46 protein-coding genes and 3 pseudogenes (2 of these 49 running past the window's edge) are annotated in these 57,671 nt (G+C 42.3%); 43 read left to right on the forward strand and 6 right to left on the reverse strand.

Annotated elements, in window-relative coordinates:
* The 25 genes from R8695_RS00480 to lysS form a co-directional block, all read left to right on the forward strand.
* On the forward strand, nucleotides 1-848 hold the 3' portion of the coding sequence (locus tag R8695_RS00480; RefSeq protein WP_154780782.1) for an RNA-guided endonuclease InsQ/TnpB family protein. Its footprint begins 316 nt before the window's first position; 848 of the gene's 1,164 nt are visible here — the last part of the coding sequence; its start codon lies off the left edge, out of view; the stop codon is at nucleotides 846-848.
* Nucleotides 849-1,029: 181 nt separating this feature from the next.
* A complete protein-coding gene (locus R8695_RS00485; RefSeq protein ID WP_118512223.1) occupies nucleotides 1,030-2,244 on the forward strand; it encodes a MalY/PatB family protein in 1,215 nt (404 codons plus the stop codon).
* A 103-nt stretch (nucleotides 2,245-2,347) separates the two neighbouring features.
* Nucleotides 2,348-2,560, forward strand: a complete 213-nt coding sequence (locus R8695_RS00490; protein ID WP_243139568.1) for a hypothetical protein — start codon at nucleotides 2,348-2,350, stop codon at nucleotides 2,558-2,560.
* A gap of 64 nt (nucleotides 2,561-2,624) precedes the next feature.
* Nucleotides 2,625-3,317 carry an HAD family hydrolase gene (locus tag R8695_RS00495; RefSeq protein WP_154780781.1) on the forward strand — a complete coding sequence of 231 codons (693 nt, stop codon included), beginning with the start codon at nucleotides 2,625-2,627 and terminating at the stop codon, nucleotides 3,315-3,317.
* A 166-nt stretch (nucleotides 3,318-3,483) separates the two neighbouring features.
* Complete coding sequence (locus tag R8695_RS00500; RefSeq protein WP_167829779.1) at nucleotides 3,484-4,179, forward strand: response regulator transcription factor; 696 nt, start codon at nucleotides 3,484-3,486, stop codon at nucleotides 4,177-4,179.
* A gap of 198 nt (nucleotides 4,180-4,377) precedes the next feature.
* Nucleotides 4,378-7,023: a sensor histidine kinase gene (locus R8695_RS00505; protein WP_154780779.1), complete on the forward strand. Its 2,646-nt coding sequence runs from the start codon at nucleotides 4,378-4,380 to the stop codon at nucleotides 7,021-7,023.
* A 185-nt stretch (nucleotides 7,024-7,208) separates the two neighbouring features.
* Entirely contained in the window at nucleotides 7,209-7,334 is a 126-nt protein-coding gene (locus R8695_RS00510) for a hypothetical protein (RefSeq protein WP_279238212.1), read from the forward strand.
* A 3-nt stretch (nucleotides 7,335-7,337) separates the two neighbouring features.
* The gene (locus tag R8695_RS00515; RefSeq protein WP_154780778.1) at nucleotides 7,338-8,048 is read left to right on the forward strand and encodes an acyl-[acyl-carrier-protein] thioesterase; all 711 of its coding nucleotides are present in this window, start codon (nucleotides 7,338-7,340) and stop codon (nucleotides 8,046-8,048) included.
* Between the two features lie 242 nt (nucleotides 8,049-8,290).
* Complete coding sequence (locus tag R8695_RS00520; protein ID WP_118512233.1) at nucleotides 8,291-8,986, forward strand: L-ribulose-5-phosphate 4-epimerase; 696 nt, start codon at nucleotides 8,291-8,293, stop codon at nucleotides 8,984-8,986.
* A gap of 187 nt (nucleotides 8,987-9,173) precedes the next feature.
* The gene (locus tag R8695_RS00525) at nucleotides 9,174-10,391 is read left to right on the forward strand and encodes a hypothetical protein (protein WP_154780777.1); all 1,218 of its coding nucleotides are present in this window, start codon (nucleotides 9,174-9,176) and stop codon (nucleotides 10,389-10,391) included.
* Nucleotides 10,388-10,708 carry an alpha/beta hydrolase family protein gene (locus tag R8695_RS00530; RefSeq protein ID WP_243139567.1) on the forward strand — a complete coding sequence of 107 codons (321 nt, stop codon included), beginning with the start codon at nucleotides 10,388-10,390 and terminating at the stop codon, nucleotides 10,706-10,708. Before R8695_RS00525 ends, R8695_RS00530 begins: the two co-directional genes overlap by 4 nt.
* A gap of 139 nt (nucleotides 10,709-10,847) precedes the next feature.
* Nucleotides 10,848-11,687 (forward strand): CvfB family protein, encoded by an 840-nt coding sequence (locus tag R8695_RS00535; protein ID WP_118512237.1) that lies wholly within the window; start codon nucleotides 10,848-10,850, stop codon nucleotides 11,685-11,687.
* A 56-nt stretch (nucleotides 11,688-11,743) separates the two neighbouring features.
* Nucleotides 11,744-15,211 carry a DNA polymerase III subunit alpha gene (locus R8695_RS00540; RefSeq protein ID WP_154780776.1) on the forward strand — a complete coding sequence of 1,156 codons (3,468 nt, stop codon included), beginning with the start codon at nucleotides 11,744-11,746 and terminating at the stop codon, nucleotides 15,209-15,211.
* Nucleotides 15,212-15,284: 73 nt separating this feature from the next.
* Nucleotides 15,285-16,283 (forward strand): 6-phosphofructokinase, encoded by a 999-nt coding sequence (gene pfkA / locus R8695_RS00545; protein WP_154780775.1) that lies wholly within the window; start codon nucleotides 15,285-15,287, stop codon nucleotides 16,281-16,283.
* A 3-nt stretch (nucleotides 16,284-16,286) separates the two neighbouring features.
* On the forward strand, nucleotides 16,287-17,681 hold the full coding sequence (locus R8695_RS00550) for a TrkH family potassium uptake protein (protein WP_243139566.1): 1,395 nt from the start codon (nucleotides 16,287-16,289) through the stop codon (nucleotides 17,679-17,681).
* 74 nt (nucleotides 17,682-17,755) lie between these two features.
* Nucleotides 17,756-18,409 (forward strand): potassium channel family protein, encoded by a 654-nt coding sequence (locus R8695_RS00555; protein WP_118512241.1) that lies wholly within the window; start codon nucleotides 17,756-17,758, stop codon nucleotides 18,407-18,409.
* A gap of 9 nt (nucleotides 18,410-18,418) precedes the next feature.
* Nucleotides 18,419-19,192, forward strand: coding sequence for a TrmH family RNA methyltransferase (locus tag R8695_RS00560; protein WP_154780774.1), 774 nt, complete (start codon nucleotides 18,419-18,421; stop codon nucleotides 19,190-19,192).
* Between the two features lie 20 nt (nucleotides 19,193-19,212).
* Nucleotides 19,213-19,647 (forward strand): NfeD family protein, encoded by a 435-nt coding sequence (locus tag R8695_RS00565; RefSeq protein WP_008707795.1) that lies wholly within the window; start codon nucleotides 19,213-19,215, stop codon nucleotides 19,645-19,647.
* Nucleotides 19,648-19,649: 2 nt separating this feature from the next.
* Complete coding sequence (locus tag R8695_RS00570) at nucleotides 19,650-20,591, forward strand: SPFH domain-containing protein (protein ID WP_008707794.1); 942 nt, start codon at nucleotides 19,650-19,652, stop codon at nucleotides 20,589-20,591.
* 146 nt (nucleotides 20,592-20,737) lie between these two features.
* Nucleotides 20,738-21,739 (forward strand): ornithine carbamoyltransferase, encoded by a 1,002-nt coding sequence (gene argF / locus R8695_RS00575; protein WP_118512245.1) that lies wholly within the window; start codon nucleotides 20,738-20,740, stop codon nucleotides 21,737-21,739.
* The gene (locus tag R8695_RS00580) at nucleotides 21,739-22,542 is read left to right on the forward strand and encodes a biotin--[acetyl-CoA-carboxylase] ligase (RefSeq protein ID WP_154780773.1); all 804 of its coding nucleotides are present in this window, start codon (nucleotides 21,739-21,741) and stop codon (nucleotides 22,540-22,542) included. Before argF ends, R8695_RS00580 begins: the two co-directional genes overlap by 1 nt.
* Nucleotides 22,543-22,668: 126 nt before the next feature.
* Complete coding sequence (locus R8695_RS00585) at nucleotides 22,669-23,034, forward strand: DUF6145 family protein (protein WP_118512249.1); 366 nt, start codon at nucleotides 22,669-22,671, stop codon at nucleotides 23,032-23,034.
* Nucleotides 23,035-23,062: 28 nt separating this feature from the next.
* Nucleotides 23,063-24,022 (forward strand): tRNA dihydrouridine synthase DusB, encoded by a 960-nt coding sequence (gene dusB / locus R8695_RS00590; protein ID WP_118512265.1) that lies wholly within the window; start codon nucleotides 23,063-23,065, stop codon nucleotides 24,020-24,022.
* Nucleotides 24,023-24,292: 270 nt separating this feature from the next.
* The gene (gene greA / locus R8695_RS00595) at nucleotides 24,293-24,775 is read left to right on the forward strand and encodes a transcription elongation factor GreA (RefSeq protein ID WP_008707789.1); all 483 of its coding nucleotides are present in this window, start codon (nucleotides 24,293-24,295) and stop codon (nucleotides 24,773-24,775) included.
* Between the two features lie 237 nt (nucleotides 24,776-25,012).
* Complete coding sequence (gene lysS / locus R8695_RS00600) at nucleotides 25,013-27,037, forward strand: lysine--tRNA ligase (RefSeq protein WP_167829778.1); 2,025 nt, start codon at nucleotides 25,013-25,015, stop codon at nucleotides 27,035-27,037.
* A 251-nt stretch (nucleotides 27,038-27,288) separates the two neighbouring features.
* Here the strand turns inward: lysS and R8695_RS00605 are convergent, their stop codons facing one another.
* A complete protein-coding gene (locus R8695_RS00605) occupies nucleotides 27,289-28,185 on the reverse strand; it encodes an AraC family transcriptional regulator (protein ID WP_167829777.1) in 897 nt (298 codons plus the stop codon).
* Between the two features lie 133 nt (nucleotides 28,186-28,318).
* Here R8695_RS00605 and R8695_RS00610 point away from each other — a divergent pair, with 133 nt between their 5' ends.
* The 9 genes and pseudogenes from R8695_RS00610 (at nucleotide 28,319) to R8695_RS00645 (ending at nucleotide 36,897) form a co-directional block, all read left to right on the forward strand.
* Nucleotides 28,319-29,275: a glycoside hydrolase family 113 gene (locus R8695_RS00610; protein ID WP_154780772.1), complete on the forward strand. Its 957-nt coding sequence runs from the start codon at nucleotides 28,319-28,321 to the stop codon at nucleotides 29,273-29,275.
* Nucleotides 29,253-30,622 (forward strand): annotated as a pseudogene (locus tag R8695_RS00615) (ABC transporter ATP-binding protein). Before R8695_RS00610 ends, R8695_RS00615 begins: the two are co-directional and overlap by 23 nt.
* Nucleotides 30,623-30,797: 175 nt before the next feature.
* Complete coding sequence (locus R8695_RS17815; RefSeq protein ID WP_416385743.1) at nucleotides 30,798-31,028, forward strand: DUF6783 domain-containing protein; 231 nt, start codon at nucleotides 30,798-30,800, stop codon at nucleotides 31,026-31,028.
* Nucleotides 30,961-31,806: a NifB/NifX family molybdenum-iron cluster-binding protein gene (locus R8695_RS00620; RefSeq protein ID WP_118511779.1), complete on the forward strand. Its 846-nt coding sequence runs from the start codon at nucleotides 30,961-30,963 to the stop codon at nucleotides 31,804-31,806. Before R8695_RS17815 ends, R8695_RS00620 begins: the two co-directional genes overlap by 68 nt.
* Before the next feature lie 146 nt (nucleotides 31,807-31,952).
* Complete coding sequence (locus tag R8695_RS00625) at nucleotides 31,953-32,174, forward strand: hypothetical protein (RefSeq protein WP_118511781.1); 222 nt, start codon at nucleotides 31,953-31,955, stop codon at nucleotides 32,172-32,174.
* A 23-nt stretch (nucleotides 32,175-32,197) separates the two neighbouring features.
* On the forward strand, nucleotides 32,198-33,622 hold the full coding sequence (locus tag R8695_RS00630; RefSeq protein ID WP_154780771.1) for a hypothetical protein: 1,425 nt from the start codon (nucleotides 32,198-32,200) through the stop codon (nucleotides 33,620-33,622).
* 5 nt (nucleotides 33,623-33,627) lie between these two features.
* Entirely contained in the window at nucleotides 33,628-34,728 is a 1,101-nt protein-coding gene (locus R8695_RS00635) for a U32 family peptidase (RefSeq protein ID WP_154780770.1), read from the forward strand.
* A 234-nt stretch (nucleotides 34,729-34,962) separates the two neighbouring features.
* Entirely contained in the window at nucleotides 34,963-36,645 is a 1,683-nt protein-coding gene (locus R8695_RS00640) for a phospho-sugar mutase (RefSeq protein ID WP_154780769.1), read from the forward strand.
* A gap of 6 nt (nucleotides 36,646-36,651) precedes the next feature.
* Complete coding sequence (locus R8695_RS00645) at nucleotides 36,652-36,897, forward strand: DUF1292 domain-containing protein (protein ID WP_118511789.1); 246 nt, start codon at nucleotides 36,652-36,654, stop codon at nucleotides 36,895-36,897.
* An 86-nt stretch (nucleotides 36,898-36,983) separates the two neighbouring features.
* Here R8695_RS00645 and R8695_RS00650 read toward each other — a convergent pair whose 3' ends face one another.
* Entirely contained in the window at nucleotides 36,984-41,285 is a 4,302-nt protein-coding gene (locus R8695_RS00650; RefSeq protein WP_154780768.1) for a fibronectin type III domain-containing protein, read from the reverse strand.
* Between the two features lie 223 nt (nucleotides 41,286-41,508).
* On the opposite strand from R8695_RS00650, the gene R8695_RS00655 reads away from it, so the two are divergent.
* The 3 genes and pseudogenes from R8695_RS00655 to R8695_RS00665 all read left to right on the forward strand — a co-directional run bounded on the left by R8695_RS00655 (nucleotide 41,509) and on the right by R8695_RS00665 (nucleotide 47,033).
* On the forward strand, nucleotides 41,509-42,633 hold the full coding sequence (locus tag R8695_RS00655) for a DUF362 domain-containing protein (protein WP_154780767.1): 1,125 nt from the start codon (nucleotides 41,509-41,511) through the stop codon (nucleotides 42,631-42,633).
* 14 nt (nucleotides 42,634-42,647) lie between these two features.
* A pseudogene (locus tag R8695_RS00660) lies at nucleotides 42,648-42,770 on the forward strand (DUF3878 family protein); the annotation flags it as partial.
* 57 nt (nucleotides 42,771-42,827) lie between these two features.
* Entirely contained in the window at nucleotides 42,828-47,033 is a 4,206-nt protein-coding gene (locus R8695_RS00665; RefSeq protein WP_154780766.1) for a leucine-rich repeat protein, read from the forward strand.
* Between the two features lie 49 nt (nucleotides 47,034-47,082).
* On the opposite strand, the gene R8695_RS00670 is transcribed toward R8695_RS00665, so the two are convergent.
* The 3 genes from R8695_RS00670 to R8695_RS00680 all read right to left on the reverse strand — a co-directional run bounded on the left by R8695_RS00670 (nucleotide 47,083) and on the right by R8695_RS00680 (nucleotide 49,537).
* On the reverse strand, nucleotides 47,083-47,901 hold the full coding sequence (locus R8695_RS00670; protein WP_154780765.1) for a GHKL domain-containing protein: 819 nt from the start codon (nucleotides 47,899-47,901) through the stop codon (nucleotides 47,083-47,085).
* Nucleotides 47,898-48,518, reverse strand: coding sequence for a hypothetical protein (locus R8695_RS00675; RefSeq protein ID WP_154780764.1), 621 nt, complete (start codon nucleotides 48,516-48,518; stop codon nucleotides 47,898-47,900). Before R8695_RS00675 ends, R8695_RS00670 begins: the two co-directional genes overlap by 4 nt.
* 311 nt (nucleotides 48,519-48,829) lie before the next feature.
* Nucleotides 48,830-49,537 (reverse strand): LytR/AlgR family response regulator transcription factor, encoded by a 708-nt coding sequence (locus R8695_RS00680; protein WP_154780763.1) that lies wholly within the window; start codon nucleotides 49,535-49,537, stop codon nucleotides 48,830-48,832.
* Between the two features lie 409 nt (nucleotides 49,538-49,946).
* On the opposite strand from R8695_RS00680, the gene R8695_RS00685 reads away from it, so the two are divergent.
* The 5 genes and pseudogenes from R8695_RS00685 (at nucleotide 49,947) to R8695_RS00705 (ending at nucleotide 54,221) form a co-directional block, all read left to right on the forward strand.
* Nucleotides 49,947-51,119 (forward strand): acyltransferase family protein, encoded by a 1,173-nt coding sequence (locus R8695_RS00685; protein WP_154780762.1) that lies wholly within the window; start codon nucleotides 49,947-49,949, stop codon nucleotides 51,117-51,119.
* A gap of 315 nt (nucleotides 51,120-51,434) precedes the next feature.
* Nucleotides 51,435-51,563 (forward strand): hypothetical protein, encoded by a 129-nt coding sequence (locus R8695_RS00690; RefSeq protein WP_279238211.1) that lies wholly within the window; start codon nucleotides 51,435-51,437, stop codon nucleotides 51,561-51,563.
* Nucleotides 51,564-52,057: 494 nt separating this feature from the next.
* A pseudogene (locus R8695_RS17820) lies at nucleotides 52,058-52,210 on the forward strand (response regulator); the annotation flags it as partial.
* 74 nt (nucleotides 52,211-52,284) lie between these two features.
* Complete coding sequence (locus R8695_RS00700) at nucleotides 52,285-53,244, forward strand: nucleoside hydrolase (RefSeq protein ID WP_118511809.1); 960 nt, start codon at nucleotides 52,285-52,287, stop codon at nucleotides 53,242-53,244.
* Between the two features lie 17 nt (nucleotides 53,245-53,261).
* Nucleotides 53,262-54,221, forward strand: coding sequence for a 3'-5' exonuclease (locus R8695_RS00705; protein ID WP_154780760.1), 960 nt, complete (start codon nucleotides 53,262-53,264; stop codon nucleotides 54,219-54,221).
* Here R8695_RS00705 and R8695_RS00710 read toward each other — a convergent pair.
* Nucleotides 54,192-55,412 carry a D-alanyl-D-alanine carboxypeptidase family protein gene (locus R8695_RS00710; RefSeq protein ID WP_243139565.1) on the reverse strand — a complete coding sequence of 407 codons (1,221 nt, stop codon included), beginning with the start codon at nucleotides 55,410-55,412 and terminating at the stop codon, nucleotides 54,192-54,194. The two genes, R8695_RS00705 and R8695_RS00710, sit on opposite strands and share 30 nt — an antisense overlap.
* A 705-nt stretch (nucleotides 55,413-56,117) precedes the next feature.
* Between R8695_RS00710 and ileS the strand changes: the two genes are divergently transcribed.
* A protein-coding gene (gene ileS, locus R8695_RS00715) for an isoleucine--tRNA ligase (RefSeq protein ID WP_167829776.1) crosses the window boundary here: on the forward strand, nucleotides 56,118-57,671 show its 5' portion. Its footprint extends 1,602 nt past the window's final position; only the first 1,554 of its 3,156 coding nucleotides appear in the window; the start codon lies at nucleotides 56,118-56,120; the stop codon falls past the right edge of the window.

Below are 57,671 nucleotides of genomic sequence, written 5' to 3' on the forward strand. Positions count from 1 at the left end.
GATCTATGCCGAAGTTCTATCAGGACAACGTTAAGATACGCTTCAGTAATACACATGTTAAATTTGAAGGCTTTTCTTCCAGCAGGAAAGCAAATAAACAAAAAATGAATTGGGTAAGACTTGCAGAACCTGGACGTATTCCGACAAATGTTAAATATATGAACCCGAGAATATCCTTTGACGGATTGAACTGGTGGATCAGCGTATGTGTAGAATTTCCTGACTGCAGGGAAACACTTAATGATGACGGAGTCGGCATAGACCTGGGAATCAAAGATCTGGCTGTCTGCTCTGATGGGACTAAGTATAAGAACATCAATAAGAGTCAGAAAGTAAAGAAATTAGAAAAACAGAAACGCAGATTACAGCGTAGTATCTCTCGTTCTTACGAGAAAAATAAGAAAGGGGAAAGTTACTGTAAAACAAATAATGTAATCAAAAAGGAAAAACTTTTATTAAAACGAAATCACAGATTAACAAACATCCGTAAAAATTATTTAAATCAGACCATATCGGAGATCGTAAATCGAAAACCAAGATTTATATGTATTGAAGATCTGAATGTTAGCGGAATGATGAAAAACAGACATTTATTCAAAGCAGTTCAGGCACAGGGATTTTTTTGGTTTAGGAAACAGCTTGAATATAGGTGCAGCGATAAAGGAATTCAGCTTATTGTAGCTGATCGGTTTTATCCATCATCAAAGCTTTGCAGCTGTTGTGGAAACATCAAAAAAGATTTGAAGTTATCTGACAGAGTTTATAGATGTGAGTGTGGGAATATGATTGACAGAGATTTCCAGGCATCTATAAATCTCAAGACTTATGGAGAAAAATTTGCAAGTTGACACTGAAATGTTAATACAAATATGTACGGATACGTTAGTCCGAAATTTACGCCTATGGAGAGTACAAGAACTTGTGAGTAGATTGATATTTATAGCATCAAAAGCATACTCGTTGAAGTAGGAATGGAACATAGAAATTTATAACTTTTTATAAGTTTTCAGTAACGGTTTTACAAAGGACATGAAATACGATTTTACATCAATCATAGACAGACACAATATGGATGCCATTGCAGTAGATGGATTGGGGAATGGACAAATGAGTCCTGGGAAACCGAAGGAGGGATTTGACATCATTCCAATGTGGGTAGCAGATATGAATTTTCCTACAGTGCCGACCATTCCGGAAGCAATCATCGAGCGTGCGAAGCATCCGGCGTATGGATATTTTGCGCCAAGAGAAGAATATTTTCAGTCGATCATTGACTGGCAGACGAAGAGAAATGGTGTGACAGGACTGACCAAGGAACATATTGGTTATGAAAACGGTGTGCTGGGATGCGTCGTTTCTGCACTGACAGCTTTCGCAGCACCGGGGGATGCGGTACTGCTTCACAGTCCGACTTATATAGGTTTTACCGGGTGTATTGGAAACAATGGATTTAAGATGATCCACAGTCCATTAAGGAAAGATGAAAATGGAATCTGGCGAATGGATTTCGAAGATATGGATGCGAAGATTAAAGCTAATAGCATTCATGTGGCAGTATTTTGCAGCCCTCATAATCCTTGCGGACGAGTATGGGAGAAGTGGGAAATCGAGAAAGCAATGGAAGTTTATAAGGCAAATGACTGCGTTGTAATTTCTGATGAGATCTGGTCAGATCTGATCTTGGATGGCTATAAACATATACCGACTCAGTCTGTAAGTGAGGATGCCAGAAACAGGACAATTGCCGTTTATGCTCCGAGCAAGACATTTAATCTGGCAGGCCTGGTTGGTAGTTACCATATCATTTATAACAAATATCTCCGTGACAGAGTTGTAGCAAAGAGCAGCAAGCCGCATTACAATGAAATGAACGTTTTGTCCATGCATGCGTTGATCGGAGCGTATAAACCAGAGGGCTATGAGTGGGTAGATGAGCTTCGCCAGGCACTGACTGGAAATGTGTATTATGCCTGCAATTATATCAAAGAGCATTTCAAAGGCGTAGAAGTCAGCAGACCGCAGGGAACGTATATGCTGTTTCTGGACTGCACGAAATGGTGTGAAGAACACGGAAAGAGTATTGATGAAGTGGAGAAAGCAGGTTGGGATGTTGGTGTTGCATGGCAGGACGGAAGAATGTTCCTGCATCCGTGTGCAATTCGTATGAATCTGGCACTGCCGCTCAGCAGAGTGCAGGAAGCATTTGACAGACTGGATAAATATGTGTTCAATGCAGAAAAATAGCAGGATTGGACAAATGGCTGATTTAAGTGAAAACATGATGAACAGAATAATGTTTTTGACATTAATAGAAAGTCTAAATTGTATAGTATAAGGCGGTATGAGAATGTACACAGTAGAACGAATAGAAGAACTGGATTTTGGCTGTGAGGGCAGACCGGAAGGAATGAAAGATATGGTCAGGGTATTTCTGAAAGGAGAAAATGGTGAGGAAGAATCCCTGAAGGTTGAGGATGCCTGGCTGTATGCGCATGGAATTGACGAAGGTAGTAAAGTGGAGCTGACAGAAGACAAAAAACGGTTCCTGTTGATGAATTAAATAATAAAGCCGCATTTGTAAAATAAAAAGGTATATGAGTGTGGTTTTATAAAGGGAGAATAAAATGATAAAAGCTGTAATTTTTGATATTGATAATACGTTGTATGACTATGATAAAAACCATGTTTATGGAATGAAAGCTCTGGCAGATTATTGTGAGAGTGCCTTTGGAAAATCAGAAGAAGAAATGAGGAAATGCTATAAGGAAGCACAAAAAGTTATGCTGGGCAGAATCCGAACAGATACAGCTGCAATTCACAGTCGCCTGCTTCGAACTCAGATTATGTTGGAACTCTGGGAAAAGCCATTATTTCCACATGCCATAAATATGTATCATGCATACTGGGATACGCTGATTCGCCAGGCGCAACCGTCACTGGGAGTGAAAAAGTTTATGCAGGATTTAAAACGCAGAAATATTCGGATTGGAGTTGGAACGGATATGACTGCCTATATTCAATATAAAAAATTAACTGCATTAGGACTGGCACCATATGTTGATTTTATTGTGACCAGTGAGGAAGCAGGGGTAGAGAAACCAGATCCACATCTGTTTGAAATCTGCGTAGAAAAAGCCGGAGTTTCTGCAGATGAATGTGCATTTATCGGCGACAGCCTGAAAAAAGACGTAGAAGGTTCTGCGAAATGTGGATTAAAAGGTATCTGGTATACACAGGGAAAAGAGCCGGAAACAGAAGTGGAGTATCCAGTGATTCAGTCATTTGAGACATTGGACGTTGAGGAACTGATTCGATAATCTGGAATAATCCTAAGAAAATCTTAAGAATTTGTCCCTTTCATATTAAGATGCAAAGATTATTCTAATATCAGTAAAACAAATAAACAGTCAGAAGAACCTGAAAAAGATTTATAAAGTTATAGAAATGGTAACAGGTGTTCTGACAAAGAGGGAGGTGCAGAAAGTGGCGAATATTCTGGTCTGCGATGACGATAAGGACATCGTAGAAGCAATCAGTATTTATCTGGAGCAGGAAGGATATACGATTTTTAAAGCATATGACGGTCTGGACGCAATCAATATATTGCACAGTCAGCCGGTGGATCTGCTGATCATAGATATTATGATGCCGAAGCTGGATGGCATTCGGGCTACTTTGAAGATAAGGGAAGAGAATCCTCTTCCGATCATTATTCTTTCTGCGAAATCAGAGGATGCAGATAAGATCCTTGGATTAAATGTAGGTGCAGACGATTATGTGACAAAACCTTTTAATCCGCTGGAACTGGTGGCAAGGGTGAAATCACAGCTTCGAAGATATACAAGACTGGGAGCAGCAATACCTGTGGAGAATGCTCATATCTACGAGACAGGAGGTCTGAGCATAAACGATGACCTGAAGGAAGTCAGGGTAGACGGTGATGTAGTGAAGCTGACACCTATTGAGTACAATATCCTTCTTCTACTGATGAAGAATCAGGGAAGGGTATTTTCCATTAATCAGATTTACGAAAACATCTGGAATGAGGAAGCAGTTGCTGCAGATAATACAGTGGCAGTGCATATCCGGCATATCAGAGAAAAAATTGAGATTAATCCAAGAGAACCAAGATACCTGAAAGTTGTGTGGGGACTTGGATATAAGGTGGAAAAAATTTAACCAAATCAAGTAAGTCCCCTGCTTCAATTGCGAAAAGCAATAAGCAGTGGGTGGGGACTTGCTTGTATCAGGAGGCGTGCAAGCGCATTCTGATAAACTGCGAAGCAGTTATTTGGTTATGAGCAAGTAGCAAAGCGGATTGCGAATATCCGCTTGACAAAGCAATAAATTAAATAAAAAAGGAAAGGGACAAACATTATGAAGGGAAAAGGATACAGAAGCAGTTCTGTCAAGGCAATCTGGATCGTGATCGCGCATCTGGCAGCAGTTGTAGCAGCAGTCTGTGCAGCTATGTTTGTGATGATCTATCAGACTGGAATCCGCCTGGATGACAGAGGCAAAAGTTACACAGAATCAGAAGCATTTGAGAAACAGGTCAGCAACAGAGGATCAGATATTCTGGTCAGTCTGGCAGCGCAGGATGACATTAACTATCTGAAAAATGCTGGTTCATCGGCAGTAATCGATCTGGCAGAATTTGAGGAAAAAGGAAACACCCGTGATTCCATCAGAGATCTTTCTCTGAAAAATACTTCCGGGCTTGCGTACTCTGTAAGTGATCTTCTGGAGTGGGGAAAAGACTGGGAGGCAAACTATTATGAAGGTGTTTATGACGAAGATTCACAGGTCATAAGATGTGAATCTTCTGACGGAACCAGCCACTATTTTTATCGGACTGACTTTAAAAAGATGGTGGCAGATGGAACACTGAAAATTAATTACAATACAGATTTTCTTGAAGAAGATGATTTCGAATCAAAGACCGAGTCCGAGAAACTGGATACCGTAGCAGATGAACTTTATTACAGATATACCTCACAATCAGAGAATATCGGCAACGTTACGGATACCAGAACAAACACAGAATATCCGGGATGTTTTTTCGTAGAACTGAGTCAGCTGGACGAGAAATTTGCACCACAGGGAGCTGAGAATATCCTGGATGCGGTAAACAAAAGCACGGAATGGAATGGGAGACTGGAGGATGCATATAAGGAGTTATTCACACTTCTGGACTGCATCCGTGCCATACAGTCAGATGAACAGTTCAATGATTATGAAACATCACTGGCATCCGTCTTTCACAGCGTGGGAGACTATACCGAAGGGAGTACCAACCTCACATATCTTTTCGCAGATAAAGAAACACAGACAATCTATACAAATAAAAAAGCGTACAGCAGTTACGCACAGCTGGAGCAGAACCTTGAGACAATATTTAAAGAAAAAGCATATGCAGTTGTTTACCCGGAATTAAGTAAGTGTGTGACAAATATTCCGGATGCAGATCTGCAGGTGTGGAATCATACCATTGACCAGAGCTTTGACACAAAGGATTTTGTGTTTGCAGTTTCGGTTGATACGGAATTTTCTGTGGCAGATTCCATGGCTGATGAGGCAGAGAGCTATGAGACATATTCAAAGCTTATGTTTCCGATGCTGGCAGGAGCAATCTTCGGAAGTGTGCTCTGGCTGATCGGTATGGTGTGGCTGACTGTGACAGCAGGAAGGAAACCGAAGGATGAAGAAATCCATCTGAATGGATTTGACAGATGGTATACAGAAATTGCAGCAGGAGCAGTGATCGGTATATGGCTGGCAGGAACGATCATATCAGGAACTTTGATAGCCAACTCATCATTGGGTTACAGTCATGCGGTAGTGACAGTGATTGTTACCTGTCTCATATGTGGAACTTATACAATGGCATGGTTTCTGATCGGATATCTCAGCCTGGTAAGAAGAATAAAAGCAGGAACCTTATGGAAAAACAGTCTGATTAGAAAAGTTCTGAAATGGATTGGAAAATGCAGTGGGAAGCTTGCCGGTTTTGCCAGAGCTTTTTCCAGAAATACAGCAGAAAAAATAAAAGTTCTGCTTGTGGGAAGTGCGTTTTTATTCTTGCAGTTTCTGATCATCGGCTGCGTATTCAGTGGTGCAGGAGTATTCTTGCTGGCATTGCTGGCTGTAGATGTGGCTGCTATGATTTTTGCCATCCGAAAAGCGGACGGGCAGGATCTTATTATGGATGGCCTGAAGAAAATCAGCGATGGAGAACTGCAATATAAGATCAAAACAGATACACTTACCGGAAAACAGAAGGTGATGGCAGAATATATCAACAATATTGGCGGTGGTCTGGATGCTGCTGTGGAGAACAGCCTGAAAAAAGAAAGAATGCAGACAGAGCTGATCACAAATGTTTCCCATGATCTGAAAACACCTCTGACTTCTATTATCAATTATGTGGATCTGATGAAACGGGAAAATCCGACAGATCCGAAAATACAGGAATATTTACGCATCCTGGATGAGAAATCCCAGAGACTGAAGGTGCTCACAGAGGATGTGGTAGAGGCATCCAAGGCAAGTACCGGAAACATTAAGCTGGAGATGAATGATATTGATTTTGTGGAAATGGTGCAGCAGGTGATCGGAGAATTTGAAGAAAAATTCCGGGAAAGGAACCTTACCATGATGGTGCATTTCACAGACGAACCATCCATTATTTATGCAGACGGTCAGAAAATGTGGCGTGTTCTGGAGAATGTATTTGGCAATGTTGTGAAGTATGCAATGGAAGGCACCAGAGTCTATGCAGAAATCAGCAATCAGAATAAAAAAGTAATCTTTTCCCTCAAAAATATCTCTGCACAGCCACTGAATTTCTCCGCAGATGAACTGACAGAACGATTTATCAGAGGGGATGTGGCACGAAATACAGAAGGAAGCGGTCTGGGACTCTCCATTGCAAAGAGCCTGACAGAACTGCAGGGCGGAGAGTTTAAACTGCATCTGGATGGAGATTTATTTAAGGTAATAATTACTTTTGCAGCGAAGTAAACATCGTTAATCAGGGCAGAACATATGGAAGCAAGATCGGCTAACATGTGTTCTGCTTTTCCATGTAAACAACAGGTGTATAGAAAAAATCTTCTGGTAAGTCCAGACTATGTTTGATAAAATAAGTGTTATAATATCTGAATATCCATAATATTTCCAATTCATGAAGAAGGTGAGTACATATAATGAAGACATTAAAAAAGTACAAAGAACAGCAAATGCAGGATCTGGAATTTGCTAAGGGATATGAAGCGATTCAGCCGGAATTGGAAGTAATCAGGAAACGTAATGCACAAGAAGAGAGGACATAAAAAATGAACTACAGTTTTAACAGCAGAGTCAGATACAGTGAGACAGGCGAAGACGGCAGACTGACATTGCCGGGGGCTTTGAATTATTTTCAGGATTGCTGTACATTTCAGGCGGAGTCCATCGGGCTTGGTATGGAGGTACTGAAAGCAAGAGACAGGGCGTGGTTTCTTTCTTCCTGGCAGGTGATCGTAGATGAATATCCGGCTATGGGAACAGAAATCAAAATTACAACTGCACCTTATGATTTCAAAGGGTTCATGGGTATGCGTAATTTTACTATTGAAACTGCAGACGGCAGATTGCTTGCCTGGGCAAATTCAAATTGGACAAATCTTATTATCAGCAAGGGAATTCCGGCACGATTGACACCGGCAGATACAGACAACTATGTACTCAGCAAAAAGATGGAAATGGATTATGCTCCAAGAAAGATCAGTCTGCCGGATGACATGATATCTCAGGAACCATTCCAGGTGCAGAAACATCATCTGGATACAAATCATCATGTAAACAACTGCCAGTACATCTGTATGGCAGAAGATTTTCTCCCGGAAAAATTCAAAGTATATCAGATGCGTGCGGAATATAAGATGCAGGCAAAGCTGGGTGACATGATCTGTCCGAAGACGAAAGTGGAATCAGGGAAAGTTGTTGTATCTCTGGATGATGAGAAGGGGAAGCCGTATGCAATTGTGGAGCTTGCGGAGAAGTAAGGAGATTTGTAGGAATGATACCCCGGTATTTATTTGTTACTGTGCACGGAGTGTACAGTAACATTTATTTTGTGATGTTTATAGAAAGATACAAGTTGGTACATGTACCGTACAAGTGATATAATACAGGTAACAGTAAGATATTTTCCGGTTGGGATATTGTACAGGAATACAAAAACCGGGAGAATATGAAAATCGTTGCCCCAAAATATGAATGAAAAAAGCAAAAGGAGAAGGAAATTATGCTGGAAAAATTAAAAGAGGAAGTTTACAAAGCAAACATGGATCTTCCGAAATACGGACTTGTTACATTTACATGGGGAAATGTAAGTGGAATTGACAGAGAATCAGGACTTTTTGTTATCAAACCAAGTGGGGTAGACTATGATCTGCTGACTCCGGATGATATGGTTGTAGTAGACCTGAACGGAAATAAAGTAGAAGGAAAATATAATCCATCATCTGACACAGCAACTCATGTTGAATTGTACAAAGCATTCCCGAATATCGGCGGAGTTGTACATACACATTCTTCATGGGCAACAAGCTGGGCACAGGCAGGAAGAGGAATTCCTTGCTATGGAACTACACATGCAGATTACATTTACGGAGAAATTCCATGTGCACGCTGCCTGGAAGGAAAAGAATTCGATGAGTATGAGAAGAACACAGGTCTTCTGATCGTTGATCTGTTCAAAGATAAAGACTACGAAGCAGTACCTGCAGTACTCTGCAAGAACCATGGCCCGTTTGCATGGGGCAAAGATGCTCACGAAGCAGTACATAATGCAGTAGTTGTAGAAGAAGTTGCGAAGATGGCAGCACGCTGCGAGATGATCAATCCACAGGTAAAGCCTGCTCCACAGGATCTGCAGGACAAGCATTATTACAGAAAACATGGTGCAAATGCATATTATGGACAGGGCAATAATAAATAAGAATCAGTGAATAAGAGATAAAAAATCTCCCGGAAAGAGTGAGCGCTACTCTGAAATCCGGGAGACTTTTTATTTTGCACCTTAACAATTACATTTATTTACCTTATAATGAACTCATAAGAGAATGCAAGAAATTAGGTTGATATACTGGAATAGTAAGGATTTCAGACAACTGGAGGAAATGCATATGAAAGAGCAGCAGGAAAAAATAAGAGTATTAGATCCACATATAATACTGATATTATTTATATCAGCGTTTGTATTCGGCATAGGAATGCTGATGATTTTCCTGGAAAGAAAGGAAATAAGAGCAGAGGGATATGAATTTATATTTTTTAGTGTGGAAATATTAATGTTGCTGTTAATCTTGTATTATATGAGAACTGTTGTGCTGAGCAGAGAAGGCTGTACGGTATCCTGGCTGTTTTGGAAGAGAAATTATAAATGGGAAGAGCTTGCTGTTATTAGAGAGGATGTCTGGTATACATATGGTAAAGGAGGGAGTATACGTTATCAGGGGATTGTATTTTCCAAATATGTAGTAAATAAGAAGAAAAAGAAATATACTACCAGGATGATCGTTAATGCGCTTCCGCTTTCAGATTGTTTTTACATTACTTTTGATGAACATGGCAATGTTTTTTCTTATAAATTAGAAAAAGGAAAAAAGCAAGTTATTAGAAAAATGTTCGTAAATGTTCGTGAAAAAATGAAGGAATGGGGAGTGGAGGTAGAAAAAGGAGAGGGAATAAAAGAAGAAGAAAAACAAAGACAATATGATGAAATGATAGAATTGAGGAGGCAACAAAGAAAAAAAATTCAAAGCAAAGGAGCAGACTGTACAAATTTAAAAGAATATCAGCAAGAAGTAATAAAGATCAGAGATTTTTTTCAGATAACCATGGTAATACTTATTACGGTACTGCTTATTTGGACAGGGCTGTCTGCTGAAGAGGGAGAAAGAATTCCAATATTGATTCTTGAGTTTTTGATTGATGCACCATTATTGTTTTTCTCTTCAAAAGTCGTAACATTAAGTAAAGAAGGCTGCAAAATATCGTATCTGTTTTTCAAAAAAATGTATAAATGGGAAGAACTTGAAATTATACGTGAAGATTATTTTCCAAGTTTCCGAGCCCGGAGAAGCAGAGGTATTGTTTTTTCTAAAAGAAAAAAGAATAAAGCAGGATATATATATACAACACGGGAAATTGTAGGATCAGGTCATATTTTAGAGAGTTTTTATATTGTTCTTGATGCAGATGGAAATATACATTTATATAAGCGTCTGGCAGCAAAGGCTGGCAAAACAAAACTGAGAAAAGTAGCTGTAAATATTCCCCGGAAATTAGCGGAATGGGGAGTGGAAATGGAAAAAGGTGATGAAATATACAGGAACGTATGATTTATAAGAAGATTGAAATTGCAGTAGGCGGGTATGCTGTGACTTCTGACAGAGAAGCAGAACCGATTGTCATGCAGTATCTGGCAAAGGGATATCATACGGTAACAGATGATTGTGTTTCTGTAGAGAATTCTCTGTTATTTTTTAATGCACTGCGGAAATTCAAAATACCGGTAGAAATGCATCTTTATCCTGTTGGCGGACATGGTCTTAGCCTTGCAAATGAAGAGACAAGCTACGAAGACGGCAGATGCATACAAAAAGAATGCCAGACATGGATGGAACTGGCATGTAAATGGATAGAAAATATAAAATAAAATAAGATAATAAAAATACAAAGGCGGCATTGTGCCGCCTTTATTATTTGTGTTATACTGAAATATAAAGCCAATGCCAGGCTATAATTGACATTGCAGAATATTGTACCGGCAAGATGACAACAGAAATGGAGATTATATGATAGAGTTAGGAAAAAAACAGAAATTAACAGTAGTAAAGTCCGTAGATTTCGGTATTTATCTGGGTGAGGATATGCATGCGGATGCGAAGAACCGTGTACTTCTTCCATCCAAACAGGTTCCGGAAGGAACAAAAGAGGGCGACAGCATTGAAGCATTTATTTACAAAGATTCTCAGGACCGCCTTATCGCAACAACAAAAGAACCGAAACTTCAGGTAGGACAGACCGCAGTCCTGAAAGTATCTCAGGTGACCAGAATCGGAGCATTCCTTGACTGGGGATTGGAGAAAGACCTTCTGCTTCCATATCATGAGCAGACTTTGAAAGTAAGAGAAGGCGAGGATGTACTGGTAGCGCTCTATATCGACAAAAGCAGCCGTCTCTGCGCAACGATGAAGGTTTATCACTACCTTTCAACCAGAACTCCTTATGTAGTAGGAGATATGGTAAAAGGCCGTGTCTATGAGATCAGCGACAGATTCGGTGTATTCGTGGCAGTTGATGACAAATATTCCGCATTGATCCCTGCAAGAGAAGCTAAGGGAAAATACCGTCCGGGTAAGATCCTGGAACTGCGTGTCAGTGAAGTAAAAGAAGACGGAAAGATGAATGTCACAGACCGTCAGAAAGCATATCTGCAGATCAACGAGGATGCCGAAAATGTCCTGGAAGTCATCAATGAATTCGCAGGTGTTCTTCCATTTGACGATAAAGCATCACCGGAAGTCATTCAGAGAGAATTTGGCCTGAGTAAGGGTGCTTTTAAGCGTGCCATTGGACATCTGATGAAAGAAGGCAAAGTAGAAATTAAAGATAAGAGAATCTACGCGAAGTAAAAAGAACTGTATAACCAATATAATAGTTAAAGCATAAGAACAGGAGAGATACAAAGTTGGAGTTTACACATCTTCATGTCCATACAGAATACAGTCTGCTGGATGGTTCCAATAAAATAAAAGAATATGTAGCCCGTGTCAAAGAACTTGGCATGGACAGTGCGGCGATCACAGATCACGGAGTCATGTACGGTGTGATCGATTTTTACCGTGCAGCAAGGGCCGAAGGAATCAATCCGATCCTGGGATGTGAGGTTTATGTAGCTCCCGGCTCCCGATTTGACCGTGAAGCAGGAAACGGGGAGGACAGATACTATCATCTGGTTCTCCTGGCAGAGAATAATCAGGGATATGCCAACCTGATGAAAATCGTGTCTAAAGGATTTACCGAGGGATTTTATTACAAGCCAAGGGTAGATCTGGAGGTATTAAGAGAGTACCATGAGGGAATCATTGCATTAAGTGCATGTCTGGCAGGTGAGGTTGCCAGATATCTTCAAAGAGGAATGTATGAAGATGCAAAGGCAGCAGCGCTGCGTTATCAGGATATCTTTGGAAAGGGAAACTTCTTCCTGGAGCTGCAGGATCATGGAATTCCGGCACAGCAGGTAGTAAATCAGGAACTTTTGCGCATGCACGAAGAAACAGGAATCGATCTGGTGGCAACCAATGACGTGCATTATACAATGGCAGAGGATGCTGCGCCCCACGATATTCTTCTGTGTCTGCAGACGAACAAGAAACTTGCAGACGAAGACAGAATGCGTTATGAAGGCGGACAGTATTATGTGAAATCTCCGGAGGAAATGGCGCAGCTTTTCCCATATGCACTGGAAGCCCTGGAAAACACTCATAAGATCGCGCAGAGATGCCACGTGGAGATTGAATTCGGCGTAACCAAGCTGCCGCGATTCGATGTGCCGGATGGTTTTACCTCCTGGGAATATCTGAATAAACTGTGTTTCGAGGGTCTGGAAGAACGTTATCATCCGGTTACTGATGAATTAAAATCCCGCCTGACATATGAATTATCCACGATCAAAAATATGGGATACGTGGATTACTTCCTTATTGTGTGGGATTTCATCAAATATGCCCGTGACAATGATATTATGGTAGGTCCTGGACGAGGTTCAGCAGCAGGAAGCCTTGTTGCCTACACTTTGGGTATCACACAGCTTGACCCGATCCGTTATGATCTGCTTTTCGAGCGATTCCTGAATCCGGAACGAGTATCCATGCCTGATATTGACGTTGACTTCTGCTTCGAAAGAAGACAGGAAGTGATCGAATATGTACGGCGCAAATACGGAGATGACTGTGTGGTTCAGATCGTTACTTTCGGTACACTGGCAGCCCGCGGTGTTATCCGTGATGTCGGCCGTGTTCTGGATATGCCCTATGCACAGGTTGCTGATATTGCGAAAATGATTCCCCAGGAGCTGAATATCACTATTGATAAAGCCCTGAAAATGAATCCTGAACTGAAGAAGGCATACGAAGAACAGGATGATGTCCACTATCTGATCGACATGGCGAGACGTCTGGAAGGTCTTCCGCGGCATACCTCTATGCATGCAGCAGGCGTGGTGATCAGCCAGAAAGATGTTTCCGAATATGTACCTCTTTCCAGAGCACAGGACGGTTCCATTGTTACTCAGTTCACCATGACAACACTGGAAGAACTGGGACTTCTGAAAATGGACTTCCTGGGTCTGCGTACCCTGACAGTGATCCAGAATGCAGTGAAACTGATCCAGAAAGACGCAGGCGTTACGCTGGATATGCAGAAAATAGATTATAATGATAAGAAAGTTCTTGATTCTCTCGGTACCGGCCGTTCCGATGGTGTATTCCAGCTGGAAAGTGCAGGAATGAAGAACTTCATGAAAGAGCTGAAACCACAGAGTCTTGAAGATGTGATCGCGGGAATTTCCCTTTACCGTCCGGGTCCTATGGATTTCATCCCCCAGTATATCCGGGGCAAAAACCGTCCGGATACCATCAAGTATGACTGTCCTCAGCTGGAGCCAATCCTTAAGCCGACTTATGGCTGTATCGTATATCAGGAGCAGGTTATGCAGATCGTTCGTAATCTGGCAGGCTATACCCTTGGACGAAGCGACCTTGTCCGCCGTGCCATGTCCAAGAAAAAAGCGGCAGTTATGGAAAAAGAACGCCGGAATTTCGTATACGGAAATGAAGCTGAAGGGGTTCCGGGATGTATTGCCAATGGGATCGACGAGGCAACAGCTAATAAGATCTATGATGACATGATCGATTTCGCCAAGTATGCGTTCAATAAATCTCATGCAGCGGCATATGCAGTTGTTTCTTATCAGACTGCATATCTGAAGTACTATTATCCGATAGAATTTATGGCAGCGCTGATGACATCGGTGATTGATTTTCCTACAAAAGTAGCAGAATATTTCCTGGTAGGCCGTCAGATGGGAATCAAGATCCTTCCGCCGGATATCAATTGCGGAATGTATGGTTTCTCTGTAGATAACGGCGCGATCCGATATGGATTGTCTGCAATTAAGAGTGTGGGGCGTCCAGCTATCGAGAGCCTGGTGGAAGAGAGAGAAAATAACGGGAAGTATAAATCCCTGAAGGATTTTATGGAACGAAATTCTTCCCAGATGAATAAACGAGCCATTGAGAACTTTATCAAAGCAGGTGCCATGGACTGTCTGGAGGGAAATCGCCGTCAGAAGATGATGGTCTATCAGCAGATTTCCGACAGCATCAGTCAGGAGAGAAAGAACAGTCTGGCAGGACAGATGAGCCTGTTTGACCTGGTCAGCGATGAGGATAAGAAGGAATTCGAGATCCGTATGCCGGATGTGGAGGAATTTGATAAGGAAGAGCTGCTGGCATTTGAGAAAGAAGTTTTGGGAATTTATCTGAGCGGACATCCGCTGGAAAGCTGCAGAGGAATGATGGAGAAAACAATTTCCGCGAGAACTATAGATTTCCAGCCGGATGAAGAGACAAATATCCCTAAGGTAGTGGATGGACAGAAGGTGATCATCGGAGGAATGATCACAGAGAAGACCATTAAATATACCAAGACAAACAAAATTATGGCGTTTCTGACAGTAGAGGATCTGGTAGGAACAGTAGAAGTGGTTGTTTTCCCAAGAGATTATGAGAAAAGCCAGGTTCTTTTGCAGGAGGATGCCAGAGTATTTATACAGGGCAGGGTTTCAGCTGAAGATGACAGGGCAAGCAAGCTGATCCTGGAGAAGATCAGATCCTTTGATGATGTACCCAGAGAGCTGTGGATCCAGTTTGAGAACCGCAGTGAATACGGGAAAAAGGAACAGCAGCTTCTGGCAGATCTTCGGGAATCACCGGGAAGAAGCAGTGTGGTGATCTATCTGAAAGATGTGAAAGCCATGAAAAAGCTTCCGGCAGCCTGGCAGGTACAAATTCAGGACTCCTGGATGGGCCGATTGGGTGAAAAATATGGTAAAACCAATGTTAAAGTTGTAGAAAGAGGATTGAAAAACTTATAAAAATGCGCTAAACTAATACCCGAATATGTGTATAGTAAAAATGAGATAGATTCATAAGATGGAGGAAGAAAAGATGGCAGAAAACAAGATAAAAACCATTGGCGTCCTTACCAGCGGTGGTGATGCACCGGGAATGAACGCTGCAATTCGTGCAGTTGTCAGAAGAGGTTTAAGTAATGGCCTGAATGTAAAAGGTATTCTTAAAGGATACAATGGTCTGTTAAACGAAGAAATCATTGATATGAGTGCCAAGGACGTTTCCGACACGATTGAGCGCGGCGGTACAATCCTTTACACAGCACGTTGTGCAGAATTCCGTACACCGGAAGGACAGCAGCGTGGTGCAGAAATCTGCAAAAAGCACGGCATCGACGGACTTGTTGTTATCGGTGGTGATGGATCTTTTGCAGGTGCTCAGAAACTTGCAAACCTTGGAATCAATACAATTGGTCTTCCGGGAACAATTGACCTTGATATCGCATGTACAGAATATACGATCGGTTTCGATACAGCTGTAAACACAGCAATGGAAGCAATCGATAAAGTACGTGATACTTCTACTTCCCATGAGAGATGCAGTATCATCGAGGTTATGGGACGTGGTGCAGGATATATTGCTCTGTGGTGCGGTATTGCCAACGGTGCTGAGGACGTTCTGGTTCCTGAGAAATATGACTATGATGAGCAGAAGCTGATCAATAACATTATCGAGAGTCGTAAGAAAGGCAAAAAGCATCACATCATCATCAATGCAGAAGGTATTGGTCATTCTGAAGCAATGGCAAAACGTATCGAAGCTGCCACAGGTATCGAAACACGTGCTACAATCCTTGGACACATGCAGCGTGGTGGAAGCCCGACATGTAAAGACCGTGTATATGCATCTATGATGGGTGCTCTGGCAGTAGACCTTCTTGTTGCAGGTAAGACATGCCGCGTTGTTGGATATCGTCACGGTGAATTTGTAGACTTCGATATCAATGAAGCACTTGCTATGCAGAAAGGTATCTCTGACTATCAGTGGGAAGTATGCCAGTCACTTTCTCATAACTATGATAAAAACAACAAATAACAAATGAATAAAAAGATGCAGTTATATAACAGACTGCATAAATTAAATACTGCTCAGATAATTACCCTCGGTTTTGCGGGGGTGATTATCTTAGGGGGATTACTTCTGTGGCTGCCGTTTTGTACGGCACCCGGAAATCACACTTCTTTTACAGATGCCATGTTTACCGCAACTACAAGTGTATGTGTAACAGGGCTTGTGACAGTTGTTACGGCAACTCACTGGACTCTGGCAGGTAAGATTATTATTCTTGTTCTGATCCAGATTGGAGGTGTGGGACTGATTTCCCTGGGCAGTATTATTTTTATAAGTCTGAGAAAGAAAATATCGCTGAGGAACCGGCGTGTTATCCAGGAGTCCTATAATATGGACAGAATGAGTGGAATGGTCAGGCTGGTGAAGAAAGTTCTGATCTGTGTGTTTGGAGCAGAAGGAATCGGTGCAGTGTGTTATGCAGTTCGATTTATTCCACAGTTCGGTCTGGCAAAAGGTTTGGGATACTCTGTTTTTACGGCAGTATCTGCATTCTGTAATGCTGGTATTGATCTGCTGGGAGAGGACAGCCTGGCTCAGTATGTTGATGATCCGATCGTGAACTTTACAAGTGTAGGACTGATCATTATGTCAGGACTTGGATTTGTGGTCTGGTGGGATATCTGGGATAAGATTAAACGAGTCATCAGAGGGAAACTTCCGGTGGGACGTATGTTTAAAAATCTCCGTCTTCACAGTAAGATCGTGCTGATGATGACGCTGATACTTGTTGTGGGCGGTACAGTACTGATCTTTCTGTTTGATCATGGAAATCCGGAAAGTATCGGGATATATTCGCCGGGAACGAAGTGGATGGCATCTTTGTTCCAGTCAGTTACCACAAGAACAGCCGGATTTTTTACTGTAAGTCAGGAGAGGTTTTCCAATGCAACTTATATGCTGTGCCTGATATTGATGTTGATCGGCGGTTCCCCTATGGGAACAGCAGGTGGAATTAAAACAACAACAGTTGCGGTCCTTCTGCTGAGTCTGAAATCCAATCTTCAGGGAAAACGGGATGTGGAAGTACACCACAGGAGAATCAGAGACAGCTACATCCGTTCTGCAATCGTAGTGACAGGTATGGTACTTACAGTACTTATTCTCATGAGTATGCTGTTGTGTGTAGCCATGCCGGAAGCACCGACAGAAGATGTTGTTTATGAAATTACATCTGCGGTTGCAACGGTAGGACTTAGCAGAGGGCTGACATCCTGCCTGAATACAGCTGGCAAATGGATCGTGATCCTGACTATGTATCTGGGAAGAATCGGTCCGCTGACTCTGGGAACTGCAGTGACTGTACGTGCACAGAAAATGCCGGCAGATTCACATCTGGCAGAAGAAGATATTATGATCGGATAGTAACGGTTCGGTAGTCAGGCGGATATTCGCAGAGGATAACGAATACATGTTCAGAAAGAGAAATGAGGAAGAAAATGAAGAACAAATCTTATGCAGTGATCGGTCTTGGGCAGTTCGGGATGACGGTAGCCCTTACTCTGGCAGAGGCGAACTGCGATGTACTTGCCATTGACGATAAAGATGATAATGTGCAGGACATCGCAGAGAAAGTTTCCTATGCTGTTAAGGCAGATGTGCGTGATCCGGGAATTCTGGAATCGCTTGGAGTTCAGAATGTAGATGTTGCGGTCATCGCAGTAGCCGAGAATATGGAGGCCAGTATTACAGCAACCATGCAGGTGAAAGAACTTGGAGTTCCTTTTGTCATGGCAAAGGCAATGAATTCTCTTCATGGCAGGATACTGGAGAAAATAGGGGCAGATAAGGTGATTTATCCTGAACATTCCATGGGTGTCAGAGTTGCAAGAAATCTTCTCTCCAGTGGATTTGTCGATATGTTTGAGCTTTCTTCTGATTTCAGTATGGCAGAATTTAAGATCCCGCGGGAATGGATAGGAAAAACACTTCGGGAGCTGAAGGTCAGGGAAAAGTATAACATCAATCTGATCGGTCTGAAGCATGGCGACAAGATGAATATGAATGTGGCGCCGGATGAAGTGTTTCCGGCAGACTGCACAGTTGTTGCAACAGGAGCAAACAGTGACCTGAATAAGGTTTCGGAAAATTGAGGATAAGATATGATCACCAGTGTAAATAACGGACAGGTAAAAAATATCATACAGCTGAACCAGAAAACAAAAGCCCGCAGAGAACAAGGGCTTTTTGTTGCAGAAGGAAGAAAAATGTTCGGCGAAGCACCGAGGGATTGGATCTCGAAGGTGTATGTATCAGAAGCTCTCAGCGGTGATGCAGAACTGATGGTTCAGGTGGAGAAACTTCCATATGAGATAGTAGCAGATTCTGTTTTTCGACAGATGAGCGATACGCAGACGCCTCAGGGAATTATGACAGTGCTTAAGAAACCTTCCTATACAATAGAAGATATTCTCGGCGGGAAAAATCCGCTGGTTATGATTCTGGAGGATCTGCAGGATCCGGGAAATGCCGGAACTATTCTCCGTACAGGAGAGGGCGCCGGAGTAAGCGGAGTTCTTCTGACAAAGACCTGCGTGGATATCACAAACCCGAAGGTTATACGATCAACCATGGGGTCTGTCTACAGAATGCCTTTCCTATATGTGGAAAATGTGGTATCATTAGCACAGGAACTGAAAGACAGAAATATTCGCACATTTGCGGCGCATCTGCATGGTAAGAACTCTTATGATCAGGAATCCTACACAGGAGGAACTGCTTTCCTGATCGGCAACGAGGGAAAAGGACTGACAGATGAAGCGGCAGACAGTGCTGATTGTCTGATACGGATTCCTATGTGTGGAAAAGTAGAATCTCTGAATGCTGCCATGGCATCCGGAATTCTCATGTATGAAGCTGCTCGTCAGAGACGATAGCAGACGAAAGGAGGAGTTTCATGCAGCCTTTGATCTGGCTTGGGATTCTTGCGTTATTGCTTGTTGTAGAGGCAATTACGGCAGGACTGACCACCATCTGGTTTGCTGGCGGCGCACTGGTCGCTGCTATTGCATGTTATGCAGGAGCGAACCTCACTGTACAGATATTGCTGTTTCTGTGTGTTTCATTGGTACTTCTCATCTTTACCAGACCACTGGCAATGAAGTACTTTAACAAAGAAACCATACAGACCAATGCAAACAGTCTGATTGGAAAGAAAGCAGTTGTGATTCAGGAGATTGACAATCTGGCGCAGACAGGCCAGGTTCGTATCAATGATATTGAATGGACTGCACGTTCTGCTGATGACGAAAAAATCGGCGAAGGCACCGTTGTAACGATCGAAGAGATCCGAGGTGTGAAACTTATTGTAAAACAGAATAAGGAGGATTAGTTATGGGCGTGGTTTTTCTGATAGTTATTATCGTTATTGCGGTATGGGTCCTTGCATCCTGTGTCCGCATTGTACCACAGGCATATGCAGTAATCCTGGAACGTCTGGGAGCTTATCAGGCAACCTGGAGTACAGGAATTCACTTCAAGGTTCCGTTTATTGAACGAGTAGCCAGAAAGGTAAATCTGAAGGAACAGGTAGTGGATTTTCCACCGCAGCCGGTTATCACAAAGGATAACGTAACCATGCAGATTGATACTGTTGTGTTCTTTCAGATCACAGATCCGAAGCTTTATACTTACGGTGTGGAGAATCCGATCATGGCAATCGAGAATCTGTCCGCAACAACCCTGAGAAATATTATCGGTGACATGGAACTGGATGAGACACTGACATCCCGTGAGACCATTAATACCAAGATGAGAGCTTCCCTTGACGAAGCAACTGATCCATGGGGAATCAAGGTTAACCGTGTGGAATTAAAGAATATCATACCTCCGGCAGCTATCCAGGATGCAATGGAGAAACAGATGAAGGCCGAGCGTGAACGTCGTGAAGCGATTCTGATCGCAGAAGGTCAGAAGAAATCGACGATTCTTGTTGCAGAGGGTAAAAAACAGTCCGCGATCCTGGACGCAGAAGCTGAGAAACAGGCAGCGATCCTTCGTGCAGAAGCGCAGAAAGAGCGTATGATCAAGGAAGCAGAAGGTCAGGCAGAGGCAGTTCTGAAAGTACAGAATGCCAATGCAGAGGGTATTCGCATGATCAGAGAAGCAGGAGCAGATGAAGCAGTTCTCACACTGAAGAGCCTGGAAGCATTTGCCAGGGCAGCAGACGGTAAGGCAACCAAGATCATTATTCCGTCGGATATTCAGGGAATCGCAGGTCTGGCAAGTTCTCTGAAAGAGATTGTAACTGATCCGAAAGCTGAGACTGATAAATAACAATATCCGTCAGAGATATAGTTGTGAAGGAAGCAGGATTATCTGTTTCCTTACATAGAAACAAAAGAAAACAGAAAGCTATTGTTCCGTGCAGAATGCATTAGGAAGAATAGTAACAAATAAATGACATCGGGGAGAGAAATATCATGAATTTAAAAGGAAGAAACTTTCTGACGCTGAAAGATTTTACACCAGAGGAGATCACATATCTCATTGACTTATCTGCAGAACTCAAAGCTAAGAAAAAAGCCGGCGAGCTTCACGAATATTATAAAGGCAAAAACATTGCTCTGATCTTCGAGAAAACAAGTACAAGAACACGCTGCTCTTTCGAAGTAGCTGCTCATGATCTTGGAATGGGAAGCACATACTTGGATCCGACAGGTTCCCAGATCGGCAAGAAAGAGAGCATCGCAGATACAGCAAGAGTTCTTGGCAGAATGTATGATGGTATCGAATATCGTGGATTTGGTCAGGAAGTTGTTGAGGAACTTGCAAAATATGCAGGAGTTCCGGTATGGAATGGTCTTACAAACGAGTATCATCCGACACAGATGATCGCTGATATGCTGACAATCCGTGAGCATTTCGGAGATTTAAAAGGACGCAAACTTGTATACATGGGCGATGCCCGTTATAACATGGGTAATTCCCTGATGATCGCGTGTACCAAACTTGGTATGCACTTCGTAGCATGCACAACTAAGAAATATTTCCCGAACGCAGAGTTAGTTGCTCAGTGTGAGGAATATGCGAAGGTATCCGGCGGAAGCATCACTCTGACAGAGGATGTTCAGGCAGGAACAAAGGATGCAGACGTTATCTATACAGACGTATGGGTATCTATGGGTGAGCCGGATGAGGTATGGACAGAGAGAATCCATGATCTGACACCTTATAAAGTAACAAAGGACGTTATGAAGAACGCAGGAGAGAAAGCAATCTTCCTTCACTGTCTGCCAGCATTCCATGACCTTAAGACAAAGATCGGCAAGGAAATGGGCGAGAGATTCAATCTGACAGATATGGAAGTAACAGATGAAGTATTTGAATCTGAGCAGTCCAAAGTATTTGATGAGGCAGAGAACCGTATGCATACCATCAAAGCTGTCATGGTAGCAACATTAGGAGAGCCGGAGAACAAATAATGGCATATCTGTATAATGAAGAAACAATTTCACAGGCAATAAACACAAAATGGGCGGGCAAAACCGTCCATTTTGCAAAAGAAACAGATTCTACCAATTCATGGATCAAGCGTCTGGCAAAAGATGGTGCAGAGCATGGAACTCTGGCAGTTGCGGAATTCCAGTCTGCGGGAAGAGGGCGTTTTGACAGAAGATGGGAAGCGCCGGAGGGCAGCTCTATTATGATGACACTGCTCTTACGTCCGGAATTTTCACCGCAGTATGCGTCTATGCTGACACTGGTTATGGGAATGGCAGTGGCACAGGCAGCAGAGGAACTGGGGTTTAACGTAAGTATTAAATGGCCCAATGATATTGTGATCTCTAAGAAGAAAATCTGTGGTATCCTGACTGAGATGGGGACGAATGGTGTGAAGATCAATTACGTTCTTATTGGAGTGGGAATTAATGTAAATCTGAAAGAGTTCCCTGAGGAAATGCAGGATAAAGCAACATCATTGCTTCTGGAGGGTGGTCATGAATATGACAGAAATCAGATCATTGCACTGGTTATGAAATACTTTGAGATCAACTACGAGAAATTTATCCAGACCTGTGATTTTACGCATCTTCTGGATGATTACCACAGAATCCTTGCGAACCTGGATCAGCCGGTCAGAGTGATCGACGGTGACAGAAGCTTCGAGGGAATCTGCAGAGGAATCGATGAAAAAGGTGAGCTGCTTGTGGAAAAGCAGGACAAAGAAGTTGTGAAAGTCAGCGCTGGAGAGGTCTCGGTGCGTGGACTTTACAGTTATGTATAAAGAGTCGTTCGGGCATTATACGATATGACTTTTTAACCGCCTGAGAATTATTAATAAATATGGAATCTGTGATTTAAGTTAAATTACATGATTCTGAAGAATTTCGAAAGAGGGAAACAGTAATTTATGTATCAAGATAATATTACTCTCTGCGGCGCAAGCGCCTATGAGAAGAAATTTTATTTTAACCAGGATTTCAATGCACTTCCGGATCATGTAAAGAAAGAACTGCAGATCATGTGTGTTCTTTACACAGAAGACGTAGGTGGAATCCTGACTTTGGAATTTGACGAAAACGGCAGACTCCAGTTCAAGACAGAGGCTTTGGAAGCAGATGCCCGCTACGATGAGATTGGAAGCGGTCTGAAAATCAAACAGATCCAGCAGGACAAGAAAGAACTTCTGGAATCTCTGGAAATGTATTATAAAGTATTCTTCCTCGGAGACATCCCGGAGGAAGAACTGAAGAAAACACCGGGCAGCGAGGACTGAATCCATGCAGAAAGAACCATTCATGAAAATGCAGTGGAAAATAGGGAATGTACAGATTGATAATCCATTTGTCCTTGCACCAATGGCAGGTGTTACAGACCTGCCGTTTCGAATTCTTTGCAAGGAACAGGGCGCTGGTCTGATCTGTATGGAAATGATCAGTGCGAAAGCAATTTCTTTTCACAATAAGAATACGATCGCTCTGATGGAAATTGACCCGTGCGAGCATCCGGTATCCATGCAGCTTTTCGGTAGTGAGCCGGATCTTATGGCAGAGGTTGCGAAATCCATTGAGGACAGAGACTTTGATATTCTGGACATCAATATGGGATGTCCGGTACCGAAAGTAGTCAATAATGGTGAGGGTTCTGCATTGCTGAAGAATCCGAATCTGATCGAAGAGATTGTTCGAAAAGTGTCATCTGCTATCAGTAAGCCGTTAACTGTCAAGGTGCGTATCGGATTTGAAAATGAGCCGATAGATATTGTTGAGATTGCGAAGCGTATCGAGGATGCAGGTGCAGCAGCTCTTGCAGTGCATGGCCGTACCAGACAGCAGTACTATTCCGGCACAGCAGACTGGGATACCATCCGCAGGGTGAAAGAAGCAATCACTATTCCTGTAATTGGAAATGGGGATGTAGATTCTCCATTGAAAGCAGAAGCCTTGGTGAAACAGACCGGATGTGATGCGGTTATGGTTGGCCGCGCAGTGAGAGGAAATCCATGGTTGTTCCGTGAACTGAATCATTATTTCCAGACAGGAGAACTGCTGGAACGCCCGTCTGTAGAGGAAATCCGTGAGATGATCCTGCGCCATGCCAGAAAGCAGATTGAATTAAAAGGGGAATTCGTGGGAATCCGTGAAATGCGTAAGCATGTTGCATGGTATACCGCAGGCATGCGTCACAGCGCCGGACTTCGAAGAGAATCCAATATCATTGAAAGTTATGAAGCGCTGGAGGAGCTTTTGTCCAGATTAGGATAGGACTTCAGATGATAGAAAATGCTGAAAAATCATAGTTTGTGAGTTATTTTGTATCTGCTGAAATGAGAAATATAAACAATAGCAAAGGTGCCCGGAATGCTTGACAATCCGGGCACTTTTATGTATAATACAGGAATTGTGAATATCCTAGAATAAGTCTGCCCTTTTTCAGGTATGATGTATCAGGAAGCACATAAATCCATGTAGTGATCCGGGGTGTGCAGGACACACCAAAGACTATACCGGATGTTGAAAGGGAGTAAGGTTGTTATGGAAGAAAAGAAGAACTTACTAACTTATGCAGGACTTAAAAAATTAGAAGAAGAGCTGCATGATTTAAAGGTAGTAAAGAGAAAAGAAGTAGCAGAGAAAATTAAGGAAGCCAGAGAACAGGGCGACTTATCAGAGAATGCGGAATACGATGCAGCGAAAGACGAACAGAGAGACATTGAAGCACGTATCGAAGAAATCGAGAAGATCTTAAAGAATGCTGAAGTAGTTGTAGAGGACGAAGTAGATCTGGACAAGATCAGCGTTGGATGTAAGGTTAAAGTACATGATTTTGAATTCGAAGAAGACATCGAGCTGAAGATTGTAGGTTCCACAGAGGCGAACAGCCTTGAAGGCAAAATCTCCAACGAATCCCCTGTAGGAAAAGCACTTATCGGTGCTCACACAGGTGATGTAGTAGAGGTAGAAATGCCGGCAGGAATCATGAAATACAAAGTTCTGGAGATCCAGAGAAACGTATAAGAGACAGATGACTGAGGTGCGCGTAGAGATTTATCATGCAAAGGCATAACGCGCACCTTTCTCTGACTATATAAGCAGATAATAAGAAGTTTGTTATTTCTTATTTTTGTCTGTATATCTGATAAATTGATATTTGAAAATACAGGATTCTGTTGAATGGAATCTTCTGTTACATCTGATATCACATAGAAATGTAGAACAAATAATAATTATACAAGTATATAAGGAGGAACCAAGGTGGCACAGCAGAAGCAGGAACAGGATTTAAACCAGTTACTGAAGGTACGTCGCGATAAGCTTGCAGATCTTCAGGCTAATGGAAAAGATCCATTTCAGATCACAAAGTTTAACCAGACTCATCACTCAATGGAAGTGAAGAATCTTTATGAAGCACATGAGGCAGAACTTCTCAAAGACCGTGCAGAAGTAGATGTAACAGGTCTTGATGAAGAACAGGCAAAGGAAGCTGTTAAGAAAGATTACGAAGAGAGAAGAGAAATTATGGACGCAAGCCCGATCCACGTAGCGATCGCAGGCCGTATGATGTTCAAGAGAGTTATGGGTAAGGCTTCTTTCTGCAACATCCAGGATTTACAGGGAAATATTCAGGTATATGTAGCAAGAGACGCGATCGGAGCAGACTCTTATGCAGATTTCAAGAAATCCGATATCGGTGATATCTTCGGACTGGAAGGTTTTGCATTCAGAACAAGAACAGGTGAAATCTCTATCCATGCAGAAAGCATGACTCTTCTTTCCAAGAGCTTACAGATTCTTCCTGAGAAATTCCACGGACTGACAGATACAGATACACGTTATCGTCAGAGATATGTAGACCTTATCATGAATCAGGACAGCAAGAACGTATTTATCAAACGTTCCCAGATTCTGAAAGAAATCCGTAACTTCCTTGCAGACCGTGACTTCATGGAAGTGGAAACTCCGATGCTGGTTGCAAATGCAGGCGGTGCTGCAGCAAGACCGTTTGAAACTCATTATAATGCACTGAACGAAGATGTTAAGCTTCGTATTTCTCTTGAACTTTATCTGAAGAGACTGATCGTTGGTGGTCTTGAGAGAGTTTATGAAATCGGACGTGTATTCCGTAATGAAGGTGTAGATACCCGTCATAATCCGGAGTTTACTCTGATGGAGCTTTATCAGGCATATACAGATTATGAAGGCATGATGGAACTGACTGAGTCTATGTTCCGTTATCTGGCAGAGAAGGTTTGTGGTTCTGCGAAGATTTCCTATAATGGTATCGAGATCGACCTCAGCAAACCTTTTGAACGTCTGACCATGAACGATGCGATCAAGAAATATGCAGGAATTGACTTTGATGAAGTTGCAGATGATGAAGCAGCTAAGAAGCTTGCAGCTGAACATCATATTGAATATGAAGAACGTCATAAGAAGGGTGATATCATTAACCTGTTCTTCGAGGAATACTGTGAGAAAGAACTGATCCAGCCAACCTTTATCATGGATCATCCGATTGAGATTTCTCCGCTGACAAAGAAGAAACCTTCTGACCCGAATAAGGTAGAGCGTTTCGAGCTTTTCATCAATACATGGGAAATGTGTAACGCATATTCCGAGCTTAATGACCCGATCGATCAGAGAGAGCGTTTCAAAGCACAGGATGCTCTTGCTGACGCAGGTGATGAGGAAGCGAACCACACAGATGAAGACTTCCTGAACGCACTGGAGATTGGTATGCCACCTACAGGTGGTATCGGATACGGAATTGACCGTCTTGTTATGCTGCTTACAGACAGCCAGGCAATCCGTGACGTACTGCTGTTCCCGACAATGAAGTCACAGGGGGCAGCAAAGAACGAAGCAAACAATGCTGCACAGGAAACAAAGCCAGTTGAGAAGATTGATTTTTCCAAAGTAAAAGTTGAGCCATTATTCGAAGAAATGGTTGATTTCGATACTTTCAGCAAGTCAGATTTCAGAGCTGTAAAGGTAAAAGCATGTGAAGCAGTTAAGAAATCCAAGAAGCTGTTACAGTTCACTCTGGACGATGGAACAGGCATAGATCGTACCATTTTAAGCGGTATTCACGCTTATTATGAGCCAGAAGAACTGGTTGGAAAAACACTGATCGCTATCACTAACCTGCCGCCAAGAGCTATGATGGGAATTGATTCCTGTGGAATGTTACTTAGCGCAATCCATGAGGAAGAGGGCGAAGAAAAACTTCATCTTCTGATGGTTGATGATCACATTCCAGCAGGTGCAAAGCTCTATTAAGATGATGTAAAGATGTACCGTTTTACCAAATAGACGGGACATACTTCATTTGATAAAAAAATGAAAAACAGCGATTTACATCAAAATTACATCATTTGATGCAGAAATCGGTGCAAGTAAGAAAAAATTGCATGATTAGTACGATGAATGGGCAATTCCAATTGGAATTGCCCATTTTTGAAAAGAGGAAAAATATGAATATTACGGTATATCTTGGTGCAAACGAAGGTAATAATCCCTCTGCAATTTCTTTACTTCCGTGATACAAAATCAAAACTTTTCTCCTTCATCCTATACTTCCTCGGTGTCACTCCATACTTCTGTTTAAACGCCTTGATAAAATGGCTGCAGTCACAAAATCCTGTCTCCTGGCTGATATAAGTTAGGTCAAAATCTGTGAATTGCAATAAGTCCTCCGCTTTTTGCAGTCTTACCGTGAGAATCATCTCCTTGCAGGTCTGCCCATAGTACTCCTTGAATATTGCGGCAAAATGCGAATAACTCATATGAAATTTTTCTGCCAGCTCCGCCACCGAGAGATCTTCCTGGTAGTGCTGTGAAATGTACTCAGATACCTCTGTAAATTTTTCACTTAATACAGTTTCCTTTTTCCTTTTTTTTATCTGAAAGCCTTCCTGCTTCCAGACACGAAGAATTTCTGCCATAAGAAGACAATAATTCGAATGCATAATAATGTCATAACCAAATTGCTTTTCTTCTAACGTCTTCACTGATCCCTGAATCAGCTGCTTCATTTTTTCCTGATTAAATTTCTCTTTCGAAAAATAAACCGATAGCTTCTGCTCCACTGCTGCCATGGCGATCAGACTCGAAATCGATGGAAGTGCCGAACCGGATATATTCAGATGTGCCGGATCGAATTTCAGGACATAGTAACGGATTGGAAGCTGTCCTGTTGAATAAATTGCATGAGCCATCTGCGGATAAAATACGATCAGATCTCCCGGTTCCAATACATAATTCTCTTCTCCTGCCTCTACATACGCCTTTCCCTCCATCATGTAAAGAATCTCCACAAAATAATGCCAATGTGGAAGAATTGGAAACATCTCAGATGTCTGTGCATCAAATAAAAAGGCTTCATATGGTTTGTTTAATTTGTCTGAACATTCAAAATAAGGTTTCACAGATTATCTCCATCATAGATTTTTACAATTTTATAATAGATTCATTATATCATAGCTTTTTTCTACATGATATACTTCCAGCAGAAAACATTCAGAAACTATATAATTCGAAAGACAGGAGGTTTTTACCAAAATGAAAATTCAAAATCAACTTGGATATATTAAAGGAATTACATTTGCCCCATTTCACAAACGTGGTTCTCTTTCTACACAGACTGCACGTGATAGTTTTGATTATATGATAGAACACACGGCTGCTGATTTCGTAATCCTTGCTCCTGTAGGGCTACAGGACCACGCACACTCAGAAGAGATTTGTTACACTTCCAGTGCCACATTCTCAGATGAAGAATTAATCAATATGATACGTTATGCAAAAAGCAAGAGCATCCGTGTTGCCCTGAAACCTACCGTCAATTGTAAAAACGGTGTCTGGCGCGCTTACATCAGTTTCTTTGAAAAAGATGTTCCATGTGAACCGAAATGGGGCAACTGGTTTGCCTCTTACACAGAATTCCAGACACACTATGCCAAAATTGCAGAAGCCGAACAATGTGATCTTTTTATTGCAGGATGTGAGATGGTAATGACGGAACACCGCAGTGAAGAATGGAGAAACGTAATCGCTGCGATCCGAAACTATTACCACGGACCTGTTTCCTATAATACCGATAAATATCAGGAAGAAAATGTAACCTGGTGGGATTGTGTCGACATGATCTCCTCCAGCGGATATTATCCGATTGATCAGTGGGAACAGGAACTTGACCGTATTGAAAGGACCGTTCAGAAGTTCAAGAAACCATTTTTCTTCGCTGAAGCAGGATGCATGTCCAGAAAAGGTTCCTCACTGGTGCCTAACAACTGGGCAATTCAGGGAGCTTTACGTCTGGAGGAACAACCAGACTGGTATCGAGCTATGTTCGAGGCCTGCGCAAAACGCTCATGGGTCAATGGTTTTGCCATGTGGGAATGGGCACCGGTTCTTCCTTCCAGAAGTACTGCGGCAAGAGATACCAGCTACGAAATCTGCAACAAACCGGTACAGGAGGTTATTAAAGACTACTATGGGAGAGACAAAAGAAAATAACATACAACAAACTTCAGAACAGGATCTCTGGCAGGAAGAAGCTGCCATGATGCACATCTTCAGCCGGAACAGAAAAAATAACCTGCGCACGCTTCTTTCTCTTTTCAAGGGACACTATGGCGCGCTGGCTGGTTCCATTTTCTTTTTCATTATCAAGCATTCCCCAACCTGGGTTCTTCCAATCGTCACAGCTAATATTATCAATGCAGTGACAGACCACAACGGGAATATTACCAAAATTCTGATTCTGAATACCATCCTTATGATTGCATTTCTGGTACAGAACATACCAACCAACTACATCCATACCTGGCTCTATGCCAAAACGGTACGAACAGTAGAGAAAGAACTGCGCGAAGCCCTAGTCTGCAAGCTTCAGCAATTGTCGATCACCTATCACAAGGAAATGCAGTCCGGAAGGCTTCAGTCGAAGATCATGCGAGATGTAGAACAGATACAAAATCTTGCATCTCAGATCTTTATCTCTCTTTTGACTATCATTCTGAACATTAGTGTATCCTTCGGAGTGGTCATCTTCAAAAGTCGGATCGTATTTCTTTTCTTCCTCTGCACGATACCGGTTTCTGTTTTGATCATTGTTGGTTTTAAAGGAAAAATCAAAACCCATAACCGTGCTTTCCGTAAAGAAATGGAAGAAACTTCTGCAAAAGTAATGGAAATGGTTGAAATGATTCCTGTAACTAAAGCTCACGCTCTGGAAGATCAGGAAGCCCGTAAAATGAGTGAACAGCTTCGTAAAGTTGCTGAAAAAGGGCTTCAGCTTGATATGATTCAGACATACTTTTCTTCAATCAGCTGGGTTGCATTTCAGATCTTTCAGGTATTCTGTCTTGCATTTACAGCCTACATTGCATGGAAAGGAATCATCGGTGTCGGAGATATCACCTTATACCAGACTTATTTTTCCAGCATCGTCGCTCAGATTGCAAGTATTGTGACTTTGCTGCCAATCATTGCGAAAGGCCTGGAATCCGTTGAATCGATTGGTGATGTGCTTTGTGCAAATGATATTGAGGACATGGGGAAAATCTTTCCGGCGGACAACGGCAGCGCATCTCTATTGCCCGTGCATTTTTACGGAATCCGAAGATCCTGATTCTGGATGAGGCAACTTCTGCGCTTGACAGCATCTCTGAAAAGAAGATTCAGGATTCAATCCAGAAACTTGTGAAAGGACGTACCACACTGATCGTAGCCCACCGTCTGTCTACCATTCGCAATGCTGACCGGATTGCTGTGATTGAAAAAGGAAATGTTCTGGAATGTGGCTCTTACGAAGAATTGATAGAGAAAAAAGGCACATTTTATCGGATGGAGAAAATGTAAAAAATCAGTAGCTGGTTAGTTCAGAAACCTGTCTGCGGGATTGATCTGGAAAGAGTAGAAAGAAAATAGCTGGACAAATGCAGAGGCACAGAGAGAGTTACTGAGGAAATGGTATTTATTATTTAGGCGTCTTGACTCTTAGCCTAAATTTGAATAGAATAAGATATAATCAAAATTGAATAACGATTATGATAAAAGTTGTACTAGAACGTGTCTGAAAAAATATCCCACAAATTGTGACGCATATCTTGCAGAAAGCCTTTTTCAGACAGGATCCAGGGGGACAGGAAAAATGTCTAGAAACACCGTCCCCCAAAAAAACAGGAGGAATTATACAAATGAAAATTGCAGTAACATACGAAAACGGAAAAGTTTTCCAGCATTTCGGAAAAACAGAATCTTTTAAAATATACGAAGTAGAGGATAACCAAATTGTTTCCAGTGAAGTGATCAGCTCTAATGGCTCCGGACATGGTGCGCTGGCGGGACTTCTGGCAGAGCAGGGAATTGATGTGCTGATCTGCGGTGGTATCGGCGGTGGAGCACAGGCGGCACTGGCTGATGCGGGGATTGAATTATGTGCAGGAGCACAGGGAGATACAGACCAGGCAGTAGAAGCTTATTTGAAGGGAGAACTGGTATCTTCCGGCGTGAACTGTGACCATCACGGAGAGGGACATTCCTGTGGACATCATGAAGAAGGACATTCCTGCGGTGACAGCTGTGGAGGCGGATGCGGTTCACACAGTACCATCACAGGACGTAACGTGGGCAAAACCTGCCGCACTCATTACAGAGGAACATTTAATGATGGCACTCAGTTCGATTCCTCTTATGACCGTGGAGAACCACTGGAATTTATCTGCGGTGCCGGACAGATGATCAAAGGATTCGATGCAGCAGTAGCTGACATGGAAGTTGGCCAGGTGGTTGACATTCACCTGATGCCGGAAGAAGCATATGGTATGCCGGATCCTAATGCAATTTTTACACTGGAGATCGCACAGCTTCCGGGATCTGAAGATCTGGAAGTAGGACAGCAGGTATATCTCTCCAATCAGTATGGACAGCCTTTCCCTGTAAAAGTCACAGCGAAAGAAGAAAAAAACATCACATTTGATGCTAATCATGAGATGGCAGGAAAAGAACTGAACTTCAAGATCGAACTGGTTGAAGTGAAATAATTGAAATCAGCCATAACCGCTGAAGCAAAAACAGCACCAATCCCGTTATAATAAATGAAGGAAGTTTTATCTTCCGGCAGAAAGCATCTGTTTAACTGTGCAAGTATCGAAAAAGATGCTTAAAAAGAGAAAGAGAGTGAATAAGAATGCTTACATTATTATTTGTCATTTGTATGTTTGGTATTTTCGGAAAGCTCATCGGGCTTGCGTTTAAAATGACCTGGGGAATTGCGAAGGTGCTGTTCACACTGGTATTCCTGCCAGTTATTCTGGTCGGATTGGCAATGGGTGGCCTTTTGGTTGTTGCATTTCCGCTTCTGATCGTGGTAGGAATTGTATCGCTGGCAGTGGGATTGCTGAAGGGCTGAAAAATAGAATGGAGAAATGCTCTATGAGAAGATCAGATGAATTTCAACCGGCAGATCTGAAGGGAATTTCCATGATCCCTTTCGGACTGCTAGCAGGATTTATGGATGAAAAAGAAATCAGAATCACAGAGCTTGCAGAAGAAGGATTTCGGTTTCGACTGTCGGAGAAGGCAGTCAGACCGAAATCCTTTTACGTATGTTTCTATGATATGGAGAGATCAACTTATGAAAAAATATGTCTGCAGGATTATAAACTGATAGAAATAGCAGACGAAAACGGTAAGCCAGGACAACCAGAAAATGAAATCACAGAAAACTCCTGGGTTTCGCAGGGACAAGAAAAATGCCTGGAAACACCGTCCCCATATACAGCATGGGTTCAGTGGGAAAAGGAAAAATGCCTGGAAACACAATCCCTCATAAGAAAATTCCAAGAACAATACAGCAGATATATCCGCCTGAAACTGGAAGATGACGATGAAGAACTCGCCAGGGTATTAACGGGATACCCGGAAAAAAAGCCAGTTAATTATTATGATCAGGAAGAGAAACAGAATTACAGCCCGGAAACAGCAATTGAAATTGACCGGCCGGAATTATACAGAGAGTATCTGCAGAAAGATATAAGCCATCTGGTGAGACAATGTTACGAATGGAAATGGATAGCGAAAAGTGTGTCAGAATCAAAATCTAATTTCAGACCAGATCGTATTTACATTGGAAATCAGTTCTGTCACCTGTTATTCCCGAATGAAAAAGAACTATTTATGATGCTGGAGAAAGCACATAAGGAATCTCTTGGAATTACAATTGCGTTCTCTTATGTCCGGGAGTTTATGTTAAATCCCGTGGAAGAGCTGGTAAATCGTCTTGCGCAATGGTGCAGAGAAAAAGATACCTGCATAGAAATCGTTATAAATGACTGGGCGATGGCAGATATTATAGCAAAACAAAATGTAGAATCAGCAAGACCATATCTCATTCCCTGTTTGGGAATTTTGTTAAATAAGCGAAAAAAGGATCCAAGATTCCCCTATAAAAAAGGTGATAAAAGCCTGTACAGTCAGAACAATCTAAATGCAGATTTCTATCGCGAATATCTGCAGAGCGAGTTTGGAATTCAGCGCTATGAATGGGAATCCTGCGGCTATGAGCAGGAATTTCCACAGGGAAAAAACAGTCTGCATCTTCCCTACTATCAGACCAATACTTCCCAGTATTGCCCACTCCACGCAATCTGTACAACAGGAAACCGAGGTATGCAGCGTCTGGTGAAAGAATGTCCATATTATTGCAGTACCTATACTCTGACATATCCAAAACATCTGAACATGACCGGACGCTTTAATTCTTTATTTGGCATAGATAAAGAATTACTGGAACATCCGGAAAAAATAGCAGGTTACATAAACGCAGGAATAAATCGATTAGTTATCAGCTGGAGGTGAAGCAAATGAAAATCACAGCAGGCTTAGGATCAATAGATGAATACATCAGATTCGCAGAAGCTGGTGCAGACGAATTTTTCAGCGGTTATGTACCATATTCCTGGGCGGAGAAATACGGCACAGTGATGCCGTTAAATCGACGGGAAGTATTCTGCTACAATGTACAGCTTGGCGCCTACAGTGAACTGGAAATACTTTCCACAATGATAAAGAAATATGGAAAACCTGTCCATCTGACATTTAATTCTCTCTATTACATTCCACAGCAGTATCCGGAGATAGTGGAAATCATTCAACGCTGCATGAAACTGGGCTTCCACAGCTATATCATAGCAGATCCGGCGCTGATCTTATATCTGCGAAATCAGGGAATTGACTGCGATATCCACCTAAGTGGAGAAAACGGAGAAGTAAACAGCCGTATGATTGATGTTTTGCAGTGCCAGAAACTCAAACGTATTATATTCCACCGGAAGAATACTTTCGAAGATATGCAGGCAGTTATCCATGCAGAACAACTGGCAGGCGGTGAACGAGCGCAGACAGAATTTGAAGCATTTGTCCTCAACGAAATGTGCCAGTTTAGCGGTGCATTTTGCAATTCTCTTCATTGTGATGAAATGGGATATCTTTGCAGAGTACCATATCATCTGGAAAAGATAGCAAAAAAAGACAGACTGTGTATGTACGCCAGTGATTACAGTAGTGGCGACTTTGATAAGATAAATGAGTGTAAATCAGGTGATGGCGAGAGGCATAGCAGGCAGATTTCAGAAGTTTCAGACGAGGAGTCTGTAGAAGTGGAAGATGAAACCTGGCTTAATAGATACGACGACACAGGCTATCTATGCGGTGAAACCGGGTGTGGCCTATGTGCTCTTTACCAGTTGCAGAAAGCCGGCATCACCCATCTGAAGCTGGTAGGCAGAGGCAATTACGTAGATTTTATGGAACAAGACATCCGCAATCTCCGCCGGGCACTGGACATTCTGGACAAGAGCCTTGCGAATCTCCAGCAGGATCAGGATAATGAGAAAATATTTCAGCAGCAAATGAAGCAGACGATTTTTCCAAATGGATGCAGTGAAAATTGCTACTACAGATAACCTGTACCAATATCAGAAATACAATATTTTCAAGGAAAATCACTGTTAAAACGGTTAACAAAATCCTAATTCATCAAGAAAGAATTCTGTCCAAAAACTTCGATATAAACAGTTAGAAAACTTAACTTAAATTTCCCTGTTTTGTTGCTGATTGACTTAAATTATGGTATGATGGAACTATATTAAGCTAATATATACAAAAAAATCTAAAAAAACAGGGCAGGAGTGGTCAAAATGTATCAAGAAGAATACGAACGCTGGTTAGCAGCAGATCTGCAGGACGCAGACCTCAATCCGGAATTATCCAAGATCGAAGGAAACGATGAAGAAATTAAAGATCGTTTCGCAGTAGCACTGAAGTTCGGAACAGCAGGACTTCGTGGAGTACTTGGTGCCGGAACAAACCGTATGAATATTTATGTAGTACGTCAGGCAACACAGGGACTGGCAAACTGGGTGAAAACACAGGGCGGAAACCAGACAGTAGCCATCAGCTATGACAGCCGTCTTAAGAGTGACGTATTTGCCAAAACTGCAGCAGGTGTACTGGCAGCAAATGATATCAATGTCAGAATTTACGATGCACTGATGCCTGTACCGGCACTTTCTTTTGCAACACGTTACTATGAATGCAATGCAGGTATCATGGTAACAGCATCTCACAATCCGGCTAAGTATAACGGATACAAAGCATATGGTCCTGACGGATGCCAGATGACAGACGATGCAGCAGCAATCGTATATGATGAAATTCAGAAAACAGATGTGCTCACAGGTGCGAAATATATGTCTTTCGCAGAAGGTGTAGAAGAGGGAAAAATCCGCTTCGTAGGTGATGACTGCAAACAGGCACTTTATGAAGCAATCGAATCCCGCCAGGTTCGTCCAGGCTTATGCAAAACAGCTGGACTGAAACTGGTTTACAGCCCATTAAACGGCTCCGGACTTGTACCTGTAACTCAGGTATTAAAAGACATCGGAATCAAAGATATTACAATCGTTCCGGAACAGGAATATCCGAACGGATACTTCACAACCTGCAGCTATCCGAACCCGGAAATCTTTGCAGCTCTTGAATTAGGATTAAATCTTGCAAAAGAAACAGGTGCAGACTTAATGCTTGCAACTGACCCGGATGCAGATCGTGTTGGTATCGCAATGAAATGCCCGGATGGTTCCTATGAACTGGTAACAGGTAATGAAGTAGGAGTTCTTCTCCTTGACTACATATGTGCAGGCCGTATCGAAAAAGGCACAATGCCAAAGAACCCGGTAGCAGTTAAATCTATCGTTTCCACACCACTTGCAGATGCAGTAGCAGAGCATTATGGCGTAGAACTCAGAAGCGTACTTACAGGATTCAAGTGGATCGGCGATCAGATCGCACAGCTTGAAGCAGCAGGTGAAGTAGACCGTTTCATCTTCGGATTCGAAGAGAGCTACGGATACCTTGCAGGCCCATATGTACGTGATAAAGATGCTGTTATCGGATCCATGCTGATCTGCGAAATGGCTGCATACTACAGAAGCATCGGAAGCTCTCTGAAACAGAGACTGGAAGAGATCTATGCACAGTACGGACGTTACCTCAACAAAGTAGACAGCTTCGAATTCCCGGGATTAAGCGGAATGGACAAGATGTCAGCTCTGATGCAGGGACTTCGTGACAAACCTCTCACAGAGATTGCAGGTCATCAGATCGTCAAAGTAACAGATTACAAGAAACCAGAAGAAACAGGACTTCCGGCAGCAAACGTACTGATCTACAAACTGGACAACGGTGAGACAGTAGTCGTTCGTCCATCTGGTACAGAACCTAAGATCAAAATCTATTACACAACTCTCGGCAAGAACCTCGAAGAGGCAGAAGCTGAGAAAGAGAAACTTGCAGAAGCTCTGAAACCAATTATGGGCTAAGTGACTATGGAAGAATATGAAGTAATCAGTATCCCGGTATCTGACGGTACAGAACGAGATTTCGCGATCATGGATACGTTTGAATTCGAGGGACAGGGATACCTGGCAGTTTCTCTGATCGAGGGAGATGAGATTCAGGAAGGTGTATACATCTACCGTTATCATAATGCGGAAGATGGAGATGTTGTGGTAGAGCAGATTACTTTACCGTCAGAATACAAAAAGGTTACGAAATTTTACGAGCAGATGTAAGTGAAAAGAAAATAAGAAGAGATCCCAGATTCAGCGGATGAATTGTGCTGAGCCTGGGATCTCTTTTTAAGTTTTACAGATTGGTTTTATTTCACAGTGACTGATTTTACAGATGACCATGTGGAATAATATTTCTTGCCGCTGACAGTCTTATAAGTTCTGATGCGGACATAATATTTTTTCTTTGAGGTCAGGTTCTTGAGTACTGCGGATTTGGCAGAGCTTTTCGCTGTGATGTGTTTGGCATTTTTCATATCACTGCGCCGGCTGTAGTAGATCTGGTATCTGCTGATGGATTTCCTTGCTGTCCAGGAAACTGTGGCCTGTTTTTTGGCAGTTGATTTCAGGGACAGTTTGGAAGTGGTGAGAGGACGAACTGTTACGGAGATTTTTTTGGATGCTTTCTCGTAATCCTGTCCTCTGGCAGCTGTGATAGTGAGTGTAACTTTACCAGGAGCTACAGGGATAATCTTAGTTCCGGAAACCTTGACGATTTTGGAATTGGAAGATTTCAGGGTGATTTTACCATCTGTTTCTGCTGTAAAGATGCTGGTCTTCTTGGTACTCTGATTCAGAGTCACACTTTTGGCAGTGATCACGGCAGGGATTCGGGCATTGGTGATGGTAAAGGTTCTGGTCATGGAGCCGGTGTAATTGCCCTGGCCTGTGATGTTTACAGTGGCAGTACCGACATCGATGTTATCGCTGTAGGAAACAGTGAAATCAGTATCTGGTACAAGCATTTTGTCTCTGGATTTCACAGTAACTGAAGGTTTCTGCTCTGTGCCGTTGTATCTGAAAATATCGGCAGAAAGAGAGGCAGTCAGCTGGCTGATATCAGCAGGGGTGATGGTGAATTCCTTTGTGATAGTGCCGGAGTAGTTGCCTTTACCTTTGATGGTTGCTTTGGCAGTACCTGCATTTGTGTTGTTACTGTAAGAAACAGTGAAATCCGTGCCGGAAACCAATACCTTATCGCCAGATTTCACAGTAGCACCTGGTTTCTGTGCGGAACCGGTATAAGTAACTGTATCTGCAGAAAGCTCAGCGGAAAATCCGGAAAAATCAGCCGGAGTGATCGTAAACTGTTTCCTGATAGAACCGGAATAGTTACCTTTACCTGTAATAGTGACAGTGGCAGTGCCTGCGTTTACATTGCTGCTGTAAGAAACTGTAAAGTCGGTATCTGCAGTTAACTGTGCATTATCGGATTTCACAGTGACTACAGGTTTCTTTTCTGCGCCATCGTAGATAAAGGAATCAGCAGAAAGAGAAGCTGTGAATTTGCTGAGGTCAGCCTGAGTGATCTTAAAAGATTTCGTAATGGTACCGGAATAGTTGCCTTTGCCTGTAATAACGGCTTTGGCAGTGCCGACATTAATGTTGTCAGTGTAGGAAACGGTGAAGTCAGTACCGGAAGTCAGCTGTTTACTGCCGGATTTCACAGTAACCTCAGGTTTCTTTTCTGTGCCGTCATAGCTGAATGTGCCTGCTGCTAGTGAAGCAGTCAGTTTGCTGAAATCCGCCGGAGTAATGATGAATTCTTTTGTAATAGAACCGGAGTAATTGCCCTTACCTGTAATGACTGCGGAAGCTGTGCCTACGTTTACATTGTTACTGTAGGAAACAGTGAAGTCCGTGCCGGAAGTGAGCGCTTTGTTTCCGGATCTGACTGTTGCGGACGGTTCCTTTTTAGAACCATCGTATCCAAATGTGCTTGCTGAGAGGGAAGCGGTAAAATTTGCGATGTCAGCCGGAACAATCCTGAAGCTTTTTGATGTAGAACCGGTGTAGTTATTTCTGCCTGATATTGTTACCGTAGCAGTACCTACAGCACGGTTATTGCTGTAGGAAACCGTGTAATCTGAACTGGCAGTTAAGGTGTTATTACCGGATTTTACAGTAACTTCAGGTCTTTTGTCGGAACCGTCATACGGGAAAGAATCTGCAGATAATATAATGCTGCAGTTACTGATGTCCTGTTTCCGAATTGTGAAATACTGGGTTAATGTACCTTTGTAATTGCCCTGGCCGGTGATGCATGCCCGTGCGTAATTAGTAACTTTGATATTGTTAGTATAAGCGACGGTATAATCAGTATCTGGTGTCAGTTTCTTACCATTATGTGTGACACTTACGGCTGGTTTTTGTTCAGAACCGTTGTAGTAAGCGGATTCAACGGAGATACTGGTATCAGTTGCTGTTAGTGTTTGAGGATTAATACGGTAAGTGGTGCTTACAGAACCTGTATATTTACCAATACCTGTGGCTGTTACTGTAACAGTACCTGCATTTACGAGATCTCCTTCGTAAGAAAGTTTAAAATCTGTTCCTTCTGTTGCTGCAGCACCGTTTATTGTTAAGGTTGCAGATGGTTTATGTTCAGTTCCATCGTAATTATAGGTACTTCTTTTAAGAGAAAGACGGGAATGGCTGCTGTCGATCATATTGACATAAAAATCGGTTTTCAGGACATAATCGTCGCTGTATTTGGATTTAATGCTGATAGTGGCTTTGCCGGCTTTTTTGGCAGTGATCGTAGCCATATCAATTGTATTCATTTTTATAGACAGAACACTTTCATCTGAATTGCTGATCACACATTCTGATAATTCAGGATAAGATGAATTGGCAGAATTGAACTTAGGAGTCCACCAGAGATCGGCAGACTGTCCAATATCCATATAATTAGATCTGCCCATATAGATATAGTTATAACTGTCAGGTTCTTTCTTCTTCCACAGATTGATAGAGGTAGGAACGGAAACGGTATCCTGATAGCCGCAGGCTGTACAGGAACGTTTCATTAATCCATTAACTGGGGTTCCATTGGCAAACTTGTGACCATTTGTAATCCTTGAAGCATGATTCTCTGAAAGGTTGGACAGGTTGATGCTGTAAAAGGTATTTACCTCATTTTTCCAGGTATACCAGATCAGTTTTCCATTTACAATGACTGGAACACAATCAGACAGATTTCCTACCATCTGGTAAATAGAACTGGTTTGCTGTCCGTTTCCGTCCAGAGCAGTATAGTAAACATGTCCCTGGCTGGACCACATAATGATGAAACTGTTGCTGCCTGTTTTGATCAGATGGGGAGCAGAGGCTGTATCTTCAGTTCCTGCATAGTTGGAAAGATAACGGATCACTGGTGTATCACCGGATTTTGGGGCAGAAAGGATGAAAACATTTCTGGTGGTTCTGGTATTGTCAATATCACAACTTCCTGCAACCAGATAAGAAGAATCTGAATATTCAAATCCGCCTACTGTAGCAGCCGTATAAGTACCGCCGCCTAATGTAAAATCCATTATTACAGAGGTAGAGAAATTCTTGGTAAAACGTCCGGTGCTGCTGTCAATGGTACTTTTGACAAGATTGATTCCTCGTGGATAGGTATCACCCTGATCTACTCCCAGGAAGGTTCCATTATCCATTTTCAGAAATTGTGTAAAAGTATGACTTACGTAACCGGAAGGGGTATATTCCACTTTATAATACTGATCCATAATACTCATATCGGAAGTATTTACAGAGAAAGTTACATTTGCCTGATGTCCATTATACATAACATGACAGGTTCTGACATAGAGGTAGTTTCCGGATACCATCATTCTGGCTGTTCCGAATGCAAATGGCTGGGCAGTATTGGCACCAAAAAGGCTGCAGGAGCCCTGGGCTTTCCAGTCTTTGGAATATTTTGTCACACGGTAGGTTTCCACAGAATCATTATGATCCGGGTTGTTTTGACCAGTGAGAATATAGTAATTGTCATTGCTTTCATAGAATGCGCCGAAAATTGGCAGGGACAGATCCAGTGTCATTGCTCTTTTGAAGTTATAGGATGTGTCGTAATATTCGATCAGAAGCTTACCATCCAGGGCACCGGCCTGTACACGCATAAGGTTGCCGTCAGGGCTTGTGGTGAGATAGGAATCGATGGTTGTAGCCCAGGCTTCATAGTCCTGAGATTCCAGATTGCTTCCCTTGTAAGTATCGCAGATTGTTTTTAGAGAAGGATCATTTTCAATGTCTGCTTCTACAATAGAATAATTAAAATGAGTAGAGATGGAATTCTCCAGACCGCCGGCAACCGGCGCTTCTTCTGTTTCCACCTCATCAGAAGAGAATTCACTGTTCGTTTCTTCATCAGTGAAAATCTCGTCTTCAGAATCAAAAGCTGCTGTGTCGTCTGTGGCATCATCTGCCGAGAAATCGTCTGTGGCTGTCGGATCTGCGACAGCTGAATTGGTGTCTGTCTGAGCCTGCGTGCTGTCTTCTGTAAAGTCAGAGCCGTCTGAAAAATCAGTGGCACTGACTGGAGATGTTCCTAGCAGGCAGATAGAAAGCAGGACAGATAGAGATTTTAAAGTTCTGTTTTTCATGTTACTCCTCCTTAAAAAAGTGTGTGAATATTATGGGTATATTTTACAATAAATGGAACAAAAAGTGTAGATTTCCGGGGCAAAAAAATACTTTAAAATAAGAGTGCCAGGCTTTATAATTACACTTAACAAAAGCAGATAATGGAACAGATAAAAAAATCCGTTGTCTGATAAAAAAGGGGATTATAAAAATTCTCTTAGTATTTAACAGGAGGAAACGAAAATGGAAAAATCAACCGTATATTTCACAGATTTCCGATGCTCAGTAGGAACCAGCCAGCTGGATAAGCTGAAAAAACTCTGTATTGTAGCTGGAATCAAAGATATTGATATGGAAGGGAAATTCGTAGCGATCAAGATGCATTTCGGAGAGCTTGGAAACATGGCATTTCTGCGTCCGAATTATGCAAAAGTAGTCGCTGATCTTTGTAAGGAGCAGGGAGGACTTCCGTTCCTGACAGACTGCAACACCCTTTACCCGGGAAGCAGGAAAAATGCCCTGGAGCATCTGAATTGTGCGAACATGAATGGTTTTAACACCATCACTACCGGATGTCAGATCATCATTGGTGACGGACTGAGAGGTACGGATGAAGTGGAAGTGCCTGTAGTAAATGGAGAATACTGTGAAACAGCACTGATCGGACATGCAATCATGGATGCGGATATTTTTATCAGCTTAACTCATTTCAAGGGACATGAAGCGACCGGTTTCGGAGGCACGCTCAAAAATATCGGTATGGGCTGCGGAAGCCGTGCAGGAAAAATGAAACAGCATGCCAGCGGAAAACCGGCTGTAAATGAGGAACTCTGCCGTGGATGCCGCCGTTGTGCCAAAGAATGTGGCAGTGATGCCATTACCTATCTGAATAAAAAAGCAGTTATTGATTATGACAAATGTAAAGGCTGTGGACGCTGTATCGGAGCCTGCAGTTTTGACGCAGTTTATAATCCAAACAGCAGTGCCAACGAACTTCTGGACCGCAAAATGGCTGAGTATGCACAGGCAGTCTGTCATGGACGTCCATGTTTCCATATTTCCCTGGTGCAGGACATCAGCCCGAACTGCGACTGTCACGGAGAAAATGATGCGCCGATCCTTCCAGATATCGGAATGTTTGCAAGTTTTGACCCGATCGCACTGGATCAGGCATGCGCAGATGCCTGTCTGAAAGCAGCACCTATTGCCAACAGCCAGCTGGGAGAACATCTGGCGAAACCGGACTGGCACTGCCACCACGACCATTTCAAAGATTCCAATCCAAACATTGAGTGGGAGGCTACACTGGATCAGGGTGAAAAGATAGGACTGGGAACCAGACAGTATGAACTGAAGATTGTGAAATAGAAAAGGAGCAGTGTGAATTACAGCTTTACAATTACGGAAGTATTGGACACTTCTGGGTGAAAAAATACGAAAATCTCCGGGTACTGGAATATCAGATCGAGATCTTGCGTGATAAGTATGATTATCTGGGAGAGGAAGTTTTATAGAGATACTGTTCACGCAGATATAGAAATAAAAGGAAGGAGAGAGGGGCTATGAAAAGGATGTTTGCAATACTGCTGGCATTTCTGGTACTTGTTCAATCTACCTGGGTCTTGGCAGCAGATTTTTCAGATGGGACAGGAGATGATACTTTTTCTTCGGGATCAGAAGACATGATAACAGAGCCATCTGAAGAAGAGATTTTTTCTGAACCGGATATGTCTTCGGAGGATGAAACGTCAGAGGATAATTTTTCGACGTCTGATGAGGAGGAAAATGAAACACAATCAGCGCAAAACGATCAGGAACAGGAAATAACTGCAGAAAGCCTGATTGGAAAAGATTATTATGCAGGATCTGACTATATAGGATTCTTCAGAGGAACAACTACTTCTGATAATAAAGAGATCTATTTTAAATGGAAAAAAGGATATGAGATCCTGTATCTGTACATATCGGATGTGCATAGTACTTCGCCGGATCACTTTTCTACATTGCTGTACTTAAATTATATGAGCGATTTTTCCACTGTTTCTGTTTCAGAAAGAAAGTCTTATTATGGGGCTTGTCTGGAAGGTACTTTGGAGAAAAATGGACAATGGGAATTTAAAATAACAGATATTTTTGGGTCAGTAGTATACAGGCAGAATTTTGATGAATCTGGTCAGAAGGCACTTTTTGATCTGAATGATCAGAGGATTCTGCTGGACAGTGAAGGAAGTGTAAAGGGATCTTATTATGTAAGAGACGGGAACTCAGTCAAAGCGGAACTCGATTTGATCACATGGGAGATCCAGGATACGAAAATTGCGCAATTTAAAGGTTTTTCCTATGATATTTCAGCAGAAAATTCCAGAAATGTAATTGCTTCACTAAACATAAAATTAAAAGCTGTCAATGTGGGAAAAACGACTTTGACAGGTACTACTGCGGAGGGAAAAACAGTATCCTGTACTATTTATGTAGAACCTGAGATGAAAGTTACAGCACCGGTAAGCATTCCTGACAGTGATGAGATCATATGTAAGATTTCTCTTCCAAAGGCAAATAAAGATTATCTGGATAATTATATGAAAAATCTGAAACATACGATCAAGAATAATGATTCAACAGGTTCCTTAACAGAGGATTCTTTTTCATATAGTATTTCTTCTGATAATACCAGCGCTTCAGGAATATTAAAAGTAAGAGCTTCCGGTTCTCAGGGAAGTGCAGATATCACTTTCACATCAGAAGGTGGATTTTCGAAAACGGTTAATGTTCCTATTGCAAGAGATAACATTTCAGATTACTTTGTGCTGAGAAAAGATACGAATCGTTTTGATCATGCTCATAGTACTTGGGGGACTGCAGATTTTTCAACGGATTATCTGGATCTTCTTTTAAACATGCAGTCGAAACATCCGGTCATCAGCAAAAACAGATTACGCCAGGAAGAGCACAGAGCCTGGGATGGTTCCTGTCTGGGAATGGCATTATCTATGATTTACATGAATGAAGGAATGCTGTCTGAGCGTTTAGGAGATACCTATTATTACAGTTTCGACAACCCGCTTAAAGGTTCGCCGTTAATGAATACGATCAATTATTATCAGCTTTGCCAGAATTCAGATAATTTTTCATATTCTCATAGTACATATAAAGAAGGACTTACAAACCTTTTAATGGGAGAAAGTCTTAGCTCTTTTTTGAAAAATATGGTTACAGAAGCAAAGAAGAGTTCTAATGAACGCCTGCCATTCTGCTTTACCTATACCTATACTTATATGGTCGATAATAAATCTCACACAGATGGTCATTCAGTAGTAGTATGCGGATATGAAAAAGATGCTCATACAGGCGGGCATCTGATAAAAATTTACGATTGCAATACGATATCTTCCAGGTATCTGTATATGAATATTTCTTCAGATTTCAAATCTTTTTCATTTACAGACAGTAATGGCGCGGTGTTAAATTCTTTATGGAAAAATATGCAGTTTATAGGAATTAATGATCTGGCATCCGCATCATGGAATCTGTTAAAGAATTCAGGAAAAAGTATGGTAAGTGTCAATGCTGCATCCGCGTCACAGAATACTGCTGAAATAAGTTTTTCTGCATATAAACAGTTTAATCTGAAAAATGAAAAAGGACAGACACTGTCATATGATGGAAATACATATGCGGGAAATCTGCCGGTATATTCTTCAAAAGTAAGTGGTGAAACAAACCCTGTTATTACAATTGAAACGGATCCGGTTAATTCTTTCGAGGTTTCCGGTTTTACTGATGAATTTGAGATTTCGGCAGAGATAAATGGAAAATATTATAATGCCAGTACAGATGGTGCTTCGAAAATAGTGCTGGATAAAACGAATGGAATTGTGACAGATGGAGAAAATTACTCATTTTCTATGGCGGTAAGTGCAGATCTTCAGACTTGTGATCTTTTTCAAGTTTCCGGATCAACCAGTGGAACAAGTAACATGACCAGTGATGCTGATAAGATTACTTATCAATCGGAAGAGACAGTTTCCGGTGTAAATGTAGCTATTTATAATGGAAATGATTATCGTACGGAGAATGTGAATTCTGATTGTGATGAAATCAGTTTCTCCGATACATCTGCAGGGCAGTTAAGTGTTTCGAAAATATTGACATCCGGAAGCTGCGGAGCAGATGCTCAGTGGAAATTAAATACCCGGGGGATACTCACGATCAGTGGTTCTGGTAAAATGGAGGATTTATATGGAGAAACTTTTGTGCCTTCTTATTATCAGTCCAAGGTAAAGAAAGTAGTAATACAGAATGGGATCACAAGGATAGGTGGTGCGGCATTTTTTGAATTGAGTAATCTGAAAGAAGCTGTGATTCCTGAGAGTGTGACGGAGATTGGATATCAGGCGTTTGCATTTTGCGGGATGTCAGATATTGTAATTCCGGCATCAGTTATTACCATTGAGGAAGGGGCATTTACAAGTGATAATCTGAAGAGTATCTCTGTAAATGCGGATAATAAATCCTTTACTTCTGTAGATGATGTTCTGTTCAGTAAAGATAAAACAGTGCTGGTGGCATATCCGGGAGGCAAGGCTGCGGAGTCTTATTCAATTCCGGAGGGAACACAGAAGATCGGCATTATGGCGTTTGAAATGCAGAGTAATCCGGAGTCTGTTATAATTCCGGCAAGTGTGGATTATATAGGAGAACAGGCATTCGGATGGATGGGCAAGAAACTGAAAAGTATTTATTTCAAGGGGGATATGCCGGTATTCGAGGAGAATTCCTATAGCAATGTATTTTCGAATACGACGACTACAGCGTATTATCCTGATGATAACAGTACGTGGAAAAGAAGTTCACTTCCCGGTGTGTCATCAGTAACATGGAAAACCTGGACAGTACCCGGAAAGCCGACAGTGACACCGACGGCAACGCCTACGCCAACGCCAAAACCGACGGTGACACCGACACCAACGGCGAAGCCAACGCCAAAGCCGACGGTGACACCGACACCAACGGCGAAGCCAACGCCAAAACCGACAGCAGCGCCGAGCCCAACGGTGACACCAACACCAACGGCGAAGCCCACAGCGACACCAAGGCTGACGGTAACGCCTGGTCCCACAGCGACGCCGAAACCGACAGCAGCGCCGAGCCCAACGGCAGCGCCTGAACCAACGGAAACACCTGCGCCGAAGCCAACGGTGGCACCGACAGCAACCCCTGCACCAACGGCGAAGCCCACAGCAGTTCCAACCCCTGCTGTGCTTACAGGAAAGTTCACAGTCACTCTTTCCAAAACATCCTATACCTATAATGGAAAAAAACAGACTCCGAAAGTTACAGTAACTTATAAAGGAAAAACTGTTTCTTCGAAATACTATACAGTAAGTTACAAAAACAACAAAAACGTAGGAAATGCATCTGTCACTGTAACGGGAAAAGGAAAATACAAAGCCTGCTCAGGAAAAGCATCATTTAAAATTATCCTAAAGCCAGGAAATATATCAGAACTGAAAGCCGGAAAGAAATCCGCATCTGTCAAATGGAGCAAAATATCAGGAGCAGCCGGATATCAGCTGCAGTACAGCACCAGCAAAAAATTCTCAAAGAGTAAAACTGTAAAGATATCAGGAACTGCAAAAAATAAGCAGACAATTAAAAGTTTAAGTTCCCAAAAGACTTATTATGTAAGAATCCGTGCATATAAGACGGTAAACGGTAAGAAATGGTACGGAGCCTGGTCGAAGAGTAAAAAATGTTGTGTTAAATAAGAAAACAAGGTCTGAACGCTGAAAAACAATGTTCAGACCTTGTTTTTATCTACTGGTACCGCAACATAACAATTGAATCAAAGCTATCTCCGTGATCCAGCCACTGGCAGCTGCCGTCATTTTTGGTGCAGATGTCTTCGATGATAGATAAGCCGAAGCCATGGTTTACGATATCGGATTTGGAGGTTTTGTGGTCAAAAGTTTGTGCAGGGTCTTTGCTGTTTCGCATATGTATGGTAAGAAAACCAGCTGACATGCGTGAGGTCACGGAAATAAAAGGTTCCGGAAGTCCGCATGTACTGCAGCTCTCAAGTCCATTATCCAGGAGATTGAAAAATATACTGCTCAGTTCAGAAGAAGAAATGCACGACTTCTCCGGAAGAAGGATCTCATAGCTGATTTTGACATTTTTCTGCAAAGCCAGAAATCTTTTGTCCGCAAGGATCGCATTGATCAGGCTGTCATGGCAGATCGGGTGGAAACGCTCCTTCTGGAAATTATCTGTAATAGCAGGAAGGTAGTTCTGGATCTTATCATATTCACCTGACTTCAGATAAGTCTGAAGTGTCTGGAGATTCTGGATCGTGGCCTGCTGGAATGCCAGCGTTTCCTGACGTCTGGAAATAAAAAGCTGTTCCTGATCTTTCTGCAGCTGTTCCTGTTTCTGAAGAGACTGGAATTCTGCCTCCTGCTGGGCGTTTTTCAATGACTGTTTAACCAGAAGATAGAGATGCCTGTAAATAAACAACAGCAGGAAAGACTGGATAAGCAGGAAAATATAGGCAATTTCAGACTTTACGGAAAGCAGAAAATTGCACAGCTGGACTCCGAAAATTTCCAGAAACAAAATAATAAAACCAGATTTCATAAGTTCCTCTTTTCCGGCGGAAGATCTGAAAGAAGAGATTCCAGATATTTCTCTGCCTCATCGTATTTCTTAGTGTTTATCAGGTAATTCAAAGAAAAAAGATGATTCTCCATGTCGTGGTTCCATTTGCGCACAGAACGGTATTCCTTCTCCATTTCCTGTGAAAATTCCATCTGTTTTCTGGTAAAATCCATCTGCTGAACAAGCAGCTCATGCTCCTTTTCCCTGGCGTAGATATTGCGGAAAGCCCGAAGCACAATAAAATAACAGAGAAATTCAATCAGCCAGTACAGAAAGATCAGCCAGCCATACCAGGGAGAATTTTCCTTATACAGGATCAATCCCGTAATAAGAGACGAAACCTGTGCAGGAAAGACCAGTTCTGCAAGGGTAGTCAGATGGATGCTGTGAGAGTACTTTTTCAGCAGGGGAACTACCTTCGAGATGATCAGTAATGCAATAAGGAAGGTCAGAGTTGTCATAAGAAGGAGTTCCCATGTGGTAGAAAGCGTATGGTAAATGTTATAAGCTGCTTCTCCGTGGAGCAATGCATAAAGTGACAGGATCAATGATCCGGAAATGGATTCAGAGATCATCATGATCGAGATATAGATCAAAAATGCCGAAAGCTTCCTTTTCAATGTATCTGTAAAAAGGAGAATCACCCACAGGACAAGGGCTAGCTGGAGCACCCAGGTTCCGAAACTCTGATAAAAATATTTTACGACAATGGCGAAAGCCGTAGAGATCATAAAACAAAGAAAAATCCGTACGCGGCTTCGGGAGAGAAATTTCCCGGAAGGTGTAAGGATGCCGGGGAAAAAGAGAGCAGCGCAGCAGGAAATGGAAAAGGATGCCGGTAAAAGTGAACATAATAAATATTTGAGAATATAAACCATGATATTGCCTTTCTGTAAATAATATAAAGTTACCTGAGCATCAGCAGCGAAAATGCTTTTTTTGTATCATCATAATGGGCACGGCTGACAGGAATGCCCTTCCCGTTATTCAGTATGATCTCAGCATGATGAAGACTGGTGACTGCATGCAGATTTACGAGAAAGCTTCTGTGGCAGCATACAAAAAAGGAAGGAAGCTGCTGTTGAAGTTCACTGAGTTTATCTCTGGTGGTATAGGTTTTATTTCCGGTATAAATAAAAGTTTCCCGCAGATTACGCTCCAGATACAGAATATTATCTGCAGGAATTCTGAGCTGAGTCTGCTTTACCTTAAAGGTAAGATACTGTTTCCGGCCGGTGTCCAGATTTTTCAGCGCAGCATGCAGGGCATCTGCCAGATAATCATTCAGCCGGTTTTTGTTAATGAAGTAGGTATGCTTCGTTGAATAGACATCGGAAGCATACTCCAGATACTGGCTGATGAAGATCAGCTGTGTCTGAGGATTCCGGCTGTTGATCATCTGTCCCAGATCGATCCCTGAAATAGATTTGTCCTCCAGTTCAATATCCAGAAAAACAAGGTTATACTGACAGACATTCTCTGACAGTGCTTTCAGGAATTCCCTGCCGGAAAGGAAAGAATCCAGTTTATAGGGAACATTTAACATAGTTTTAAGGTTGTTTTTTATAATTTCAACGAAGATCTCATTGTCTTCGCAGATAGCAATTTTCAGCATAATTCAATAATTCACCTTCGGATGTATATGTATTCAGCTAATTTTTGGCCGTAGTGTCTTTATAAGAACAATATACAGGAAAAATGGTGGAAAGTCTACGGCAAATATTACAGCAGCAGATCGTGAAGGGGAGAAACATGCCAAATATTACAGTTTTATGGTTAATTATGCAAATTGGTTGAAATAAATACAAAAAACTATACAATAACACCTGTGAGGTAATTTCCAAGCCGGTAGTAAAAGAAAAAGATAAAATATTTACTTATGAAACAAGGGCCGAATCCCGGGGACGGGGTTTAGGTCCTTGTTTTATGAAATTAGTTGAACGGGAGACGATATGCTGATACAATAATATTTAGGATAAATATGGAATATTATTGTGTTATAAAAAAGATTTACAGGAGGTTTTATGTTTACTTTAGTTCAGAAAAAGAAACAAAATACGCAGAGTATAGAAGGAAATATACATAAATCTCAGGATATTTTTGGTAAATATCAATCCGACTGCCTGAAGGGAATTGCCATCATTATGCTTATTGCCCATCACTGCTTTTTGGGGCCATCCCGTTATAAAGGTCAGGAGCTTATTTTTATCATACCTGAATCAGTGTGGAATTATGTTGCTCTTTTCTTTAAAATATGTGTGTCGCTTTTTGTTTTTATCAGTGCATATGGATTAACGAAAAAGATGATGTCTTTGCCAAAAGATGCAGATAGTCAGACCACCCATAAATTTATAGGAAATATGATTTTATCAAGGGTGATCCGTCTGCTGGGAGGATTTATTTTTGTATTTTTGCTGGTAGATATTTTTGCATTATTCTATGATCCGGGGCGTCTGGCTGAAATTTACGGAAGCGTCTTTCCTCTGAATATGGAATACTATATCCTGGATATGCTTGGCCTGGCCCAGCTGCTGGGGACACCTACATTTCTCGGAACTTACTGGTATTACAGCCTGGCACTGATACTGATCGTACTTGTTCCCCTGTTTTATCTGCTTTTAGAGAAGGTGGGGTCTTTAGCGTTTTTGTGTGTGGTTGCAGTACTGAATTTTACAGTTACTTTCGGAAACATAAATATCTGGCATTATATCTTGTGCATTGCTGTCGGTATTGCTGCGGCTTATGGTAACACGATTACCCGAATGGTACAGTTTCGGATATGTGGCAATAATGTGATTAATAAAATTTTGAAATTCCTGCTGGAATTTTCAGGAATACTACTTGTGATGAGCGTACGTGAAGGTCCGTTAAAGGGTGTTCTGTATCCGTTCTGGGATGCGGTTATTCCGGTTATGGTAACGGCTTTTGGATGTGAGTTCCTTTTCTCCCTGCCGGGACTTAAACAGGTCCTGAGGTTCCTGGGAGTATATTCTGCGAATATTTTCCTGGTTCATAACTATATCCGCAGGGTTTGGTTCTATGATTTTACATACAGTTTTAAATACCCGCTGTTGATCGTAAATGTATTGATGATCATTTCGCTGATGCTCTCTATTGGGATAGAATTTTTGAAGAAAGTTCTTCATTATAATGAGGCCGTTGGCAAGATTGTTAAGCTTATAAGTCGGGGAAGGTGAAAAAGGATTATTGGAAAAGATATGATACAGGGTCTGGACTTCGGGGACGGGGTTTGGGTCCTGTTTTTTTGATAAATTTAAGAAAATGGCCAGAATTTGTCGAAACATTTTAGTTGAATTATCGCCCATATTGTGCTAAAGTAAAACAAAGCATTTCATTTCTATCATTCTATACGGACATTTTCCGTATCTGAGCTTATCAGCCGTTCGGCTATCACGAAGAAATCTCAATGCTTAAATAACTTGATCAGGCAGGGAGGTTTCCGGAAGATTATTACCATGGGATTCTCCCGACAGTGCAAAAGGAGGATTAACATGGCAGAAAATAACACCGATGTTTTACCTGCGAACCGGATTTATAAATCACGGATCTTCGCAATGCTGTTCAGCAACAGGAATGAACTGCTGAAACTTTACAATGCGATCAATGGAACCAGGACATAACCGAAAACTGATGGAAACCGGCAAAACACTTCAGGACTACGCAGAATATACATCACGTGTAAGAACCTATGCAGCAGAAATGTCGCTGGATGAAGCCGTAGAACGTGCTATCACGGAATGCATCAGAGAGAAAATATGTGAAAATAAATCCCCAACAGGGTCTGAACTGAGAAAAAAGTTCAGGCCCTGTTTGCGTTATAGTTGTAAACAGAAATTGACAGCCAATTTCCCTACAAGTTATAATAAGAAAAATACTTACCAACAACTTTAAATATCAGCAGTTATAGAAGACAGGAAGAGTATGAATGAGAGAAATAAAACAGGACAGGAATCATAACAGACATAAGAAGAAAATTGCAGCACTGCTCGGCATTTTCTGCGTGGGAGCTGTTCTTTTCAGCGGATGTGCCGGTGTGGGAGATGTACAGAAGGGAAATACCCGGAGTCTGCCCCAGGTTATTGTGGGCAGTGATGATTATCCGCCGTTTAATTTCGAAGATGCCGGAAGCATTCCAATCATTGCCATGACTGCCAATGCCTTCGACGAAGATGTGAGACAATGCATGGAAGCGGGAATGAATGCACATCTTTCCAAACCGCTGGAGATGAAAAAGGTTGTGGAAACCATTGCCGGATATTGTGGATAAAGAGCGTGATATCTTTTACATTTACAGTAAAGTAACAGTCTGGTATACTATAGAGAAAAAAGAGGAAATCGGTTATGGAACAGAGAAAAATTATTATGGATTGTGATCCGGGAATTGACGATGCAATGGCATTGGCGTATGCAGCTTCCAGACCGGATGCGTTTAAAATCCTGGCAGTTACCACAGTGGCAGGGAATCAGGAACTTCAGAAAGTAACAGCGAATGCGCTGGATCTGACTGCGTTTTATGGTCTGGATACAGAGGTGGCAGCAGGAATGTCCCAGCCGTTGATCAACAAACTTGCACCGGCTACAGATTATCACGGAGAGAATGGACTGGGAAATTGTGTTCTGCCTGGGTCTGAGAAACAGGCAGTGGAAGAAATGGCTGTATTTTATATAAGAAGAAAGCTTATGGAGCTTCCGGAGAATGAGAAAGCTACTCTGGTCTGTACAGCGCCTCTGACAAATATTGCTATGCTTCTGAAGCTTTTTCCGGAAGTAAAAAGCAGAATATGTGAGATCATATTTATGGGAGGTTCCGCATCAGGAGGAAATGTAACTGCTTCTGCAGAGTTCAATATTTATACGGATCCGGAAGCTGCGAAGATTGTATTTGGTTCCGGTGTGCCCCTTGTAATGTGCGGCTTGGATGTAACGGAGAAATGTGTGCTTACAGCGTCCCAGATCGCGAAACTGGCACAGTCCGGCAATAAGATCGCTCATTTCTGCGGAGAAATGGGAGCCTACAGTCTGGATCACGGGAACAAATATAAAAGAGTGGTAAGCATTCACGATGCAGTGCCATTTATGTATCTGACCCATCCGGAGATCTTTGAAGCAGAGAAAGCCGTGTTGGATGTGGAATGCTCAGACTGTGCGTCCAGAGGTAGAACGATCTGCGATTTCCGCTGGTGGAGAGAAGAAGAACTGGAAAGCAATAATCTGGTGCTGATGAGAGCAGACAGCACAGAATTCCAGAAATATCTCATCGAAGGTCTTTATGAACTGGGTGAGATGGTGAAAGGAAACTAACAAGAAGGAACAGACTCATGAATTATATTGTCTTTGATCTGGAATGGAACCAGAATCCGGAGGGGAAAAAGACCCGCAATGATAAACTGCCCTTCGAGATCATAGAGATCGGAGCAGTAAAAGTAAACAGCAGAAAAGAAATCACAGACAGCTTCCACAGACTGATCCGGCCACAGGTTTATAACTGGATCCATGACAGTATTCATGAAGTGATCCATGTAGATTATAAGGATCTGCTGGATGGAATCCCTTTTCAGCAGGCTGCACGGGAATTTCTGGAGTGGTGCGGACCGGACTGGTATTTCTTTACCTGGGGAAATCAGGATGTGATGGAACTTCAGAGAAATATGAAATTTTATGGAATGCTGGATCAACTCCCGGGTCCTGTGACTTATTATGATGTACAGAAACTCTACAGTCTTTCCTTTGATGACGGAAGCCACAGATGTGCACTGGAACATGCTGTGGATGAACTGAAGATCGGGAAGCAGCAGGGCTTTCACAGGGCACTGGCAGATGCGGTGTACACGGCGGAAGTTCTGAAGCATCTGAATAACATTATGATCATAAATCACCCCTCCCTGGATGTATATCAGAATCCGAAAAAGAAAAAAGATGAGATCCATATCTCCTATCCGGAATATGACAAATATGTATCCAGAGAATTCGTCGCAAAGGAACGGATCATGAAAGACAGAGAAGTGACAAGCACCAGATGCCCCATCTGTCATCAGCCGGCCAGACGCAGGATCCGGTGGTTCATGAACAATCCAAAGGTTTATTTCAGTGTTTCTGTCTGTGATGAACATGGACTGGTACGAGGGAAGATCCGTATTCATAAAACGGATGAAGAGAAGTATTTCGCTGTGAAAACGCTGCGGTTCACAGATACAGAAGAAGCGGAGGAACTCCGTGAAAGAAAGGAGCTTCTCCGCCGCAGAAGACAATTAAAAAGAAATACCGGAAAGGAGGTCTGAAAGGATCTCCTTTTCATATTGCATTCCATAGCCGACCATATGGCCGTCCAGATAATATTTACTTTTGATTCGTTTCGGACCTACGGAGTTGGGCAGGACTTTCTGCTTCTTCTCCAGGGTACTTACATCAGTTCCGGTGGGAACTGTCACATACACATGCCTTATATAATAGAAAGGACAGATATCATCCGTACTCTTCAGCAGATATTTCTCAGAGGGGAGATATCTGGCTGGAACAGGATTCAGATCCACGTTCATATCGACTTTCTCGAAATTGTCAAATCCGTAATCCAGCAGGGAGGCTGTATCAGGGAAAGCTCCGTTGGTGGAATTCAATACCACTGCCACCAGAACCATGTTGCCTCTTTTGGCATAGGTTACCAGGGTGTTTCCTGCGTTGGTGGTGTATCCGGTCTTACCGCCCAGTACTCCGTCATATGCATAGGACTGTCCGGCCATCATCTTATGATGGTTGAGAAAATAGCGGGTTTCCGGCTGCATATTGGTAGGCGGAACCTCATAAACCTGGGTAGTGACGAACTTGCGGTAAAGAGGATTGTACCAGGCTGCCTTGGCAATTTTCATCATATCATTGGCAGTGGTGTAATGCTTCTCATCGTGAAGACCGTTGGGATTGTTAAAGTGTGTGTTGTGGCAGCCAAGCTGTTCGGCGCGCTGGTTCATCAGCTCTACGAATTTCTTCACAGATCCGCTGACTTTCTCAGCCAGGGCCAAAGCCATTTCATTGGCAGATTCCAGCATGAGAGCCATGAGGGCCTGTTCTACTGTAAAGACTTCCCCTGTCTCTGCATAAATAGAAGAACTGCCGGACTCGATGCCGTATGCTGCTTCCTGGGACATGGTGATGGTATCGTTCATATCCAGGTTCTCACATGCCAGCAGTGCCGTCATGATCTTCGTGATGCTGGCAGGATAAAGCTTCTCATCTGCATTCTTGGAATAAAGAACAGTATCTGTTACTGCGTCCATCAGTACTGCTGACTGACCCTCGATACTGGGGCCGGTAGGCCATCCTTTGATGGAATCCGTGTCTGCAGCCTGTGAATAATAAGCGGAATGCTCCGGCACAGGAGTGGCAGTGATGATGGGATCGTCTTCCGCCGCATAAATGATTCCCGGCTGGGTGGCGAAAAGTCCTGCACAGAGAGCAGCAGAAATCAGTTGCTTCATTCGTTTATGAAATTTTCTTTTAAACATTTGAATATTTACCCTTCATAAAATCAGTTGGTATATTTTGTATCCGTGTTGTATTGTAACATATAAATATCAGATATCTGTAATCTGGTAAAAAATCTTTTTTACAGACAGCAGATTTTACACTATTATACCATTATTTACAAGAGGTGTGTAAAAATTTCTGGTTCCTCCTGGTTAGGATTACCTTAAATATACCAAAAAATACTTGACACAGGGAAATTCCAGACCTTATAATAAATCCGCATAGTGTTAAAAAAACATAACCACAAAAACGTTGATGGAGACAGTAACTGCAGTCGAAAGCGGACAGCGAACCGGGGAAGGTGTGAGCCCGGCAGTGAGTAAATGCGGCGAATATCACTCCGGAGTTGCAGCTCTGAAGGGCAGACAGGCAGGTAAGGGCTGACGGAAATCCCCGTTAAAGGATTCTTGTATCGGCAAAAACAGCCCGTACAATGTAACAGGTGGTATAACGAACGTCAATAAACCTTCGTCCTTTTACAAAAGGGGCGATTTTTTTGTTTTATAGGATAAAGATGAGGACTTTTGATAGTAAACGCCTTTATCCTATAAAACAAAAAAGATCAAAGGCTTGTTTTCGTTCTTAAAAGACACAGGAAATATTTTGTATATTTTCCAATGTCTGATACAAATAATTTAAACAGGAGGTAAATTACTGTGTACCAGAAAGTTGATACGAACTTAAACTTTGTAGACCGTGAGAAAAAAGTAGAAGAATTCTGGAAAGAGAACCATATCTTTGAGAAAAGTATGGAGAACAGAAAAGAGGGAGAAACCTATACTTTCTACGATGGACCGCCGACCGCAAACGGTAAACCACATATCGGTCATGTGCTTACACGTGTAATCAAAGATATGATCCCGAGATACCGTACAATGAAAGGCTACATGGTTCCGCGTAAAGCAGGATGGGATACTCATGGCCTTCCGGTAGAGCTGGAAGTAGAGAAGAAACTGGGACTGGATGGCAAGGAACAGATCGAAGAATACGGTATGGAGCCGTTTATCAAACAGTGTAAAGAAAGTGTCTGGAAATACAAAGGAATGTGGGAGGATTTCTCTTCTACAGTTGGTTTCTGGGCAGACATGGAACATCCATATGTAACTTACTATGATGATTATATTGAATCCGAATGGTGGGCACTGAAAGAAATCTGGAACAAGAAACTTCTGTACAAAGGTTTCAAAATCGTTCCTTACTGTCCACGCTGCGGTACCCCGCTTTCCGCACAGGAAGTATCCCAGGGATACAAAACTGTAAAAGAGCGTTCCGCAGTTGTAAGATTCAAAGTTATCGGTGAAGATGCATATTTCCTTGCATGGACAACAACACCTTGGACACTTCCGTCCAACGTTGCACTCTGCGTAAACCCGGATGAGACTTACTGCAAAGTAAAAGCAGCAGATGGATACACATATTACATGGCAGAAGCACTTCTGGACAAAGTTCTTGGCAAACTTGCCAAAGAAGAAGGCGAGAAAGCATACGAAGTTCTGGAAACTTGCAAAGGAACAGATCTGGAATACAAAGAATATGAGCCGCTTTTCGCATGCGCAGGAGAAGCAGCAGCAAAACAGAAAAAGAAAGCTCATTTTGTAACATGTGACACATACGTTACCATGAGCGATGGTACCGGTATCGTTCATATCGCACCGGCATTCGGTGAAGACGACAGCAGAATCGGACGTAACTACGATCTTCCATTTGTACAGTTCGTAGATGGCAGAGGTAATCTGACAAAAGAAACTCCATACGCTGGCATTTTCGTAAAGAAAGCAGACCCGATGGTTCTCACAGACCTGGACAAAGAAGGCAAACTTTTCGATGCTCCGAAATTCGAGCATGAATATCCACACTGCTGGAGATGTGACACACCACTGATCTACTATGCAAGAGAATCCTGGTTCATCAAAATGACAGCAGTCAAAGATGACCTGATCAGAAACAACAATACAATCAACTGGATTCCGGAGAGCATCGGTAAGGGACGTTTCGGTGACTGGCTTGAAAATGTTCAGGACTGGGGTATCAGCCGTAACCGTTACTGGGGAACACCACTGAACATCTGGCAGTGCGAATGCGGACATATGCATTCTATCGGAAGCCGTCAGGAATTATTTGAGATGAGCGGCGACGAGAAAGCCAAGACAGTAGAGCTTCACCGTCCATACATTGATGAGATCACACTGAAGTGTCCGGAGTGCGGTGGA

The organism is Blautia luti (genome assembly GCF_033096465.1).
Lineage (GTDB): Bacteria > Bacillota > Clostridia > Lachnospirales > Lachnospiraceae > Blautia_A > Blautia_A luti.

Excerpts from the sequence above, each read along its gene's own strand:
- R8695_RS00485 (WP_118512223.1), top strand. The coding sequence starts at position 1,030 with ATGAAATACGATTTTACATCAATCATAGACAGACACAATATGGATGCC.
- R8695_RS00490 (WP_243139568.1), top strand. The coding sequence starts at position 2,348 with ATGTACACAGTAGAACGAATAGAAGAACTGGATTTTGGCTGTGAGGGC.
- R8695_RS00495 (WP_154780781.1), top strand. The coding sequence starts at position 2,625 with ATGATAAAAGCTGTAATTTTTGATATTGATAATACGTTGTATGACTAT.
- R8695_RS00505 (WP_154780779.1), top strand. The coding sequence starts at position 4,378 with ATGAAGGGAAAAGGATACAGAAGCAGTTCTGTCAAGGCAATCTGGATC.
- R8695_RS00510 (WP_279238212.1), top strand. The coding sequence starts at position 7,209 with ATGAAGACATTAAAAAAGTACAAAGAACAGCAAATGCAGGATCTGGAA.
- R8695_RS00515 (WP_154780778.1), top strand. The coding sequence starts at position 7,338 with ATGAACTACAGTTTTAACAGCAGAGTCAGATACAGTGAGACAGGCGAA.
- R8695_RS00520 (WP_118512233.1), top strand. The coding sequence starts at position 8,291 with ATGCTGGAAAAATTAAAAGAGGAAGTTTACAAAGCAAACATGGATCTT.
- R8695_RS00525 (WP_154780777.1), top strand. The coding sequence starts at position 9,174 with ATGAAAGAGCAGCAGGAAAAAATAAGAGTATTAGATCCACATATAATA.
- R8695_RS00530 (WP_243139567.1), top strand. The coding sequence starts at position 10,388 with ATGATTTATAAGAAGATTGAAATTGCAGTAGGCGGGTATGCTGTGACT.
- R8695_RS00535 (WP_118512237.1), top strand. The coding sequence starts at position 10,848 with ATGATAGAGTTAGGAAAAAAACAGAAATTAACAGTAGTAAAGTCCGTA.
- pfkA (WP_154780775.1), top strand. The coding sequence starts at position 15,285 with ATGGCAGAAAACAAGATAAAAACCATTGGCGTCCTTACCAGCGGTGGT.
- R8695_RS00550 (WP_243139566.1), top strand. The coding sequence starts at position 16,287 with ATGAATAAAAAGATGCAGTTATATAACAGACTGCATAAATTAAATACT.
- R8695_RS00555 (WP_118512241.1), top strand. The coding sequence starts at position 17,756 with ATGAAGAACAAATCTTATGCAGTGATCGGTCTTGGGCAGTTCGGGATG.
- R8695_RS00560 (WP_154780774.1), top strand. The coding sequence starts at position 18,419 with ATGATCACCAGTGTAAATAACGGACAGGTAAAAAATATCATACAGCTG.
- R8695_RS00565 (WP_008707795.1), top strand. The coding sequence starts at position 19,213 with ATGCAGCCTTTGATCTGGCTTGGGATTCTTGCGTTATTGCTTGTTGTA.
- R8695_RS00570 (WP_008707794.1), top strand. The coding sequence starts at position 19,650 with ATGGGCGTGGTTTTTCTGATAGTTATTATCGTTATTGCGGTATGGGTC.
- argF (WP_118512245.1), top strand. The coding sequence starts at position 20,738 with ATGAATTTAAAAGGAAGAAACTTTCTGACGCTGAAAGATTTTACACCA.
- R8695_RS00580 (WP_154780773.1), top strand. The coding sequence starts at position 21,739 with ATGGCATATCTGTATAATGAAGAAACAATTTCACAGGCAATAAACACA.
- R8695_RS00585 (WP_118512249.1), top strand. The coding sequence starts at position 22,669 with ATGTATCAAGATAATATTACTCTCTGCGGCGCAAGCGCCTATGAGAAG.
- dusB (WP_118512265.1), top strand. The coding sequence starts at position 23,063 with ATGCAGTGGAAAATAGGGAATGTACAGATTGATAATCCATTTGTCCTT.
- greA (WP_008707789.1), top strand. The coding sequence starts at position 24,293 with ATGGAAGAAAAGAAGAACTTACTAACTTATGCAGGACTTAAAAAATTA.
- R8695_RS00610 (WP_154780772.1), top strand. The coding sequence starts at position 28,319 with ATGAAAATTCAAAATCAACTTGGATATATTAAAGGAATTACATTTGCC.
- R8695_RS00620 (WP_118511779.1), top strand. The coding sequence starts at position 30,961 with ATGAAAATTGCAGTAACATACGAAAACGGAAAAGTTTTCCAGCATTTC.
- R8695_RS00625 (WP_118511781.1), top strand. The coding sequence starts at position 31,953 with ATGCTTACATTATTATTTGTCATTTGTATGTTTGGTATTTTCGGAAAG.
- R8695_RS00630 (WP_154780771.1), top strand. The coding sequence starts at position 32,198 with ATGAGAAGATCAGATGAATTTCAACCGGCAGATCTGAAGGGAATTTCC.
- R8695_RS00635 (WP_154780770.1), top strand. The coding sequence starts at position 33,628 with ATGAAAATCACAGCAGGCTTAGGATCAATAGATGAATACATCAGATTC.
- R8695_RS00640 (WP_154780769.1), top strand. The coding sequence starts at position 34,963 with ATGTATCAAGAAGAATACGAACGCTGGTTAGCAGCAGATCTGCAGGAC.
- R8695_RS00645 (WP_118511789.1), top strand. The coding sequence starts at position 36,652 with ATGGAAGAATATGAAGTAATCAGTATCCCGGTATCTGACGGTACAGAA.
- R8695_RS00650 (WP_154780768.1), bottom strand. The coding sequence starts at position 41,285 with ATGAAAAACAGAACTTTAAAATCTCTATCTGTCCTGCTTTCTATCTGC.
- R8695_RS00655 (WP_154780767.1), top strand. The coding sequence starts at position 41,509 with ATGGAAAAATCAACCGTATATTTCACAGATTTCCGATGCTCAGTAGGA.
- R8695_RS00665 (WP_154780766.1), top strand. The coding sequence starts at position 42,828 with ATGAAAAGGATGTTTGCAATACTGCTGGCATTTCTGGTACTTGTTCAA.
- R8695_RS00670 (WP_154780765.1), bottom strand. The coding sequence starts at position 47,901 with ATGAAATCTGGTTTTATTATTTTGTTTCTGGAAATTTTCGGAGTCCAG.
- R8695_RS00680 (WP_154780763.1), bottom strand. The coding sequence starts at position 49,537 with ATGCTGAAAATTGCTATCTGCGAAGACAATGAGATCTTCGTTGAAATT.
- R8695_RS00685 (WP_154780762.1), top strand. The coding sequence starts at position 49,947 with ATGTTTACTTTAGTTCAGAAAAAGAAACAAAATACGCAGAGTATAGAA.
- R8695_RS00690 (WP_279238211.1), top strand. The coding sequence starts at position 51,435 with ATGGCAGAAAATAACACCGATGTTTTACCTGCGAACCGGATTTATAAA.
- R8695_RS00700 (WP_118511809.1), top strand. The coding sequence starts at position 52,285 with ATGGAACAGAGAAAAATTATTATGGATTGTGATCCGGGAATTGACGAT.
- R8695_RS00705 (WP_154780760.1), top strand. The coding sequence starts at position 53,262 with ATGAATTATATTGTCTTTGATCTGGAATGGAACCAGAATCCGGAGGGG.
- R8695_RS00710 (WP_243139565.1), bottom strand. The coding sequence starts at position 55,412 with ATGAAGCAACTGATTTCTGCTGCTCTCTGTGCAGGACTTTTCGCCACC.